At 63.7% G+C, this 57,671-nt stretch carries 48 protein-coding genes and 1 tRNA gene (2 of these 49 cut by a window edge); 24 read left to right on the top strand and 25 right to left on the bottom strand.

The window, feature by feature from the left end; translation table 11 throughout:
* Both J1M86_RS22190 and J1M86_RS22195 read right to left on the bottom strand, forming a co-directional pair.
* On the bottom strand, nucleotides 1–1,061 hold the 5' portion of the coding sequence (locus J1M86_RS22190) for a KasA/KasB family beta-ketoacyl-ACP synthase (RefSeq protein WP_206511514.1). The gene continues 187 nt to the left of window position 1, outside the view; the window shows 1,061 of its 1,248 coding nt (coding positions 1–1,061); it begins with the start codon at nucleotides 1,059–1,061; the stop codon falls past the left edge of the window.
* 144 nt (nucleotides 1,062–1,205) lie between these two features.
* A complete protein-coding gene (locus J1M86_RS22195; protein WP_206511391.1) occupies nucleotides 1,206–1,805 on the bottom strand; it encodes a hypothetical protein in 600 nt (199 codons plus the stop codon).
* A gap of 297 nt (nucleotides 1,806–2,102) precedes the next feature.
* On the opposite strand from J1M86_RS22195, the gene J1M86_RS22200 reads away from it, so the two are divergent.
* The 3 genes from J1M86_RS22200 (at nucleotide 2,103) to J1M86_RS22210 (ending at nucleotide 5,187) form a co-directional block, all read left to right on the top strand.
* Complete coding sequence (locus J1M86_RS22200) at nucleotides 2,103–2,831, top strand: hypothetical protein (protein ID WP_083668039.1); 729 nt, start codon at nucleotides 2,103–2,105, stop codon at nucleotides 2,829–2,831.
* Nucleotides 2,832–2,908: 77 nt separating this feature from the next.
* Nucleotides 2,909–4,795, top strand: a complete 1,887-nt coding sequence (locus tag J1M86_RS22205) for a phosphoenolpyruvate carboxykinase (GTP) (RefSeq protein WP_206511392.1) — start codon at nucleotides 2,909–2,911, stop codon at nucleotides 4,793–4,795.
* A gap of 11 nt (nucleotides 4,796–4,806) precedes the next feature.
* On the top strand, nucleotides 4,807–5,187 hold the full coding sequence (locus tag J1M86_RS22210) for a DUF5313 family protein (RefSeq protein WP_307786713.1): 381 nt from the start codon (nucleotides 4,807–4,809) through the stop codon (nucleotides 5,185–5,187).
* 211 nt (nucleotides 5,188–5,398) lie between these two features.
* Here J1M86_RS22210 and J1M86_RS22215 read toward each other — a convergent pair whose 3' ends face one another.
* From J1M86_RS22215 to J1M86_RS22240, 6 genes are read right to left on the bottom strand one after another with little or no spacing between them, the layout of a single operon-like run.
* The gene (locus J1M86_RS22215) at nucleotides 5,399–6,913 is read right to left on the bottom strand and encodes an NADH-quinone oxidoreductase subunit C (RefSeq protein WP_241260525.1); all 1,515 of its coding nucleotides are present in this window, start codon (nucleotides 6,911–6,913) and stop codon (nucleotides 5,399–5,401) included.
* Entirely contained in the window at nucleotides 6,910–8,481 is a 1,572-nt protein-coding gene (locus J1M86_RS22220; protein ID WP_206511393.1) for a proton-conducting transporter membrane subunit, read from the bottom strand. The genes J1M86_RS22215 and J1M86_RS22220 overlap by 4 nt, the downstream gene beginning before the upstream one ends.
* Entirely contained in the window at nucleotides 8,474–9,115 is a 642-nt protein-coding gene (locus tag J1M86_RS22225) for a hypothetical protein (protein WP_206511394.1), read from the bottom strand. Before J1M86_RS22225 ends, J1M86_RS22220 begins: the two co-directional genes overlap by 8 nt.
* An 8-nt stretch (nucleotides 9,116–9,123) precedes the next feature.
* A complete protein-coding gene (locus tag J1M86_RS22230) occupies nucleotides 9,124–10,068 on the bottom strand; it encodes a respiratory chain complex I subunit 1 family protein (RefSeq protein ID WP_206511516.1) in 945 nt (314 codons plus the stop codon).
* 11 nt (nucleotides 10,069–10,079) lie between these two features.
* On the bottom strand, nucleotides 10,080–12,158 hold the full coding sequence (locus J1M86_RS22235; protein WP_241260526.1) for a proton-conducting transporter membrane subunit: 2,079 nt from the start codon (nucleotides 12,156–12,158) through the stop codon (nucleotides 10,080–10,082).
* Nucleotides 12,155–12,691, bottom strand: a complete 537-nt coding sequence (locus J1M86_RS22240) for an NADH-quinone oxidoreductase subunit B family protein (protein WP_241260527.1) — start codon at nucleotides 12,689–12,691, stop codon at nucleotides 12,155–12,157. The genes J1M86_RS22235 and J1M86_RS22240 overlap by 4 nt, the downstream gene beginning before the upstream one ends.
* A 446-nt stretch (nucleotides 12,692–13,137) precedes the next feature.
* Here J1M86_RS22240 and J1M86_RS22245 point away from each other — a divergent pair, with 446 nt between their 5' ends.
* A complete protein-coding gene (locus tag J1M86_RS22245) occupies nucleotides 13,138–13,626 on the top strand; it encodes a GyrI-like domain-containing protein (protein ID WP_206511395.1) in 489 nt (162 codons plus the stop codon).
* Nucleotides 13,627–13,701: 75 nt separating this feature from the next.
* On the opposite strand, the gene J1M86_RS22250 is transcribed toward J1M86_RS22245, so the two are convergent.
* Nucleotides 13,702–13,778, bottom strand: a tRNA-Leu gene (locus J1M86_RS22250).
* A gap of 162 nt (nucleotides 13,779–13,940) precedes the next feature.
* On the opposite strand from J1M86_RS22250, the gene J1M86_RS22255 reads away from it, so the two are divergent.
* Both J1M86_RS22255 and J1M86_RS22260 read left to right on the top strand, forming a co-directional pair.
* Entirely contained in the window at nucleotides 13,941–14,558 is a 618-nt protein-coding gene (locus tag J1M86_RS22255; RefSeq protein ID WP_075840642.1) for an ANTAR domain-containing response regulator, read from the top strand.
* 183 nt (nucleotides 14,559–14,741) lie between these two features.
* Entirely contained in the window at nucleotides 14,742–16,079 is a 1,338-nt protein-coding gene (locus tag J1M86_RS22260; RefSeq protein ID WP_206511396.1) for an ABC transporter substrate-binding protein, read from the top strand.
* Nucleotides 16,080–16,191: 112 nt separating this feature from the next.
* Here the strand turns inward: J1M86_RS22260 and J1M86_RS22265 are convergent, their stop codons facing one another.
* From J1M86_RS22265 to J1M86_RS22280, 4 genes are read right to left on the bottom strand one after another with little or no spacing between them, the layout of a single operon-like run.
* Nucleotides 16,192–17,001, bottom strand: a complete 810-nt coding sequence (locus J1M86_RS22265; protein WP_206511397.1) for an ABC transporter ATP-binding protein — start codon at nucleotides 16,999–17,001, stop codon at nucleotides 16,192–16,194.
* Nucleotides 16,998–18,074 carry an ABC transporter ATP-binding protein gene (locus tag J1M86_RS22270; protein WP_075840643.1) on the bottom strand — a complete coding sequence of 359 codons (1,077 nt, stop codon included), beginning with the start codon at nucleotides 18,072–18,074 and terminating at the stop codon, nucleotides 16,998–17,000. Before J1M86_RS22270 ends, J1M86_RS22265 begins: the two co-directional genes overlap by 4 nt.
* A complete protein-coding gene (locus J1M86_RS22275) occupies nucleotides 18,067–19,056 on the bottom strand; it encodes a branched-chain amino acid ABC transporter permease (protein WP_206511398.1) in 990 nt (329 codons plus the stop codon). Before J1M86_RS22275 ends, J1M86_RS22270 begins: the two co-directional genes overlap by 8 nt.
* A 4-nt stretch (nucleotides 19,057–19,060) precedes the next feature.
* Nucleotides 19,061–20,359: a branched-chain amino acid ABC transporter permease gene (locus J1M86_RS22280; protein WP_269417864.1), complete on the bottom strand. Its 1,299-nt coding sequence runs from the start codon at nucleotides 20,357–20,359 to the stop codon at nucleotides 19,061–19,063.
* A gap of 288 nt (nucleotides 20,360–20,647) precedes the next feature.
* Here J1M86_RS22280 and polA point away from each other — a divergent pair, with 288 nt between their 5' ends.
* Nucleotides 20,648–23,389, top strand: a complete 2,742-nt coding sequence (gene polA / locus J1M86_RS22285) for a DNA polymerase I (protein ID WP_206511399.1) — start codon at nucleotides 20,648–20,650, stop codon at nucleotides 23,387–23,389.
* Nucleotides 23,390–23,487: 98 nt separating this feature from the next.
* Here the strand turns inward: polA and trxA are convergent, their stop codons facing one another.
* The 3 genes from trxA to J1M86_RS22300 form a co-directional block, all read right to left on the bottom strand.
* Nucleotides 23,488–23,865, bottom strand: a complete 378-nt coding sequence (trxA, locus tag J1M86_RS22290; RefSeq protein WP_075840644.1) for a thioredoxin — start codon at nucleotides 23,863–23,865, stop codon at nucleotides 23,488–23,490.
* Between the two features lie 72 nt (nucleotides 23,866–23,937).
* Entirely contained in the window at nucleotides 23,938–24,936 is a 999-nt protein-coding gene (locus J1M86_RS22295; protein WP_075840645.1) for a helix-turn-helix domain-containing protein, read from the bottom strand.
* A gap of 186 nt (nucleotides 24,937–25,122) precedes the next feature.
* Complete coding sequence (locus J1M86_RS22300) at nucleotides 25,123–25,659, bottom strand: 2'-5' RNA ligase family protein (protein ID WP_206511400.1); 537 nt, start codon at nucleotides 25,657–25,659, stop codon at nucleotides 25,123–25,125.
* A gap of 11 nt (nucleotides 25,660–25,670) precedes the next feature.
* Here J1M86_RS22300 and J1M86_RS22305 point away from each other — a divergent pair, with 11 nt between their 5' ends.
* A complete protein-coding gene (locus tag J1M86_RS22305) occupies nucleotides 25,671–26,768 on the top strand; it encodes an isocitrate/isopropylmalate dehydrogenase family protein (RefSeq protein ID WP_075840719.1) in 1,098 nt (365 codons plus the stop codon).
* Between the two features lie 3 nt (nucleotides 26,769–26,771).
* Here J1M86_RS22305 and J1M86_RS22310 read toward each other — a convergent pair whose 3' ends face one another.
* Nucleotides 26,772–27,620 carry a class I SAM-dependent methyltransferase gene (locus J1M86_RS22310; protein ID WP_307786714.1) on the bottom strand — a complete coding sequence of 283 codons (849 nt, stop codon included), beginning with the start codon at nucleotides 27,618–27,620 and terminating at the stop codon, nucleotides 26,772–26,774.
* Nucleotides 27,621–27,866: 246 nt separating this feature from the next.
* On the opposite strand from J1M86_RS22310, the gene rpsA reads away from it, so the two are divergent.
* Nucleotides 27,867–29,348 (top strand): 30S ribosomal protein S1, encoded by a 1,482-nt coding sequence (rpsA, locus tag J1M86_RS22315; protein WP_075840721.1) that lies wholly within the window; start codon nucleotides 27,867–27,869, stop codon nucleotides 29,346–29,348.
* A gap of 197 nt (nucleotides 29,349–29,545) precedes the next feature.
* On the opposite strand, the gene J1M86_RS22320 is transcribed toward rpsA, so the two are convergent.
* A complete protein-coding gene (locus J1M86_RS22320) occupies nucleotides 29,546–29,755 on the bottom strand; it encodes a hypothetical protein (protein WP_075840646.1) in 210 nt (69 codons plus the stop codon).
* A 127-nt stretch (nucleotides 29,756–29,882) separates the two neighbouring features.
* Here J1M86_RS22320 and coaE point away from each other — a divergent pair, with 127 nt between their 5' ends.
* Nucleotides 29,883–31,100, top strand: coding sequence for a dephospho-CoA kinase (gene coaE / locus J1M86_RS22325; RefSeq protein WP_206511402.1), 1,218 nt, complete (start codon nucleotides 29,883–29,885; stop codon nucleotides 31,098–31,100).
* A 40-nt stretch (nucleotides 31,101–31,140) separates the two neighbouring features.
* Here coaE and J1M86_RS22330 read toward each other — a convergent pair whose 3' ends face one another.
* Complete coding sequence (locus J1M86_RS22330; RefSeq protein ID WP_206511403.1) at nucleotides 31,141–31,683, bottom strand: DUF402 domain-containing protein; 543 nt, start codon at nucleotides 31,681–31,683, stop codon at nucleotides 31,141–31,143.
* Between the two features lie 88 nt (nucleotides 31,684–31,771).
* On the opposite strand from J1M86_RS22330, the gene uvrB reads away from it, so the two are divergent.
* Nucleotides 31,772–33,934 carry an excinuclease ABC subunit UvrB gene (gene uvrB, locus J1M86_RS22335; protein ID WP_206511404.1) on the top strand — a complete coding sequence of 721 codons (2,163 nt, stop codon included), beginning with the start codon at nucleotides 31,772–31,774 and terminating at the stop codon, nucleotides 33,932–33,934.
* 54 nt (nucleotides 33,935–33,988) lie between these two features.
* On the top strand, nucleotides 33,989–34,852 hold the full coding sequence (locus tag J1M86_RS22340; protein WP_206511405.1) for a hypothetical protein: 864 nt from the start codon (nucleotides 33,989–33,991) through the stop codon (nucleotides 34,850–34,852).
* Here J1M86_RS22340 and J1M86_RS22345 read toward each other — a convergent pair.
* Nucleotides 34,849–35,709: an ABC transporter permease gene (locus tag J1M86_RS22345; protein WP_206511406.1), complete on the bottom strand. Its 861-nt coding sequence runs from the start codon at nucleotides 35,707–35,709 to the stop codon at nucleotides 34,849–34,851. The two genes, J1M86_RS22340 and J1M86_RS22345, sit on opposite strands and share 4 nt — an antisense overlap.
* A complete protein-coding gene (locus J1M86_RS22350) occupies nucleotides 35,706–38,615 on the bottom strand; it encodes an alpha/beta fold hydrolase (protein WP_206511407.1) in 2,910 nt (969 codons plus the stop codon). Before J1M86_RS22350 ends, J1M86_RS22345 begins: the two co-directional genes overlap by 4 nt.
* 185 nt (nucleotides 38,616–38,800) lie before the next feature.
* Here J1M86_RS22350 and J1M86_RS22355 point away from each other — a divergent pair, with 185 nt between their 5' ends.
* Nucleotides 38,801–39,253: a universal stress protein gene (locus J1M86_RS22355; protein ID WP_075840648.1), complete on the top strand. Its 453-nt coding sequence runs from the start codon at nucleotides 38,801–38,803 to the stop codon at nucleotides 39,251–39,253.
* 82 nt (nucleotides 39,254–39,335) lie between these two features.
* Here J1M86_RS22355 and J1M86_RS22360 read toward each other — a convergent pair whose 3' ends face one another.
* The 3 genes from J1M86_RS22360 to J1M86_RS22370 form a co-directional block, all read right to left on the bottom strand.
* Nucleotides 39,336–41,570 (bottom strand): helicase, encoded by a 2,235-nt coding sequence (locus J1M86_RS22360; RefSeq protein ID WP_241260553.1) that lies wholly within the window; start codon nucleotides 41,568–41,570, stop codon nucleotides 39,336–39,338.
* Between the two features lie 278 nt (nucleotides 41,571–41,848).
* A complete protein-coding gene (locus J1M86_RS22365; RefSeq protein ID WP_206511409.1) occupies nucleotides 41,849–42,955 on the bottom strand; it encodes a DoxX family membrane protein in 1,107 nt (368 codons plus the stop codon).
* A gap of 144 nt (nucleotides 42,956–43,099) precedes the next feature.
* Nucleotides 43,100–43,789, bottom strand: a complete 690-nt coding sequence (locus J1M86_RS22370; RefSeq protein WP_075840650.1) for an MBL fold metallo-hydrolase — start codon at nucleotides 43,787–43,789, stop codon at nucleotides 43,100–43,102.
* 214 nt (nucleotides 43,790–44,003) lie between these two features.
* Between J1M86_RS22370 and uvrA the strand changes: the two genes are divergently transcribed.
* The gene (gene uvrA, locus J1M86_RS22375) at nucleotides 44,004–46,931 is read left to right on the top strand and encodes an excinuclease ABC subunit UvrA (protein ID WP_075840651.1); all 2,928 of its coding nucleotides are present in this window, start codon (nucleotides 44,004–44,006) and stop codon (nucleotides 46,929–46,931) included.
* 40 nt (nucleotides 46,932–46,971) lie between these two features.
* Here uvrA and J1M86_RS22380 read toward each other — a convergent pair whose 3' ends face one another.
* Nucleotides 46,972–47,394, bottom strand: a complete 423-nt coding sequence (locus J1M86_RS22380; RefSeq protein ID WP_241260528.1) for a DUF1844 domain-containing protein — start codon at nucleotides 47,392–47,394, stop codon at nucleotides 46,972–46,974.
* A gap of 380 nt (nucleotides 47,395–47,774) precedes the next feature.
* Between J1M86_RS22380 and infC the strand changes: the two genes are divergently transcribed.
* The 10 genes from infC to argB form a co-directional block, all read left to right on the top strand.
* Complete coding sequence (gene infC / locus J1M86_RS22385; protein ID WP_075840723.1) at nucleotides 47,775–48,506, top strand: translation initiation factor IF-3; 732 nt, start codon at nucleotides 47,775–47,777, stop codon at nucleotides 48,504–48,506.
* A 90-nt stretch (nucleotides 48,507–48,596) separates the two neighbouring features.
* Complete coding sequence (gene rpmI, locus J1M86_RS22390; protein ID WP_075840652.1) at nucleotides 48,597–48,791, top strand: 50S ribosomal protein L35; 195 nt, start codon at nucleotides 48,597–48,599, stop codon at nucleotides 48,789–48,791.
* A gap of 87 nt (nucleotides 48,792–48,878) precedes the next feature.
* Nucleotides 48,879–49,268: a 50S ribosomal protein L20 gene (gene rplT / locus J1M86_RS22395; RefSeq protein ID WP_072807374.1), complete on the top strand. Its 390-nt coding sequence runs from the start codon at nucleotides 48,879–48,881 to the stop codon at nucleotides 49,266–49,268.
* Between the two features lie 38 nt (nucleotides 49,269–49,306).
* Nucleotides 49,307–50,158, top strand: a complete 852-nt coding sequence (locus J1M86_RS22400; RefSeq protein ID WP_206511410.1) for an RNA methyltransferase — start codon at nucleotides 49,307–49,309, stop codon at nucleotides 50,156–50,158.
* A 63-nt stretch (nucleotides 50,159–50,221) separates the two neighbouring features.
* A complete protein-coding gene (gene pheS / locus J1M86_RS22405) occupies nucleotides 50,222–51,292 on the top strand; it encodes a phenylalanine--tRNA ligase subunit alpha (protein WP_206511411.1) in 1,071 nt (356 codons plus the stop codon).
* 51 nt (nucleotides 51,293–51,343) lie between these two features.
* Nucleotides 51,344–53,830 (top strand): phenylalanine--tRNA ligase subunit beta, encoded by a 2,487-nt coding sequence (pheT, locus tag J1M86_RS22410; RefSeq protein ID WP_206511412.1) that lies wholly within the window; start codon nucleotides 51,344–51,346, stop codon nucleotides 53,828–53,830.
* A gap of 41 nt (nucleotides 53,831–53,871) precedes the next feature.
* Complete coding sequence (locus J1M86_RS22415; protein WP_206511413.1) at nucleotides 53,872–54,426, top strand: hypothetical protein; 555 nt, start codon at nucleotides 53,872–53,874, stop codon at nucleotides 54,424–54,426.
* A gap of 31 nt (nucleotides 54,427–54,457) precedes the next feature.
* Nucleotides 54,458–55,525, top strand: a complete 1,068-nt coding sequence (gene argC, locus J1M86_RS22420; RefSeq protein WP_241260529.1) for an N-acetyl-gamma-glutamyl-phosphate reductase — start codon at nucleotides 54,458–54,460, stop codon at nucleotides 55,523–55,525.
* A gap of 26 nt (nucleotides 55,526–55,551) precedes the next feature.
* Nucleotides 55,552–56,778, top strand: coding sequence for a bifunctional glutamate N-acetyltransferase/amino-acid acetyltransferase ArgJ (gene argJ, locus J1M86_RS22425; RefSeq protein WP_206511520.1), 1,227 nt, complete (start codon nucleotides 55,552–55,554; stop codon nucleotides 56,776–56,778).
* A protein-coding gene (argB, locus tag J1M86_RS22430; protein ID WP_075840654.1) for an acetylglutamate kinase crosses the window boundary here: on the top strand, nucleotides 56,775–57,671 show its 5' portion. Its footprint extends 6 nt past the window's final position; the window shows 897 of its 903 coding nt (coding positions 1–897); it begins with the start codon at nucleotides 56,775–56,777; the stop codon falls past the right edge of the window. Before argJ ends, argB begins: the two co-directional genes overlap by 4 nt.

Genomic DNA, 57,671 nt, shown 5'->3' on the forward strand with positions numbered 1-57,671 from the left:
GCTTCGATCGCGCCTGCTGCACCGACCGAGTGACCCAGCGCCGACTTGGGTGCGTAGACGGCCGCGTGATCGCCGAGTGCACTGTCGATTGCGCATGCTTCGGACAGGTCGCCGATGCCGGTCGATGTCGCGTGGGCATTGACGTGCTGCACATCCTGGGGGCTCAACCCTGCGACCTCGATAGCTCGTGTGATGGCCCGTGCCGCTCCGCGTCCTTCCGGGTCGGGTGCCACCAGATGATACCCATCGGAGGTGATACCGGCTCCGAGTAGTCGTGCGTGAATGGTCGCTCCGCGTGCGCGTGCGTGATCCTCTGTCTCGAGGACCATCAGTGCTCCTGCCTCGCCGAAGACGAAGCCGTCGCGCTGGACGTCGAATGGCCGGGACGCGCCTTCGGGATCCTCGTTGCGTGTGCTCAGCGCGCGCATCATGGCAAAACTCGCGATGGGGACGGCATCGATATGCCCCTCCACCCCGCCGGCGACCATGATGTCTGCGTCCCCGAACGCCAGCATGCGCCACGCTTGTGCAATGGCTTCGGCCCCCGAAGCGCATGCCGACACAGGGGTCATGACGCCGGCTCCGGCGCCCAATGCCAATCCGACGATCGCCGCGGGGCCGTTGGGCATGACCATCTGCACCGCGAAGGGAGACACTTTGCGGTATCCGCCGGCGCGCATCTTGTCGACGGCGTCGACCAATGCTTCACCCCCTCCCAACCCTGTTCCGATGGAAACCGCCAGCCGGTTCGGATCGACAGAGGGCGAACCGGCATCGGACCACACCCGGCGGCCCAGGGTGGCTGCGAGTTGTTCACCGAACGACATTCGTCGACGTTCCACCCGTTCGAGAAGTGTTCCGGGGTCTACTTTCAGTCGGCCGCCGATTCGGACGGGGAGGTCGTGCTGTGCGAGGAACTCTGCATCGAGATGGCCGATTCCGCTCTTGCCTGCGAGCAGAGACGTCCATGTGTCGTCGAGAGTGCCGGCAAGAGACGTCGTGGCGGCCATCGCGGTGACCACGACCTCTCTGGCCTCGAGAACTCGACCTGTTCGGGGCATTGGTCGTCGCTGGCCGGGCGGGGTGTTGGCATTCATGTTCGAGGTTGTTCCTTATCGCTGGTGCACTGGCGGGGTGGGTCGTTGTACCGTTCGCGGCCTCGGCCCAACAATGTTGCCGGCGTATCCGAGTCGATTCGGTGGCAATCAATTCCTCATTGCGTCACCGCCGGTCGCGAGAATCGTGAGGGCAATTACGCCTGCTGCCGCAACCCATGTCATGTCGGTGCCGATGCAGACGAAGCTCGCTACCGCCACTGTGAACCCCGTTGCGTAGAACGCCAGAGCGGCAGCACCGTTTCCGGTATCGGCGGGCGTTCGTTCGGCCAGATTCATGACCGTTCGTACAGCGACTTCGAATACATCGAGTGCGGCACAGCCGGCGCCGACAGCAATTGCAGCTGCAAACGCAGTGGCCGACGGCGCCATTGTGAAGGTGGCGAGGCATGCCGCGACGAACAGTGCACCGGATGAGAGGGCGAGCGGCCTCGCAGTGTCCTGCTGGTGGCGTCGGGATCGAGCCTGCAGCAGCGCTGCGACGACGACCCCGCATGCGAAACCGGACGCACAAATCGATGCGAACAGCACGAAGTTCAACGCCGAGTCGTACGGTGCTTCAGTGTTCGACGGCGTCGCCCCTCTGTCTCGGCTGTACTGCTCGAGGAGCAGTAAGATCCCGACAGCCTGAACCAGCCCGACTTGCACGGCCGCTGCAGCCGATTGCGTCGATGTCTGTCCGGCTCTCATTCGAGCGATCTCGCCCCTTCCTTGTTGCTCCGGGAAATGCCTGTCGGCGAGCACTCACGGTGACGAGCCCAGCTACATCGACCAACCTACTTGCAAAATTGCGTAAGTACGTACATTATCGATGTAATGGTCCATTCAGTGACGTCAGCCGGTCGGAGGCAAAGAGCTGTGAACAGTCGCACCGATCGCGGCGACATCCCCACATCGAGTACGTCTCGTCGAGTTGCGGTGGTAGGTGTCACCCACAGCTCACGGCGATCCCCGCGAGGTCGGGTAGCCGGTGAGGTCTGGAATGCCATGGAGGACTACGCCCGGTGTCTGCAGGAGCGCACATCGCTCCGTGTGTCGCGTCTTCCGTTGATCGATTGCACCGAACCCGCGGTGGTCGACCGAATATGCAGTCTCGGCAACGACATCGGGATCGTGTTGGTGGTGGGAATGAGCCCGCAGAACTGTGCCGCGCTGGTTCGTCGTGTAGCAGACCGCGGAGGTCCGGTCGTCGTGACCGAGATCGATCTCACGACGATAGCTTTGGCTGCATCGGTGATGTCGGCCCTGGCCCGGCAGGGTGTCATCGGTCGCCGGGGGCGAGTGGTCATCGCTCACCCGGAACGGGCACCGTCGTTGGGCCCACTATTGGCCGAATGCGGAGTCGGCAGTATCACTAGCTGGAATCAGCATGATGCGCAAGACTTTTCGCTGCAACGACTGATCGCACACAACGACCTGCTCGTCGATCTGTCGTCGTTGGCACTCGTGGACGGGGAGTCCGAGCGCACCGTGGGGATCGGTTCCGACCCCGTTGTGGACGCGTCCCTGGCCTTGCCAGGTCTGCTCGAGTCCCTCTCTCGGCACGCGAAACATCGCTTCGGTGTGCCGATTATGGCGTCGAGTGTGCAGGCGCTGGTGCTGTTGACTCCCGCCGGCCGCCTCTTGCCCGATTCGGCCGAGTCGCTCCTGACCGCCGCAGTGAGCCGTTACGTCGACAGGGCGCTCGATTCCCACACGCCCTCGTTCGCCGGATGAGGCACCACAGCGTGCGGGAAGAGGCGACCGAGCTGGAACCAACGATCACCACCGTCCATTCGAAGGAGCACCACACCATGCCCGCATCGATCAGCGTCGATCTCGGTGTCGCCCCGACCGCCCACTCCGAGTTGCTGCACTGGGTCGGTGAGATCGCCGAGCTCACCACTCCAGACCGAATCGTGTGGTGCGACGGCTCGACCGGCGAGTGGGAGCACCTGACATCGATCCTGGTGAACAAGGGGACATTCGTCGAATTGAGTGAACCGAAAAACTCGTTCCGATGCATCTCCGATCCCGAGGACGTGGCCCGCGTCGAAGACCGCACCTTCATCTGTTCGGAACTCGAATCCGACGCGGGGCCGACGAACAATTGGATGGATCCCGTCGACATGACGACGGTGTTGACCGAGGAGTTTCGCGGCGCGATGTCGGGCCGGACGATGTACATCGTCGGGTACTGCATGGGTCCTCTCGCATCCACCGATCCGAAGTTCGGCGTCGAGATCACCGATTCCGAATACGTTGCGGTGTCGATGTCAGTGATGACCCGCACCGGTGCACCCGTGTGGGAACGCATGGGTGACGATGCGTCGTTCGTCAAAGGACTACATTCCGTCGGTGCACCGCTTGCTCCGGGTCAGCAGGATGTGCCGTGGCCGTGCGACCACACCAAGTACATCAGCCATTTCCCGCAGACCCGGACCATCTGGAGTTACGGATCCGGATACGGCGGCAACGCACTGCTGGGCAAGAAATCGTTTTCGCTCCGCATCGCCTCCACGATGGCCCGAGACGAAGGCTGGCTGGCCGAGCACATGCTCATCCTCAAACTCACCTCACCGGACAATGACGTCCGATACATCGCCGCAGCGTTCCCCTCGTCGTGCGGCAAGACCAACCTCGCGATGCTCGAACCGACGCTCGACGGCTGGACCGCGGAAACGATCGGCGACGACATCGCTTGGATGCGCTTCGGCGACGACGGACGGCTCTACGCCACCAACCCCGAAGCAGGCTTTTTCGGTGTTGCACCAGGTACAGGGTGGCACACGAACCCCAACGCCATGCGCACCATCGAACGCGGAAACACCATCTTCACTAACGTCGCACTCACCGACGACGACGGAGTGTGGTGGGAAGGGATGACCGACACCCCACCGGAACACGTGATCGACTGGCGCGGAAACGATTGGACACCGCGCTCGGAAACTTCGGCGGCGCACCCCAACTCGCGCTATTGCACCCCGATCGCGCAATGCCCCACCGCCGCCGCGGAATGGGACGACCCGCGTGGTGTCCCGATCTCGGCCATCTTCTTCGGTGGCCGTCGAGCGTCGACCATCCCGTTGGTCACCGAGGCGTTCGATTGGCAACACGGTGTCTTTCTCGCCTCGGTACTGTCCTCGGAAACCACTGCAGCATCGACAGGAACGGTGGGGGTGGCCCGGCGTGACCCCATGGCAATGTTGCCGTTCATCGGCTACCACGTCGGAGACTATTTTCAGCACTGGCTCGACATCGGAGCGAACGCACCTTCACCGGGGGCTCTGCCGAAGATCTTCTACGTCAACTGGTTTCGACGCGGGGATGACGGAGCCTTTCTGTGGCCGGGGTTCGGTGAGAACCTACGAGTCATCGACTGGGCGTTACGTCGTATCGACGGAGAAGCCGATGCGACAGTGTCGCCACTGGGATACGTTGCCACCCCCGACTCGCTGAACCTGACGGGGCTCGAATTGGACCGGGCGCACCTCGATACCGCGCTGGATGTACGGACAGAAGAATTGCTCGCCGAAGTAGCCCTCATCGACCATTGGTTCGCGAGGATCGGTGGCAACAAACTCCCCGACGCCCTCCGGAAGGAACTCAACTGGCTCAAGACTCGACTGTCCGGCTACCCTCATGGTCTCGTAAACGCGCCGGAACGATCCAGCCACCAGCGACGCGGCGATTCGATATGAAGCCCGGTCCGGTGAGAACTGCGCCGCAGCCCACCGCCCGAGAGATTGCTGGATACGTTTTCTTCGGCCAGCTTCCTGCGCAGTACGCAGACTGGGTGATTCATGACATCACCGGTCCCGGTGCGACACGCCGTTATGCCACACGGTTCATCGTGCCGCTTCTGCCGTTGTTGGTCGGATGCATCTTCGTGCCCGGACCGCTGGTGATTCGAGTGGGCATGGTGCTGATTCTGCTTCTGCCGTTCATCTATTTCATGATTGCTCTGAAGCCGATCTACCAACGACATCGGCTCGTCAGCCACGGGCTCGACCCTGCACTGCTGACCGCCGACAAGCAACACAAGATCGACGACGAAGCCCGCTACACCGCCCGCTACCGAGCCCCCCGCTAGCGCCGATCTGGCATTCAGGCGTATCGGGGAGATAACGCGTCAGACGGCCGATCGAGCCCCGGCAGCCGAGCACAGGTGCATCCGGTTGGTCGGAGACGATCTGCCCGGTCGAACATCCCCGAATCGAACCGATCGACGCAGAGCGCAGTGTGCCCACAGGACGGGGTGGCGCTGAGATCCGGCTCGATGAACGCTTCCTTCACGACCTCGGTTACAGATCGTTTCCTGCGTAGGAGAGATCGAAGCTCTTGTTGGTCAACGGAAAATCGGGCACGATCGTCGCCGCGAGAGCCACCGGCAGAGCGGGCCAGGTCATGAACGAGGGATCGACGATTTTCAGGCGCGTCACGATGCCATTGCTGATTTCGACCCGATGGGCGATGGTGCCGCGCCAGCCCTCCACCAGCCCGACACCCGATACGGGATCGCGGGCAGGTGAGTGGGGACCGAAGAACAGGCCGGGTGATGCCTGCGGAATCAGCCGATTCAGCAGGTCGATCGAGTGGCTGATCTCCTCGGTCCGCACCATGAATCGAGCCATCACGTCGCCGGCGGTCTCGGTTGCGGCCGCGACACCGGCTGTATCGAGTAGAAACGGGTGGCTGCGGCGGGCGTCGACGTCGATCCCGGATGCCCGCGCAACAGGACCCAGTGCGCCGAGGTCATGCGCTGACTGACCGGGCAGGATCGCGGTTCCGATGAATCTGTCACGGACGATACTGTTCCGCAGGGCCATGTCGGTGAACGCGATCACATCTGCTGCGATCGCTGACAGGTGTGCGAGATCAGGAAGTGTGCGTACCTGCGCGCCGCCGGGGAATATGGCACCGCGCATCAGCCGGTGGCCGGTCATGTCGGCGTTCAGCCGGAGAAGCTGTTCCCGCACTCGCATTGCGTGAGAATGCGCGATCGCAAATCCGACATCGTTGCAGAGGCCGCCGAGAGTGCCGACATGGTTGTAGATACGTTCGACCTCGAGCAGAATCGCACGCAGGATCGCTGCAGGTAGCGGAACCTGGTATTGCATCGCATCCTCGACTGCGAGGCAGTACGCGAGGCTGTGCCCGACTGCAGTGTCACCGGAGATGCGCTCCGCGAGGGGGAGCCCCTCGTCGAGAGTTCTGCCCTCGGCGAGCTTCTCGATCCCCTTGTGCGTGAACCACAAACGCACCTTGAGTTTGAGGATGGTTTCACCCACCACGGAGAACCGGAAGTGGCCGGGTTCGATGAGCCCGGCGTGTACGGGGCCCACGGGGATCTCGTACACGCCCGGCCCCGCCACGGTGACGAAAGGATAGGGCTCGCCCACCGAAGCGAAAGCCGGTGGTGGACCGGCATCGCTACGCATCGGGTACCAGCCTTGCGGCCAGTGCTGATGCCGAACGAGCCGGCGGGGGAGCGGATGATGCTCCGGCGTGATGCCGTACAGGTCTCGCATTTCGCGTTCGAATCGGCCAGCAGGAAACGATGATGCGGCGAGGGTGGGAATGGCGGGGGATCTCGTACCGGTCCGCAGCACCAGCTCGAATCGCCGGTCCGGGGGTCCTGCGGTGAACAGGTACACGATCCGGAACTCGTCCGCTTCTTCGTGTGCTGCTATGAGGGCAAGCCGGAAACCTTGCTGCAACAGCGTATTCGACACCGGCACTAGTTCCTCGTGAGTGACCGCGCGGGAGTCTCGATCAGTGAGCATGTCCGTTTCGACCTCCGGTGTGTAGTCGGTCATCGCTCGACCACCAGCTCTCCCGCAGTCATCAGCAGATCGTGCAGGGGAAACGAGAAAATCCCGAGTAGGGCCATTCCCGTCAGACCCAGCAGCAACGGCGCGTTCTGCGCCCGACCGAGCATGGCTGGTGGCTGGTCACCCGGTTGGCCGGCGGCACCGAAGAACATCGGGATCAGCTTCGCGGCGACGGAGATGAACAAGATCACCACTGTGGTGGCGACAACCACCGTGATCACTGCGAGTCCGGAACTGATGCCGGCGTCGAGCAGTGCGTGGAGACTGGCGAAGGGGCTGAAGGGAGGGAAGCCGAGCAGAGCGGCAAGAGCGAGCGCCGATATTCCGGCAGCGGCGGGGTTCCTGCGAAGAACTCCATGCAGATCCTCGAAGGAGGTACTGCCGCCGGGAGCAGCGAGCTGGCCGGCCCCACAGAACAGAACAGCTTTAGCGAGTCCATGACCGAAAAGATGCAGCAGTACCGCGGCCACTGCGAGCGGGGTACCGATGGCGAGCCCGAACACCGCCAACGCCAAGTACTGCATGCTCGTATAGGCCAACAGCCGCAGATAGTCTCGCTGCGCGATCACCATCGACACCGCGAACACCAGCGATCCCACCGCGACCACGAGGAGTAGAACACGCAGGAACCCGGTAGTCGAATCCGTTGCGACGACACGGTTCCAGCGGAGCAGCGCGTACATCGCCACCGGCAAGTAGCACCCCGATATCAATGCCGCGACCGGCCCCGGTGCTCGACTCTGAGCATCGGGCAGCCAGCTGTGCAAGGGAACCAGCCCAGCCGCCGCTCCGAAGCCGATCAGCAACAACGGCGTCGCCATTCGCACCACCCCCGGGTCCAACTGGGCGGTATGCGAGGCGAGAAAAACCCACTCCAACGATCGATGCGCTCCCGTCGGCACCGCCGCAGCGGCGAGGTAGACCATGACTGTCCCCAGCCCGGCCAAGGCGAGGCCGATGGAGACGAGAACCAAGTATTTCCATTGCGCTTCCCATGCTGTGCGGGTGCCAGCCGAACCGATCAGAAATGTGGTGGCCACGGTCATCGCGAGCAGTGCCATCCAGAGCAACCCGAGATTTCCGGCAAGTACTGCTGCGGATGCCGACGCCAACAGCAGCGGTACCCCCGCACGGCACATATGCACATGCCGTTGGCGACCCTGGTTCGACGCCTGGTGCGCGGCAGGGTTGTCGATCATCCCCGACCAGGTGGCCACGATGGCCGCGGCACCGATGATGAGAAGCATCACTGCGGTGAGAGCGTCCGCGCGTAGTGGTCCGGTGGTCAGCGTAGACCCGTCGGAGGTGACCACTGCGGCAACCACACCGGTCAGCGTGATCATCACGCTCGCCCCGACTGTCGACCAACCGAGGCCTCGATGCCTACCGACCAGGATGACGCATGCCGCGAGCATCGGAACGAGAATCGGCAGCCACAGCAGTGACGACGCTGTGATTGGGTCCAGCGGCACCCGCTCGTGGGCCGCGAGGCCGTACTCAGCCAGTACTGCCACCTCCTCACTCATCATGTTGGACGGGTCTCCATCAGTCATGTAGCTGCCGCAGCGTGTCCGGATCGGCGTCGCCGTCGAATTCGGCCCGACGATCGATGGTGCGCAGCCAGACCCACACCAGCAGGTCCAGGCTCAGCGTCATCGTCGCGATACCGGCGCTGGCGGTGACCAGCAGAGCCGTGGCAACGGTCCCGTGGACGAGGGCGAGAAACCCCAGGGTTTGAGAAATGGCCGGTCGGCGGGTGATCACAGCGAAAAATCCAATGAACACCACGGCCAGGGCGAGGGGAATCACCGTCGCTGTCTCCGCCGGGGCCGTTCTGATCATCGGACGACTGACCGCATAGGACAAGAGAGTCAACAGCACCACGACGAGCATCGAGGCGGCAACGTTGAACAGCGGCGACACCGCCGATCGTACGAGCACCCGACGCCGCAGCGCCGCGGGAAGCAGGATGGCGTTGATCGCCACGATGACTGCGGCCAACCCGTACAGGGCACCGTTCATGTCGGGTGTCGCGACCAGTATCGCAACTGCGGCCAGCGCGATCGCCTGCGCCGCCGTGAGCCGCACAATTGCCACCAGGTTGTGGCGCCATAACGTCGCAGCTGCGGTGAGCAACAACGCTCCGCATGCCAGGTCGAGCAGTTCGTTGAACATCGGCGAATTCATGGCCGCCGTCACCGAGCCAGAAAAAAGGCGGTCGACACGGCCAGAGCGCCGAACAGGAACGACACGGCAAGTAGTTCGGGAACGCGGAACAGTCGCCATTTCGCGAGGAATACCTCTACGACGGCGATCGTGCCACCGAGTAGCGCTACTTTGACCACGAATGCGGCCACGGCGACGAGCAGTGCACCCGGCGTCGACGTCGTAGCGATACCCCACGGGATGAACAGGCTCACCCACAATCCGATCAGGGTGGTCAAACGAAGAGCGGACGCGTACTCCACCACAGCGAGCCGAGGGCCGGAGTACTCGAGCACCATCGCCTCGTGGAGCATCGTCAACTCCAGATGGCTCGATGGGTTGTCCACCGGTAATCGACCGGATTCGGCGAGGACGACGATGCCGATCGCCACAGCGGCAAACAGATTTGCCGGTGTCGCGGCGTCTGCGGGGGCAAGCGCTACCCCCTCGACCATGTCGGCCAGGTTGGAGGAATTCACCCGAGTGGACAAGGCGAATCCGGCGACGAGGATGGCAGGCTCCGCGAGTGCGGCGACCATCACTTCGCGGCTGGCACCCATTCCGCCGAATGCCGTTCCGGTATCCAAGGCCCCGAGCGCGAGCGCTACCGTGCCCAACAACAGCAGGCCCACAATCGCAAACAGATCGGCCACGCCGTCCGTGCGGGACCGGGTGGTGAGGAACGGTGAGACGGCAGCGATCACGAACACGGCCGAGAACGCGACCAGCGGAGCAATGCTGAAGACAGCGCTGCTCCCGTCGGGAGTGATCGACTCCTTACCCATCTGTTTGCGCAGATCACGCCAGGGTTGGAGCACCCCGGCACCGGCCCGGCCCTGTAGCCGGGCGGTGACCTGACGCATGAATCCGACCAGAACGGGCGCGCCGATGAGCACTACCCCGATCTGGAGTGCGATCGCAGTGAGATCGACCATCAACTCTCTGCTCACAGTGTCGCCACCACTGCGGCGAGGGCGAATATCGTCACCAGGAAGCCCACGGCCAGGTACCGGTGCAAGTCACCGTTCGAAGCCTGCCGTGCCCACCGACCCCAACGCTGGACTGCAGAGATCACCGGCGGATACAGGCGAGCCTCGATTCGGTCGGGAACTCTCTGCCGGAAACTGACGCTCTCGATCAAGTATTGCGACTCGACATACGGTGTCACATCCACATCGTGTTCAGGGCTGAGCACATCATCGAAGACACGGGTCAACGGTTCCGCGAACGCTGTCGCGGTGTACTCCATGCGGGGGCTCAGACTGCGACGCCCCGACCCCCACGGCATTGCAGGCCGGGCCGGCATGCGTGTGCCGGTCCATCGGACGGCGCCCGCTACCGCAATCGTCCCAGCTACAAGTGCCACTGCCACCAGCAGAGGTGACATCGAACCGGAGATGCCGGCCAACCGGAGGGTCACCGCGTCTCGGTCGACCGGACTGCCATCTTCGATGCTGGGCAGCACCGACATCGCCCGGACCAGCGCCTCACCGAGGAGCGCAGGAAACCACGCCAAACCGATGCACATCAGCGCCGCGGCACCCATCGCCCACCGCATACTCTCCGGACTTTCGCTCGCCTCCGCCGCGCCAGCCGTCCGGGGGCGAGCAAGGAACCCGATCCCCACCACTTTGACGAAGGTGACGACCGCAAGTCCGGTTGTCAATGCGAGTGCCGCAACCGCGAGCGGCATCGCGAGGGTGGTCACCGTATCGGTCACCTCGCCCACGCCGAGACTGTGAGTAAACCCTTGCAGCAAGAGCCATTCGGAGACAAATCCATTTCCCAGTGGCAAGGTAGCGGCCCCGAGCGCGCCCACGGCGACCATGGCGGTGGTCACCGGCATCCGGGAAGCCAGCCCTCCTAGTTGGTCGAGGTCACGTGTCCCCGTCGCTCGCATCACCGATCCCGCACCGAGAAACAGCAGCGCCTTGAACGCGCCATGATTGAGCGCGTGCAGCAGCGCCGCTACCAGAAACAGACTCGCCAGCATGCGGTTGCCGTCTGCGGCGAAGACGGCGCCGGCACCAAGACCCATCAGCATGATGCCGAGATTCTCTGTCGTCGAATAGCCCAGCAGTCGTTTGAAATCGGTCGCGACACTCGCCTGCAGGACTCCGTACACTGCTGAGAGTGTGCCCACTGCGAGCATGAGCCATCCCCACCACCGAGGACCACCGCCGAGGAGGTCGAAACCGACCCGGATGATGCCGTAGAAGCCGAGGTTGACCATCGCTGCAGACATCAGGGCCGAGACATGACTCGGAGCTTCGGCGTGTGCGCGAGGAAGCCACACATGTAACGGGACCAAACCCGCTTTCGATCCGAATCCGATGAATACCAACACGAATGCGGTCGAGCGCACGAGCGGAGACAACGCCTCCGTGCCTTCGCGTATCGCGTCGAACGACTCACCTCCAACACCACCGGCGAGCAACCCGAAACCCACGACGATGACCACGACCCCAGCTTGCGTCATCGCTGCGTACCACAGCGCGGCCTCGCCGACTTGCTTCCCGGCACGGTAGTTGGCCAGCACCAGCATCAGCGATGCCAGCGCCATCAACTCCCACGCAGCCAAGAACGTCGTGACGTTGGCAGCTGCCGGGACCAGCAGCATCGACGCGACAAACACCGGGAGCATGGTCTGAGCGGTGCGTGACTGCGCCCCGCATCCCGGCGGAAAGACCTCCTGGTGTTCGTGATGGCCACCGGGGCCGGTGTATCCGATGCTGTACACCCCGACTGCGGCAGCGACCGCGCCGATCAGCAGCATGAACAAACCCGAGAGAGGATCGACCTGCAGCTCGATCCCGTCGAACGGGAGCACTTGATGGACGGTCAGCGAAAAGCGCTGACTCACAGCGAGAGCGGCGCAACCCGCCAGCACACCACCGATACCGGAAACTGTGGTCAACAGGCCGACCAGAATGCGACGCACACGAGCAGGCAAGATCACAGCTGCTCCGACCGCCAAGGACGCTGAGATGTAAATCATCGACATGCCGACCGCCACCGAGCTCATCGGCCGGACACTCGCCGGAGCGCTGCCACTATGGCATCGGGAGACGGTGGGCATCCTGGAATGTCGAAATCGACGGGGATGACATCTCGAACCGCCCCTAACACACCGAACCCACCCTTGAACACCCCACAGTTCAACGCGCATTCACCCAGAGCAACAACGCGTTTGGGATGAGGCATGGCATCGTACGTAACACGCAATGGGTCAGCCATATTGCGTGTGACCGGTCCTGTCACGAGGAGAATGTCCGCGTGACGCGGGGACGCCACCAATCGAATGCCATAGCGTTCGATGTCGTACACCGGTCCGAATGCGGAGGCAATCTCGATCTCGCACCCGTTGCACGAGCCGGCGTCGACGTGGCGAACCTGAATCGACCCGGTAGTCGACAAGAACGGTGTCATGGTGCCGTGCTCACTCGAGTCCCGGTGGATGGTCGCATCCGGCTCGGGCTCTGCGATCCGGCCGATTCTGCGGATCTGGCGAACGATGCTCTGTCTGCGCTTTGGCGAAGCGCCGCCCAAGGCACTCATGATGCGGGCACCCAACATTCCCCGGCCTGACTCTGGGGCTTGCACGCCGATCCGCCCATCCTCAGTGCGTAGATCGACAAGGGTTTGCCTGGGTCGGGTGGCCCTGATGCGGCGATGTCGCCATGGATCGCTCCTCCACGCTGCAGGGGTGGATTGCGCACCCCTGACCCGTGCGCAATCCATCGCTATATTAGCAGTTGCGTAAGTTGTTAACTATTCTGCGGGTATGGCATCGAGCGCGGGGAGGGGCGAGTCCTGAATCATCTGCGCAAGACTCCGACCTGTGCGCCGGCAGGCGAGTGAGTTGCGGACCTGTCCGCGATCGACTGAATGACCAACCTGCGTCCGAACCCTCGTCGTTGGCTCCAGCGCCTCGAACTCCGGATGCTGCGCGTAGGGGACGTTAGGCCCTAGACCGCGAAATCCGCACAGCGGAGTCTTGGCCTATGACCGAAACGACTCCGGAAAAGACGCCGGACATCACGTCCACCCAACTCCAGGAACTATCGACCGCCGTACTTCGCGAAACCGTTCCCATGAACGAGCTGACGGAGTTCTTCGGCCGCGCCTTCGGTGCGGTGATGAGCGCGGCTGAGCAACAGCACGTCCCGCTGGCCGGGCCACCGTTTGCGTTGTACCGGGGAATGCCTACCGACGTCATCGATGTCGAAGCTGGTTTTCCGGTGGCAGAACCCTTTTCCGGCGGTGTCGAAGGCGGGGTGACCGGAGGATCGCTTCCGGCCGGCCATGCCTTCGAGGCCATGCACGTCGGTCCCTACGAGACTCTCGCCGAGACCTACGAGGCGATCATGGGGAAGATGCAGGCCGAGGGTGTGACGCCGGGGAGCTCGATGTGGGAGTACTACCTCAGCGACCCTGCCACCGAGCCTGACCCGGCGATGTGGAAGACGCTCGTCGTTTGGCCGGTCGGCTGAGCGGACGGCCGCCCGCATCGGCTGCTCCGCACCGAAGCGACGCGGTAGGTGGCCGATTGCGCTGGCCTGCGGTTGTGGTGCCCTCGGTGAGACTCGAACTCACACTGGACGGGTTTTGAATCCGTTTCCTCTGCCAATTGGGATACGAGGGCTGGCTGTGTCGTGCGGTTCACTACTTTAGAAGATGCGCTGAACGCCCTGTGCACCGGTACCCTTCAATTGCTTGACGGCCCGGTGGGCGCCTGCGTGAGCCCGATGGGCCTGCGCTTGACGCTCCAGCCGGTCGATGACTTCGTCAAAGGAGACTGGTACTTATGGATGCTCCTGTTGCGCAGGAGGGCGGCAAACCCGCTCTTCGTGTCGTGGTGGCCGAGGACGAATCGCTGATCCGCCTGGATCTGGTGGAGATGCTGCGAGAAGAGGGCTACGAGGTAGTGGGGGAGGCCGCGGACGGACAGCGGGCGGTGGACCTCGCCGTCGAACTTCGCCCCGATCTGGTCATCATGGACGTGAAGATGCCCATACGCGACGGGATCGACGCGGCCTCGGAGATAGCGGAGAAGCGCATCGCTCCGGTGGTCATTCTCACGGCCTTCAGTCAGCGAGAGCTCGTGGAGAGGGCACGAGACGCCGGAGCAATGGCATATCTGGTCAAGCCGTTCTCCAAAGCCGATTTGATGCCTGCCGTCGAACTCGCAGCAAGCCGGTACACGGAGATCTCGGCGCTCGAACACGAGATCGCCGATCTGCAGGAGCGCCTCGAAACCCGCAAACTCATCGAACGCGCCAAGGGCCGGTTGATGGAGTCGCAGTCCCTCTCGGAGCCGCAGGCGTTCAAATGGATTCAGCGCGCCGCGATGGATCGCCGCACAACGATGAAAGCTGTCGCCGAGGTGATCATGGAGACGCTCGGAAATCCTGCCGAGACGTGATTTTTTCGGCTGCTCGGCGCGGTCACGCTACGGGCGCGTAAATCTTCGGCCCGTCAGGTCACAGTCAGGTCACGAGCCGTCTTCTCAGCAATCGCAAATCGGTTCGGGGAGCTAGCGTCTGATCCACGCGTGGGGCGCACTGTTCATGTGCGTGTCATAGAAGAGCGATCAAGGAGACACTAGATGGCAAAACGGACCTATGTCCGCACGGCTGCGGTGCTCAGTGCCGCATCCCTGGCACTGTTCGGCTGTTCCTCGGGCGACGATTCGGACACCGATGACACGGCTGCCGGTGGGAGTAGCGAAACGTCGGCGGCGGAGGAGGCTGTCTCCACCGACTGCGAGCCCGAGCAGGCCACAGCAGGTGACACACCCGACACCAGTCCGCTCGTGGTCGGCACGTTGTTGCCGAACACCGGCAGCCTTGCGTTCCTCGGCCCGCCCGAGGTCGCCGGCGTGCAGCTTGCCATCAACGACATCAACGAGGCCGGTGGCGTACTCGGTCAGCCCGTGACGTTGATCCCCGGAGACTCGGGCGACACCACCACCGACACCGCCAACACCACCGTCGATCGCCTCCTCGCGGGCGGTGCCGACGTGATCGTCGGGGCGGCGTCCTCGGCTGTGTCACTGCAGGTCATCGACAAGATCACCAGCGCGGGCGTCGTGCAGATCTCGCCGGCCAACACCTCGGACCAATTCGTCTGCTACGCAGACCGTGGACAGTACTTCCGCACCGCACCCACCGACGTACTGCAGGCGCAGGCGCTGGCTCAGCTGATCGCCGAGGACGGCGCGCAGCGTGTGTCGATCCTGGCTCTCAACGATCCGTACGGCACCGGCTTGGCGAGCAACACGGTCGAGAACCTCGAAGCAGCCGGAATCCCGTCGGATCAGCTGCAGACCATCATCTACGACCCCAACGCGCAGTCGTACAACGCCGAAATCGACGATGTGAACAACTTCGCGCCGGATGCCGTAGCCATCATCGGTTTCGATGAATCGGCTCGCATCATCACTCGTATGCACGAGCTCGGAATCGGTCCGTCCGACGGCATGCTCGTCTACGGCGTGGACGGCAACATGGGCAATGCCCTCGGCGAGTCGGTCGCAGCCGGATTGCTCGACACAATGCGTGGCACAACACCGTTGACCGACGTGGGAACGGAGTTCCAGGACCGACTCAAGACCGTCGATCCCGCTCTCTTGGACTTCAACTACGCGGGTGAGTCGTACGACGCAGTGGTGATCCCGGCTCTTGCGGCCGTCCAGGCCGGATCGACAGCAGGCGTGGACATCGCGGCCAACATCAACAGCGTCACCAAGGACGGGGAGAAGTGCACGACGTTCGCAGAGTGCCTACCGCTCCTCGAAGCCGGCACCGACATCGACTACGACGGTGTCACCGGCGAGCTCAACTTCAGTGACGCAGGCGAACCGGCGACAGGTTCGTACGGCAACCTGGTCTTCGGACCGGACAACACACTGACGACGGAAGATTACATCGTCGTCGGCGAGTGAGTCGCCGTCAGCTGAACTGAGTTGACGCCGAACAGGCAAGACCAGAGCCCCGGTCCGAAAGGACCGGGGCTCTGTCGTTGTGTTGGAACAGGTTGCGGCAGGTGGCCAACCGTTACTTCTTTTCTTTGCTTCCTGCAAGTGTTCCGAGGTAGAGCTCGATGACCTTCGGGTCGTTCATCAGGTTCGGTCCCGTATCGGTGTAGGCGTTGCGGCCCTGATCCAGAACGTATCCGCGATCGCAGATCTGCAGGCAGCGACGCGCATTCTGTTCCACCATGATGATGGAGACGCCTGCCGCGTTGATCTTCTTGCAGCGGATGAACACTTCGTCCTGGAACATCGGCGACAGTCCAGCAGACGGCTCGTCGAGGAGCAGTACCGACGGCTCCATCATCAGAGCGCGACCCATAGCGACCATCTGGCGCTCACCGCCGGAGAGCGCTCCTGCCTTGACCTTTCGGCGTTCGCTCAGGAGTGGAAACAGCTCGCTGACGAACTCGAACCTTTCGGTGAATTTCTTCGGGCGGAGATAGATGCCCATTTCGAGGTTTTCCTCGATCGTCAGCGAGGGAAACACGTTTTGCGTCTGGGGAACATAACCCACACCCTTGGTGACGAGGACGTGCGCCTCGGCCGAGGTGATGTTGTCGCCGCGCAGCTTCACAGTTCCTTCTCTGACCGGGATGAGACCGAACAGAGTCTTGAGCAGAGTCGACTTGCCTGCACCGTTGGGGCCGATGATGCCAACGATCTCGCCGTCACGCAGAAAGAAATTGCACGATTCGAGGATGTTCACCCCGGGTATGTATCCCGCGACGATATTGTCCGCCCGTAACAGTGCGCCCTCGGCGAGACGTGCGTGTTCGGCGGGGGTGGCGGCGAACTCGGCTGGTGTCAGCTTTTCGGTACTCGGTTCGCTCATTGTTCGTTCTCTTCCTTGGCGTGCTTGCCCGTAGCCGGTGCGTCGACGTTGGGACTGACGAACTCGGGTTCGGAGAGACTGCCCCCGGCCTTGATCTGCTCGACTTCGGCTTGTTCGATCGCTTCGGCGAGTTCGGCGGTGGCACCCACCGGATTTCCGTCGGCGTCGAACTCGAGTGCCTGGTCGTGGTGGCTGCCCAGATAGGCATCCACAACCGCGCCGTTGTTGGACAGTTCTTCCGGTGTCGACTCGGCGATCACGCTGCCCTGCGCCATGACGACCACCCAGTCGCTGATGTCCCGGATGACATCCATGTCATGTTCGACGAACACCACTGTCATGCCGTCGTCGCGCAAGGACTTGATGTGTCCGAGAAGGCTCTGGGTGAGTGCTGGGTTGACGCCGGCCATCGGCTCGTCGAGCATCACGACCGAGGGGTCCGTCATCAAGGCGCGGGCCATTTCCAACAGCTTGCGTTGACCACCTGACAACGAGCCTGCGAGATCGTCGGCCTTGGCGTCGAGTTTGAATCGTGCGAGGAGTTCGTTGGCTCGTTCGGTGATTTGCCTTTCCTGCGCCTTCCAGGTCCACGGCATGAAGGTGTTGAGGATGCGTTCGCCGCGCTGTCCGGTCGCACCGAGCCTGACGTTGTCGAGCACGCTCAGTTTCGACAGTGCCTTGGTCAGCTGAAACGTACGAACGACGCCCTTGCGTGCGACCTGATGCGGATGCATCTTGCCCAATGACTGGCCGTCCATCGACCAGGTGCCGGTGTCGGGTCGATCGAATCCGGTGAGCAGGTTGAACAACGTTGTCTTTCCTGCGCCGTTGGGTCCGATCAGTCCGGTGATGCAGCCGCGTTGGATCTCGAGGTGCGCGACGTCCACCGCTTTGAGTCCGCCGAACGTCCGTGAGATGCCATCCACGACGAGCGTGGGGTCGGGCTTGGCGGAACCGGGCTCGTTGGCAACGCCAGCGAACAGGGCTGCGCGCTGATCTGCTGAAAGCGCCTGCGCAGCTCGGGATTCGAGCGTGCTGGGGTTCCTGCTCGGCGATGAGTTCCCGTTAGGCATTGAGTTGAACCTCTCGTTTGTTCCCGAGAATGCCCTGAGGTCTGAACACCATCAGTACAGCGATCAGGATGCCCAGGAGGACGAAACGACTTGCGCCCACCTGCTGCTCGGTCAGATCGAGGAGTGGGTCGGGTCCGGAAATCGCCTGCCGCATGATCGCGTCGGGAATGGAGAGCAGGAACCAGAACAGCATGGCGCCCACCACCGGACCGAAAACGGTTGCGGCGCCGCCGAGAATCAGGGCGCCGAAGGCGAAGAACGTCTGCGCTGTCGAGTAGAAGTCCGGGTTGATGGACTTGGTCTGCAGTGCGTTGAACACCCCGCCCATGCCGCCGATGACACCACCGAGCACCAGGGCCTGCATCTTGTAGACGAAGACGTTCTTTCCGAGCGAACGGGCAGCGTCCTCGTCCTCACGAACCGCCTTGAGGACGCGCCCCCATGGGCTGTGCGTCAACAGGTAGACGACACCACACAGCAGCAGTACCAGCGACCAACCGACGACCATCGCCCAGAGGTCGTCGCCATAGAACTTGACCCCGACGAAGTCGTACTGCTTGCTCGAGTCGAAGGGGCTCAACGAGGTGAACGGGTCCGCGAAACCGAACAGGCCGTTGGTCGAGGCGGTCACGGAGTCACTCGCGGTCGATCGGAAGACCAGGCGCAGTATTTCCGACGCCGCGATAGTGACGATGGCGAGATAGTCCGCACGCAGGCGCAGAGTGGGTATGCCGAGGACGAGTGCCAACAGCCCGGCGGCCCCGAGGCCGACCAGGATGCCCAGCCACAGTGGCTGCTGATAGGTGACCGTCATGATGCCGACGCCATAGCCGCCGAGCAACGCAAATCCGATCTGGCCGAAGTTCAGCAGACCGGCGTAGCCGAAGTGCAGGTTCAACCCGATGGCGAGGAGAGCGTAGAAGATCGCGGACGGGCCCACGAGCTGAGCGAGAGATACTTGGAGCGCTCCGAGAATATCCATGAGGTCACCCGATCCTTTGCCGCGAGCCGAGTATGCCCTGCGGTCTGACGACGAGGATGAGAATCAAGACGAGCAGTCCTCCGATGTATTTGAGGTCGGGGTTGATGATCATCGTCGACCACTGCACGAGAAGTCCGACGATGACGCAGCCGAGGAAGGCCCCGTAGGCGGTTCCCAGACCACCCAGCGTGATGCCCGCGAACATGAGCAACAGCAACTTGAAGCCCATTTCCCACTGGACGCGGCCAGACAGCTCGGACAGACCGAACAGCACGCCGCCGAGGGCCGCGAGTCCGCCGCCGAGGCACCAGACGAAGGTCACGACGCGCTCGACGTTGATACCAGAGGAGGCGGCGAGGTCTCGGTTGTCGGCGACTGCCCGCATCGCTTTGCCGATTCGTGTCTTCTGCAGCATCAGCGCGACGGCGACGAGGACGACGACGCTGATGATGATGCACGCGAGGTTGACGTTGGTGATCGCGAAAGGCCCCCACTCGTTCTGCGTCTGCGCCTGGTAGTCGGCGAACGGTTCGGCGCGGTCGGAGAAGAAGATGAGGATGAGATATCGCAGCGCGATGGCGAGGCCGATGGAGACTACGAGCTGCGCTATGAGCCCGGTCCTGCGTTTTCGGAGTGGTCTCCAGATGGCTGCGTTGTTGAGCCATCCGATGGCGACGCCGACGATGATCGCGAGAATTGTTGCCGGGATGAGCTGGATTCCCATGCTCACGTTGAACACCCAGGCGGCAACTGCGCCGAGTGTGACGAGCTCACCGTGGGCGAAGTTGGTCAACCCCGTCGTGCCGAAGATCAGGCTGAGACCGACCGCAGCGAGAGCGATGACGAGACCGAATCTGATGCCGTCCACCGTGGTTCGAAGGAACTTCTCGTAGAACGGTAGTTCCGTGGCGCTGCGCGCCTCACCGAAGGAGAAGATGACGACGGTATTGGCGCGGCCCTCGACGACGTCGCGTTGCACCGCATCCTGGACGCTGACACCGTCGGGAAGTGTTTCGGGGTCGACCTCGAATGTGTAGGACCCCGGGGAGAGCTCGAGAGTCCAACGGCCACCTGCCTCCGAGGTTGTCCGGGCGACCTCTTCGCCGGACTCGTCGAGGGCGAGAACATCGACGCCCGCCAGCCGTTCACCGCCGTTGTTGAGGCTGCCGCTGACGGATTCGGCGTCGGCAGGCGGAGCCTCCGACGTGGTTGCAGACGGGGGAGTAGGGGTCGGTTCCTGCGCGAGGGCGGTCCCGCCGAACGCGACCGCTGCGATGGAACCGAGGATCGTGATGAGGAGGATCTGTCTGAGAAAGCGAAGTGGTATTCGGCTGCTGGACCGAATTCGATCTTTTCTTCGGGTCCATCCAACTATTGGAGCCACGCACGTCCTCCGGACGGTTGTCGGGCCGACCCCACGGCGGGTCCGGCTGCTAGCAATTGTCGGACTCTAACCTCTGTAAGCGCACGAAATCGGCGTCTCGAATTTCCGGTGAGTTTCATTTGTGTTTCGAACCGCTCGCGCGGCAGTCGGCCGGGGCCACCGCATCCGCCCACAGCTTGTCGGACCCGCTACATAGACTGGGTAACCGTGAGCCCAGTAATCGACGCCAGCGCTGCACCCGCACCCTCGACCGACACATCCGCCGGCAGTCAGCAGCCGACACTGCTGCTGATCGACGGCCACTCGATTGCCTTCCGTGCGTTCTTCGCGCTCCCGGTGGACAACTTCAAGACCACCAGTGGGCAGTCGACCAACGCGGTCTACGGGTTCACATCGATGCTGATCAACTTGCTGCGGGATGAGAAGCCGACGCATATCGCGGCCGCCTTCGACGTCTCGCGCCAGACCTTTCGGGCAGAAAGATTCCCCGACTACAAGGCGAATCGAAGCAAGACGCCGGACGAGTTCGCTGGGCAGGTGGACATCACCAAGGATGTGCTCGGGGCCATGGGTATTCCGGTCATGGCCGAACCCGGATTCGAGGCGGACGACATCATCGCCACGCTCACCACGCAGGCCGAGGCGCTCGGCTATCGCGTACTGGTCGTCACCGGGGACCGGGACTCGCTGCAATTGGTGACCGAGAACGTCACGGTTCTGTACCCGAAGAAGGGCGTGTCCGAGCTGACCCGGTTCACCCCGGGTGAGGTCGAAGCAAAGTACGGCCTGTCGCCGTCGCAGTATCCGGATTTCGCCGCTCTTCGTGGCGACCCCAGCGACAATCTGCCCGGCGTCCCCGGTGTGGGTGAGAAGACGGCTACCAAGTGGATCGTGCAGTACGGGTCGCTCGAGGAGCTCGTCACCAACGTGGACAAGGTGAAGGGCAAAGTTGGCGACGCTCTGCGTGCCAACCTGTCCAGCGTGGTGCTCAACCGTGAGCTCACCGAGATGGTTCGCGATGTCCCGCTTCCCTATACGCCCGATCAGCTCGAGTTGGCACCGTGGGACCGGGAGAAAATTCACGGTCTGTTCGACGACCTCGAGTTTCGCGTCCTTCGCGATCGGCTGTTCGACACGCTGTCATCGGTGGAACCCGAAGCCGAAGGCGGTTTCGAGGTCAAGGGTGGAGCGATCCCAGTCGGTGAATTGGCGGACTGGTTGTCCGTGCATGCTGCGAGCGGTCTGCGTCACGGATTGTCGGTCGTCGGTCCGCGGCGGCCGTTCGACAGTGACGCCGTGTCCATCGCGATCGCTGCTGCCGACGGCGACGGCGGTTTTGTCACCACCAGCGAGCTCGACGAATCGGACGAACGGGCGTTGACCGCATGGCTGGCCGACGCCTCGCAGCCGAAGGCGCTCCACGAAGCCAAGTGGGCAATCCACGCGTTGCGGGGGCGGGGGTGGACGCTGGGCGGTCTGACGAGCGACACAGCCCTGGCCGCGTATCTGGTCCGTCCGGGCCAGCGCAGCTTCAATCTCGACGATCTGTCTCTGCGGTACCTCAAACGTGAGTTGCGGGCAGAGGACTCCGCCGAGGGGCAGATGTCGCTGCTCGATACCGAGGACGTGGCGGGCGCGGCGGTAGCCGAAGGCGAAATCCTGCGTGCCCAGGCCGTGCTCGACCTCGCTACTGCTCTGGACGAGGAACTCGAGAGCATCGAGTCGACATCGCTGCTGGCCGACATGGAGCTGCCGCTGCTCTCGGTGCTCGCCGATCTGGAAGCGACCGGCATCGCGATCGACCTCGACCACCTCGGCGAACTGCAGAGTACGTTTGCCGGGCAGGTGAGCGAGGCCGCGAATGCTGCGTACGAGGTCATCGGCAAGCAGATCAATCTCGGATCACCGAAGCAGCTGCAGGCGGTGCTGTTCGACGAGCTGGAGATGCCGAAGACCAAGAAGACCAAGACCGGATACACCACTGACGCCGACGCGTTGCAGGGGCTGTTCGAAAAGACACAACACCCTTTCCTGAAGTTCCTTCTCGATCATCGTGACGCGACACGCATGAAGGTGACTGTCGACGGCTTGCTCAAATCGGTTTCCGACGACGGCCGCATCCATACGACGTTCAATCAGACCGTCGCGGCCACCGGACGGCTGTCTTCGACCGATCCCAACCTGCAGAACATCCCGGTCCGAAACGAAGCCGGCCGCCACATTCGTGACGGCTTCGTCGTGGGCGAGGGCTATGACATGCTGCTCACCGCCGACTACAGCCAGATCGAGATGCGCATCATGGCTCACCTGTCGGGCGACGAAGGGCTGATCGAAGCGTTCAACACCGGCGAGGACCTGCACAGTTTCGTCGGCGCACGCGCTTTCGGAGTACCGATCGACGAGGTCACTCCCGAGCTGCGTCGGCGCGTCAAGGCAATGTCCTATGGCCTCGCCTATGGTCTCAGCGCATTCGGACTGGCAGCGCAGCTGAAGATCTCAACCGACGAGGCCAAAGAGCAGATGGAAGCGTACTTTTCCCGGTTCGGTGGAGTGCGCGATTACCTTCGCAAAGCCGTCGAGGAGTCCAGAAAGGTCGGCTACACCTCCACCCTGTACGGCCGGCGGAGGTATCTGCCCGATCTCAACAGCGACAACCGTCAGCGACGCGAGGTTGCCGAGCGGGCGGCGCTGAACGCACCGATCCAAGGAACTGCCGCCGACATCATCAAGGTCGCGATGATCGACGTGCACAAGTCACTGCGGGAATCCGGTTTGACCTCGCGCATGCTGCTGCAAGTTCACGACGAGCTGGTTCTCGAAGTTGTCGAGTCCGAACGCGAGGAGGTCGAGGCCCTGGTGCGCGAGAAGATGTCGTCGGCGATCGACCTGTCGGTTCCCCTCGAGGTGTCCGTCGGAACGGGTGCGAGCTGGGATCGGGCCGCTCACTGACCAGCCAGAGGCGACAGTCCTGATTCGACTCTGCTGCAAGGAGAAGGGGCCGACCGCATAAATGTGGTCGGCCCCTTCTGTTCGTACTGGTAGCGGTGTTACTCGGAGCTGTTGTCGGGGGTCTGCTCGGCGAGCTGCTTGCGGACCTCGTCCATATCGAGCGCCTTGATCTGTCCGACCAGGTCTTCCAGAGCCGCAGCGGGAAGTGCGCCTGGCTGAGCGAATACCAGCACGCCTTCGCGGAAGGCCATGATCGTGGGAATCGACTTGATGTTGGCAGCTGCGGCGAGTCCCTGCTCGGCTTCGGTGTCCACCTTGGCGTGCACCACATCGGGATGCGACTCGGAAGACTTCTCGAAGGTGGGCGCGAATTGCTTGCACGGCCCGCACCAGGACGCCCAGAAGTCGACGAGTACTACGTCGTTGCCGCCGACGATCTCGTCGAAGTTCTGCTGAGTCAATGTCTGTGTTGCCACGCCTGCCCTTTCGTCGATTCTTCTCTTGCTCTCGTGTTACTTCAACACACCACCGTGCCGGAATCATCCCGATCAAGCAGGCTGTGGAACCGAGCGGAAGGTGCGGCGGTAGGAGTTCGGGGTTGTGCAACGAACCCGAACGAAGTGTTGACGCATCACGGCTGCGTTGCCGAAACCGACGCGTTCGGCGATGACGTCCATCGACAGGTCCGAGTTCTCGAGCAGCTGTTGGGCAGCGAGAACGCGCTGGTCGTTGAGCCATCGCGCAGGCGTCGTTCCGGTCTCTGCCGCGAACCTTCGGGCGAATGTGCGTGCAGACATGTTCACTCGAGCCGATAGCACTCGAACCGACAGATCGGCGTCGAGGTGTTCGGTCATCCAGTCGAGCAGAGGGGCCAGCGTTTCCACTTCGGTCGCCGGCAGAGGCGCCGTCACGAACTGGGCCTGGCCGCCGTCGCGGTGGGGCGGAACTACCATCCGGCGGGCTATCCCGTTGGCGACGGTACTGCCCTGCTCCTTGCGCACGATGTGCAGGCACAAGTCGATTCCTGCGGCAGTCCCCGCACTGGTCAACACATTTCCGTCGTCGACATAGAGCACGTTCCGATCGACTTCGGCGAGCGGATACTCCGCGGCGAGGCGCGCGGAGTGGCGCCAGTGAGTGGTGCAGCGGCGTCCGTCGAGCAGGCCTGCTTTGCCCAGGAGAAACGCGCCGTTGCACAAGCTCGCCACTCGGGCTCCTCGTGTCACAGCTGCGCGCAGCTTGTCCAACAATGGCTCGATCGATGCGTCGTAGTCGTTGCTGCACACGTAGCTTCCGTCGACCGAGGCGTGGGTGCCACCGGCCGGGATGATGATGAGATCGGCCTCGTCGAGCTGGGCCAGGTCGTACGGCACATCGATGGTGAAACCGAACCGCGATCTGATGGGTTCGGCGACGCCGGCGATCAGCGAGAAATCGTAGGTGGGCAGGCCCTCGTCGGATCGGTCGAAGCCGAAGACCTCGCATGCGACTCCGAGTTCGAACTGCTCGGTCAGTGGCAGGAGTGGCACGACTACTCGTTTCAGCACGAAAACAATTATGGCAGAAAAACGAGGAACTGTGTCATATCTGCCACTGGTAGCGCGTAGCTGCTGGTTAGAAGCTTTCCCTATGACAATCGCACTTCTGATCCTGGCCTTTCTCGCGCCCATGTACTTGGCAATCGCTCTCGGATACGCACCCGACACGCACGCGGAGGTGACCCAGTTCGGCGACTACCGATTCTGATGCCTGCCCTCGCCTACGAGCCACTCGATTTTCCGTTCGCCGTCCCATCTCCGAAGTCCCGAGGTAGTTCCGTCGAGATCGACAGGCGTGGAGTCGAGGCATCGGATGGCGTCGAACAACTCGGTGTGAGTGAGCCTGCGCGCGATCGTGACGTGTGGGGTCCATCGCCCAGGTCTCGTGTGTGAGCGATAACCGTGGGCATCTTGCGCGAGTTCCGACACCCTCGAGTGCAGCTCGAGCAGACTTGCCGACACGACTACCGATCGAGCCAGCGTCACGGACCGGCCGCGGAACACGATCAATGCACCCAGGCGGACCGGGAATGCGCTCTCGATCGTTTCACTCTCGAGACGAGCATCGAGTCGGTCGAACTCGTCGGCCACGGACAGTGTGATGTGCGGCCGGTTCGACGAACCGGTGTGCCGACCCTGACTCGGAAGATCGGCATCGAGCAGCATCTGCCACTCCCGCCTGACGGACTCGTCGAGCGCGTCGTCGAGTATCAATTCCAGCGACTGGACCATAGTGAGTCATGATGGCTGATGTGGCTGACGGGAAAGCAAAGACGGTACGGATCGGCTCGATGGTCGGCGACGGCATCGGACACGAGATCGTTCCCGCGACGATGCGGGTGGTGGACGCTGCCGTCCAGGCGACGCACGGGCCGCATGTCGACTGGGTGAAGCTGCCGCTCGGTAGGGATGCCATCGAATCGCACGGCTCGCCGATTCCTGCCTCGACGCTGGCGGAGTTGGACACGCTGAACGGATGGGTGCTGGGACCCCACGACAGTGCGTCGTACCCGGAGGAGTTCCGTCAGCAGCTGACTCCGGGTGGGACGGTGCGTAAGACCTTCGGGCTGTTCGCGAACATCCGCCCGGCGGCGGCGCTTCCCGGCGTGCGCGCGGTGTCTCCGAACATGGATCTCGTCGTCGTGCGCGAGAACACCGAGGGCTTCTATGCCGATCGGAACATGTTCGTCGGGAGTGGGGAGTTCATGCCGACGCCCGACGTAGCACTCGCGGTAGGTGTGTTCACTCGGGACGCATGCGAGCGGATCGCCCGCCGAGCGTTTGCACTCGCGCAGGGCAGGCGTAAGCACGTCACCATCGTGCACAAGACCAATGTGCTCGCCCTGACGACGGGGTTGTTCCGGGACGCATGCCGCTCGGTCGCCGAGGACTTTCCCGATGTCCATGTCGACGAGGAGCACATCGACGCATTGACGGCGCACCTCGTGCGCCGCGGCAGCGACTTCGACGTGATCGTTGCCGAGAACATGTTCGGGGACATCCTGTCCGACCTCGCCGGGGAACTGTCCGGATCCCTCGGGATGGCTCCATCGCTCAACGCCTCGGAGACAAAGGCGATGGCGCAGGCCGCCCACGGTTCCGCTCCGGACATCGCCGGACGCAACAGAGCCAATCCCACAGCCTTGATCTTGTCCTCGGCGATGCTGCTGGACTGGCTGGCCGAACACGACGGAGATGTACGGCTGACGGCCGCGGCCACCCGAATCAGATCGGCCGTGCGGGGGACGCTGGAGTCGGGGGTAGCCACGGCGGACGTGGGAGGTCTGGCATCGACGGCCGAGTTCACCGAAGCGGTGATCGCGCGAACCCTGCGTCGATGACCGCTAGGTGAGTGGCTTGACGCAGCAGAAGATGGCAGTGCCAGGGAACAACTGTCCGCGCAGCGGACTCCACTGACCCCATTCGCGATCGAGCCACTCCGGCCAATCGGGCTCGACGATGTCTCGAAGCTCGAGTCCCGCCGCCACGATCTCGCGAACGCGGTCTCCGATCGTTCGATGATGTTCGACATAGATCGGTGTGCCCTCGGGATCGAACTCGACGTACGGGGTGCGGTCGAAGTACGGAATGGCCGCCGTCAATCCAACCGGTCCCGGATCGTCCGGAAATATCCACCGCATCGGGTGGTTTACGGCGAATACCCATTTGCCTCCGGGGCGCAGCACGCGCGCTACCTCGGCCATCACGTTTGCCGAGTCCGCGACGAACGGGACCGCGCCGAAGGCCGAGCAGGCGATGTCGAAGCTCGCGTCGGCGAAGGGCAGCGACTCCGCGCTGGCCTGGATCAATGGAGTTCTGCGAGGGTCGGAACGCATGGCGTCACGACCCTTCCCGAGCATGCCTGCCGAGATGTCGAGCCCCACCGCTCGCGCGCCCCGCGATGTCAGCCAGCGAGCGCACGGCGCGGAACCGCACCCGACCTCGAGGACATCGGCGTCCCGAGTGTCGCCGAGCAGGCCGACGTCTCCTTCGTGCAGCCCCTCGGGGCACCAGATGAACTCACCGTCGGTGCTGCCGACGCCGAGAAACTCGCCGTGCGTGCGGTGATACTCGTCCGCATCGGCATCCCACCACGTCCGACTGGCTCGATCGCTGGCTCGCGAATCGACCTTCTTGCGGCCTGGTATTACGGAAGGGGAAGGTGCCTCGGGCGAGGGCGAGCTGTCGGTCACCTGGATCACGGTAGTCGGCCGCATCGACCACCCCACCGCGTTTGCCCAGCTGTGACGCGATCGCGTACCCTGTTGAACGCGAGTGTGTTCATGCTGCGCGCAACCGCCGTGGCGGGAACACGTTTGTTCTTCATCCGTTCTGCAGTTTCGAACCGTTCACGGTCCGAAACCTGTCGAGAACACCGTTCTACAGTCCGACCGAACATCCATCAACCGATACCCAACCCGTCCGGAGCAACTCAACACATGCCCTCAACCACAACCTCACCGCAGGTGGCCGTAAACGATATCGGCTCCGCAGAGGATTTTCTCGCAGCCATCGACGCAACGATCAAGTACTTCAACGATGGTGACATCGTCGAAGGCACCATCGTCAAGGTCGATCGTGACGAGGTTCTACTCGACATCGGTTACAAGACCGAAGGCGTCATCCCTTCCCGCGAGCTCTCCATCAAGCACGACGTCGACCCCAATGAGGTCGTCTCCGTGGGAGATGAGATCGAAGCACTCGTCCTCACCAAGGAGGACAAGGAAGGCCGCCTGATCCTGTCCAAGAAGCGCGCTCAGTACGAGCGCGCCTGGGGCACGATCGAGGAGCTCAAGGAGAAGGACGAGGCCGTCAAGGGCACCGTCATCGAGGTCGTCAAGGGTGGACTCATCCTGGACATCGGTCTCCGTGGCTTCCTCCCCGCTTCGCTCGTCGAGATGCGTCGCGTCCGCGATCTCCAGCCGTACGTCGGCAAGGAGATCGAGGCGAAGATCATCGAGCTCGACAAGAACCGCAACAACGTGGTCCTTTCGCGTCGCGCGTGGCTCGAGCAGACTCAGTCCGAGGTTCGCAGCGAGTTCCTGCACCAGCTCCAGAAGGGCCAGGTCCGCAAGGGCGTCGTGTCCTCCATCGTCAACTTCGGTGCCTTCGTGGACCTCGGTGGCGTCGACGGACTCGTGCACGTCTCCGAGCTGTCCTGGAAGCACATCGATCACCCGTCCGAGGTTGTCGAGGTCGGCACCGAGGTCACCGTCGAGGTTCTCGACGTCGACCTGGACCGCGAGCGCGTTTCTCTCTCGCTCAAGGCGACGCAGGAAGATCCGTGGCGTCAGTTCGCACGGACTCACGCGATCGGCCAGATCGTGCCCGGCAAGGTCACCAAGCTCGTTCCGTTCGGCGCCTTCGTGCGCGTCGAAGAGGGCATCGAGGGCCTCGTGCACATCTCCGAGTTGGCCGAGCGCCACGTGGAGGTTCCGGACCAGGTCGTGGGTGTCGGCGACGACGCACTCGTCAAGGTCATCGACATCGATCTCGAGCGTCGTCGGATCTCGCTGAGCCTCAAGCAGGCCAACGAGGACTACGCAGAAGAGTTCGATCCGTCCAAGTACGGAATGGCCGACTCGTACGACGAGGGTGGCAACTACATCTTCCCCGAGGGCTTCGACTCCGAGACCAACGAATGGCTCGAAGGCTACGAGAAGCAGCGTGAAGAGTGGGAAGGACGCTACGCCGAGGCAGAGCGTCGCCACAAGATGCACACCGCTCAGATGGAGAAGACAGCCAAGGACGAAGCTGCCGAGGCTGCCAACACCAACTACTCCTCGGAGTCGGGTCAGGCATCCCCCGAAGCAGAAGAGGGCGACGCTCCCGCAGCGTCGGCTCCCGCGTCGACCGGCGGATCACTGGCCAGCGATGCTCAGCTCGCTGCGCTGCGTGAGAAGCTGTCGGGCAACGCCTGATAGAAGCAACGCCTGATAGAAGATGTCCACCCGTAAGGGTGTGATCTCGAGGCCCCGGCTCCCTACGTGGAGTCGGGGCCTTCTTCCTTTCACGAGAAGCCCTGCGGGAGAGTTACCTCGACCGGAGACTCGGCAGATACAAGAATGGACCCGATCCGTGAGGATTCGGGTCCATTGTCGCAAAACGACGTGTCGGTTCAACCTGCGACGGCGGGACTCCATTGAGCAACGGCACCGGTCCGCTTACGCATGGACGCGAAGCTGTGACGAGCCGGGCTGAGCAGATTCGTGAACCAGTTACGCCGATGATCGGCCAACGCCAAGGCAACCTCGGGTATCAAAACGACATGAATTCCCGATTCCATGCCGAGACGGTGCCGACCCGGTTGGATCCGATTGCTTCGCATGGGTGTCCTTTTCGCTGGCAGTGGGTCGGCAATACTTATCTCGCACGATGAAGATAACGGACGAATCCCCGAACCTGATGCATTTGGGGCTGGTGTGCTTCGGCGTGTTCGATGACAGACTGGGTTCATGTTGAGACTCGGCCTCACCGGAGGCATAGGAGCAGGCAAGTCCACGGTATCGAAAACGCTCGTCGAGCTCGGCGGTGTTCTCGTCGACGCGGACGTGATCGCCCGCGAAGTAGTCGAGCCGGGCACGGCCGGTCTAGCGCAATTGGTCGACGCATTCGGTGATGACGTCCTCGACTCCAGCGGGGCTCTCGATCGACCGGCGCTCGCGGCCAAGGCATTCGGTGACGACGACTCACGTGCCAAGCTGAATTCGATCGTTCACCCGCTCATCGGTGCGAGAACAGCTGAGCTCATCGACGGAGCTCCCGACGACGCCGTCGTGATTCAGGACATCCCGCTGTTGGTCGAGGGAAACATGGGTGCGCTGTTCCAACTGGTCGCCGTGGTTCATGCGGATGCGGAGCAACGACTGGATCGGTTGGTGAATCAGCGCAAGATGCCCGAGCACGACGCACGGGCACGCATTGCAGCACAGGCCACCGACGATGCGAGACGAGCCGCAGCCGACATCTGGATCGACAACAGCGGCGCGCCCGAGGATCTCGACGAAGTCGTTCGGTCGTTGTGGTTCGAGCGTCTTGTGCCGTTCGAGAAGAACATTCGTCACGCGCACGCCGTCGACACACCCGCTGCGTTGGTACCGGCCGATGCTGCGTGGCCGGCCCAAGCGCAACGCATCATTGCGCGGTTGGCGGTGGCGTGCGGAAATGCCGCTGTGCGAATCGATCACATCGGATCGACCGCTGTACCCGGCCTGCCGGCCAAAGACGTCATCGACATCCAGATCACCGTGGCCGGTATGGAAGCGGCGGATGCGTTGGCAGAATCGTTGCGACGTATCGGCTTTCCTCGGTTGGAGAACGTCGTCTCGGATGATCCGAAGCCTGCCTACGGCATTGGCGGCGAAGCGGATCCGGCTATGTGGGCCAAGAGGCTTCATGGTGCAGCGGATCCAGGACGGACCGCGAACATTCACATCAGAGTCGACGGTTGGCCGGGGCAACGATTTGCGCTCCTCTTTCGCGACTGGCTCCGTGCCGACGCCGACGCCGCAGCGCAGTACCTCCAGATCAAGGAGTCGGCGGCTGCTGCTGCCGAACGCGAAAACGGTTACGACGACAGTGTCGTGGCGTACGCCGATGTGAAGGCACCGTGGTTCGATCAGGCCTACGTGCGGGCCTGGAAGTGGGCGGGGGAGTTCGGCTGGTCGACTTGATCTTCGCCGGCCCGGTTGCACCGAGTAGGTCGAGCTCGTCTCAGCGAACTGTCTGCGGTCGCCAGGTGGTCGTCATTCCGAGCGAGGCAAGCCAGGCGTCGAGGTCGTAGTCGTGAGCGGCGAGACCCGCTACCGTGTACACGGATCGGTTCATCGCCGTTGTGGCGGTTTCGGTATCGAGGTGGTTCTCCACGCGGGCCTCGACGAGTTCGTCGGCATCGAGGAAGTCGTAGCCTCGACCGGTGCGGACCACGATGTCGAGGTAGTGATCCACCGATGTCCACACCGCCGGTCCGGCTCGGAATTCGCCGACGTCGAGGTAGTAGTTCTGATCGCGCACGTGCCCCGGCAAGTAGTGGAAGATCGAGGCCCGTAGCCCGAGACTGGGAAGCAGCCACGACTGCAGGTAGTCGAACTGGGGATGATCGGACGGGCGAGCCATGTACAGGCCCCAGGGTTCGACCCGGTATTCGTCGACGGGCCGCACGTAGCCCTTCGGGTCGGTATTGGTGAGCCCTGGTACGTCGAAATACTCGACCTTCGGCGGGTGGACGTGAACGGGCGTTACGGCGGATTCGTCCATGAACGAAAAAGCTACCGGGTGTGCGCCGGCACCGCGTCGAAACACTGCAGCGATCGAATGTGTCGGTGGCCGCGTCTACCCTGGTTGTATGGCGTTTGCATCCGAACATCCCGTGGTGGCTCACTCGGAGTTCCGTCCCGTCGGAGAGATCGAGCGGACGGGGCCCGCATTCGAGGTCGTCAGTGAGCACAAACCGGCCGGCGATCAGCCCTCGGCCATTGCCGAGCTCGAACGCAGAATTCGTGCAGACGAGAAGGACGTCGTCCTGCTCGGTGCAACCGGTACCGGCAAGTCCGCGACCACCGCGTGGCTCATCGAGAAGCTCCAGCGTCCGACGCTGGTCATGGCACCGAACAAGACACTGGCCGCGCAGCTGGCCAACGAGCTGCGAGACATGCTGCCGAACAATGCGGTCGAGTACTTCGTCTCGTACTACGACTACTACCAACCCGAGGCCTACATCGCGCAGACCGACACCTACATCGAAAAGGACTCGTCGGTCAACGACGACGTCGAGAGACTGCGGCATTCGGCCACAGCAAACCTGCTCTCGCGGCGAGACGTGGTCGTGGTCGCCTCGGTGTCGTGCATCTATGGTCTCGGAACGCCGCAGTCGTATGTCGACCGGTCCATCGACCTTCAGGTCGGCGTCGAGGTGCCTCGCGATGCCTTGCTACGCCTGCTGGTCGATGTGCAGTACACGCGCAACGACATGGCATTCACACGTGGTTCGTTCCGCGTTCGCGGGGACACCGTCGAGATCATCCCGTCGTACGAGGAGCTCGCGGTGCGCATCGAGTTCTTCGGTGACGAGATCGAGGCTCTGTACTACCTGCATCCGTTGACGGGCGATATCGTCCGCAAGGTCGACTCGGTGCGCATCTTCCCGGCGACGCACTACGTGGCGGGTCCGGAGCGCATGGAGAAGGCCGTCAAGAACATCGAAGCCGAGCTCGAAGATCGCCTTGCCGAGCTCGAGAACAAAGGGAAGCTGCTCGAGGCCCAGAGGTTGCGGATGCGGACGCAGTACGACCTGGAGATGATCAAGCAGGTGGGCTTCTGTTCGGGCATCGAGAACTACTCGCGGCATATAGACGGTCGCGGTCCCGGTACGGCTCCGGCTACGTTGATCGACTACTTCCCCGACGACTTCCTCCTCGTGATCGACGAATCTCACGTGACGGTTCCGCAGATCGGTGCCATGTACGAGGGCGATATGTCGCGCAAACGGAATCTGGTGGAATTCGGATTCCGGTTGCCGTCCGCCACTGACAACCGGCCGCTGACGTGGGAGGAATTCACTCAGCGCATCGGCCAGACGGTGTACCTGTCGGCCACGCCCGGCAAGTACGAGCTGGGTCAGACGGGCGGCGAGTTCGTCGAGCAGGTCATTCGTCCCACTGGATTGGTCGACCCGAAGGTCGTCGTCAAGCCGACCAAGGGGCAGATCGACGATCTGGTGCACGAGATCCGTGGTCGCGCCGAGAAGAACGAACGCATCCTGGTCACCACCCTGACCAAGAAGATGTCCGAGGATCTCACCGACTATCTGTTGGAACTGGGGATCCGGGTCCGATACCTGCACTCGGATATCGATACGTTGCGGCGGGTGGAGCTTCTGCGTCAACTTCGACTCGGCGAGTACGACGTCCTCATCGGAATCAACCTGCTCCGTGAGGGCCTGGACCTCCCTGAGGTTTCGTTGGTGGCAATTCTCGATGCCGACAAGGAAGGTTTTCTCCGCAGCGGTACCAGCTTGATTCAGACCATCGGGCGTGCAGCTCGAAATGTGTCCGGCGAGGTGCACATGTATGCGGACAAGATCACGGCCTCGATGGCCTATGCCATCGAGGAGACCGAACGCAGACGTGAGAAGCAGATTGCGTACAACAAGGAGAAGGGCGTCGACCCGCAGCCGCTGCGAAAGAAGATCGCCGACATTCTCGATCAGGTCTACGAGGAGGCCGAGGACACCGAATCGTCGATCGAGGTCGGAGGCTCGGGGCGAAATGCCAGTCGTGGTCGTCGTGCACAGGGGGAGAAGGGTCGCGCGGTCAGCTCTGGTGTCTACGAGCAACAAGACGTCTCGTCCATGCCACGCGCAGAGCTCGCCGCGCTGGTGCAGAACCTCACCGATCAGATGATGAACGCTGCGCGTGAACTTCAGTTCGAACTGGCAGGGCGGTTGCGCGATGAGATCCATGACCTGAAGAAGGAGCTGCGCGGCATGGATGCGGCAGGCTTGAAGTAGCGCTCATCCGGGTCCGCCCGACGGTGGGGCTCGGTGTTTCGATACGGTTCGACCATGGATGCCTCCACTGCCGGTCGGAGTGCTCGCGCACTCGAACTACTGCACTCGATGACCTACTTCGTTCCCGAGACGCAGGACGCGTTGATTGGGGCCGGGCTGGAAGGTCGGGCCTGCTACTTCGCCGGGCGGGCAGCGCCGTTGGGAGCGGTAGGAGCCGGCGTCGTCACGGCGACGTTCTACAACTTCAATATCGAGCTGATCGAACCACTCATTCCAGCGGCATGGTCGATCGTATCGCCGGAAAAGGTGACCGAAATCCGCTACCGCGCGATGGGTGACGCCTACGTTCGTCTACTCGGCGACGAGGTGGTGAACTCGCCCGAGATGTCGGAGGCAGCTGAGCTCGCATCGATCGCGGCGCGTGGAATTCCCGTCGTCGACGGTCGGCCCCTGTACGCGGCCTACGCGGATCTACCTTGGCCGACCGACCCGCATCTGGCGTTCTGGCACGCACTGACATTGCTGCGCGAACACCGCGGCGACGGTCACATCTCCGCACTGCAGACCGCCGAGCTGAGCGGTATCGACGCCCTGATCACACACACGGCAACCGGATACGGTTTCGAGAAGGAATTCGCCCGCAAGCGTCGCGGATGGTCGAACGAACAATGGGACTCGGCAGTGCAGCGTCTGCAGGACCGAGAGATCCTCGATTCAGCGGGTGCACTGACCGATCACGGTAAGGACCTCCGCGCCTTGGTCGAGGACATCACCAACGACCTTGCGCTCGCCCCGTGGGCCGCGTTGGGCGAGGACGGTGCAGCACGGCTGGTGGAGCTGGCGTTGCCGTGGCGGCAAGAGTTGCTCGCCCAGAAGGTCTTTCCCGACGGGATCTTCGGTCCGGCGATCAAGCGCTAGCTGGTGATGTCCTTCGAGCCGAATCGAAGCCACGCAGTGACGCCGAAGACCGTGGCGTAGGCGAGCGCGGAGAATGTGCCCACCACCATGTCGTTCCACTCGATGGTGGGCGAGAGGGCGTCGATCCACGAGTTCGCGTAGTGGCCGGGCAAGTAATTGCGTAGGGATCCCAGCGCGGTGATCTGGTCGAGAATCTGCATCAGAATCGAGGTCATCACGGCGCCACCGACGGCTCCCAGCGGGGCATCGGTCAGCACCGACAGCAACATCGCAAGACCTGCGACCCACAACAGATTGACGGCGATGTAGCCGACCGCGATGAGCAGCCTCGCGACGGCGTCCCCGTAGGCCAGCCCGTCGCCGAAGGGCGTCACCAGCGGGTCCGCGCCGTACAGGGCGGTGCCCAGCGCCAGCGAGACGCCCACGAGTACACCGATCGCAGCAAGTGAGAGCGTTGCCGATACCAGCGCCTTCTGCAACAACAGCCGGGTTCTCGGTACAGGTATCGCCAGCAGGTACCGCAGCGAGGACCACGAGGCTTCGCTCGCGACGGAATCGCCGAAGAACAACGCGACCACGACGATCAGCAGGAAGCCCACGGACATGAACAGAGCGAACACGGTGAAGTTCACTCCGCCCCGTGTTCCGAGCTCGATGAGTCCGCCGGCGTCGGAGTCCGACTCGGACGAGCTTCCGACGGTGAAGGCGATGGCGAGGATCACCGGCAGCAGGGCGAGGAACCCGATGGCGAGTTGCGTTCGGCGGCGCCCGAACTGCCGGCGTAGTTCCGTTACGTAGGGGAGAGTGTGGCTGCCGACGTAGCCGGGCGCCCGGCCATCCGAATGTGTGGTGCTCATCGATCACCCTTCGTCGAGACGAGTTCGTCCGGTGCCTCCGGCAGGGCATCGTTGTGGACGAGCTCGAGGAAAACATCTTCGAGTCGAGTCGACTGCGACAACCCGCGCAGGCGGAACCCGGCATCGAACAGTGCGCGTGAGACCTCTGCCGGATCCATCCCGCCGAGATCGACCCGCACCGTGGATTCGTCGACGACCGTTGGTGAACAACCCATCTCCGTGAGAACGGATGCGGCCCTGTTCGCGTCGTCCACTCGGACCTCGGTTTGACCGCCGGCTTCCGTCAGCTCGCGAACCGTGCCGGAACTGATCACCGAGCCCCTGTTCATGACGACCACATGGGTACAGGTCTGCTCGACCTCAGCCAGCAGGTGGCTCGACACCAGCACGGTGCGCCCGGTCTTCGCGTAGTTGATCAGCACCTCACGCATCGTCCTGATCTGAGGTGGATCGAGACCGTTGGTCGGCTCGTCGAGAACCATCAGATCGGGGAGCCCGAGCATTGCCTGGGCGATCGCGAGTCGCTGCCGCATGCCCTGGCTGTACGACTTGACCTTGCGTTCGATAGCCGCACCCAAGTCTGCGATCTCGAGGGCTTCCTCCAGGTGAGCGTCCTCGGTGGGCCGTCCCGTGGCCTGCCAGTACAGGCGCAGATTCTCTCGACCACTCAGGTGCGGCAGGAAGCCGGAGCCCTCGACGAAAGAGCCGAGTCGTGACAGCACCGGTGCTCCCGGCGTCACCTTGTGACCGAATACGCGGATATCGCCGCTCGTCGGTGTGATGAGCCCCATCAGCATTCGCAGAGTTGTGGTCTTGCCTGCGCCGTTCGGTCCCAGTAGCCCGAGGACCTGCCCCTTCTGTACCTCGAAGCCGACGCCGTCCACCGCCTTGAATCCGTTCGAGTACGTCTTCGCGAGGTCGGTGATGACGAGGGGCGTGTCGATCAGGGTCTCGTCGACTTCGGCGACGAGACGTCGGCGGGACCGAATCACGTTGACGGTGATCAAGACGCCGATTGCGAAAACGATGACTCCGATGCCGACGAGCGGGGCGATCGGGACCGAGCTCGCCGAACTCGATTCGCCCTCCACCGAGGGAACCGTCAGAATCGAATCGTCCAGCGCGACAACGAACTGAGCGGGCTCGAGCGGAACCGCGTATGCCTGATCGGTGGTGGAAACCGAGATCTCGATGCTGTGGCCCTCGGGGACCGGGTAGCTGACGGCAGGCAACGTCACGGTCACCGGTAGGGGACCGTCGTTGACGGAATCGGGCAATCGGACGGCCGACACCGCGCCACCTGGCAGGGTGCGAGTGCCGTCCGGTGCCACGTCGTACAGCTTGACGAACAGCACTGCTTCACCGGGCGAACTGAACGCGCCCACCCGAAGGTTCACTCGCGATGAACCCGTTATGGACATTGGTTCGGTCAGGGGGTTGCTGACGAACGACGCGGCCTGGCCGGGAAGGTCTGCCGAGAGCTGGGCGCCTGCCGAAGTCGCAGTCAATGTCGACAGGACCGAACCCAGACCTGGCACCGACGAGATCGCCGACGGTGACGCTCCAGGGGGCCGAATGATGGTTTGCTGCGCCGGCGCGGGCGGTTGCCCCGGGACGTCCGCGGGACGAAGTTCGATGGGAACGGTTCGCGTGGAGGCAGACTCGGCCGGATCAGTTGCCAACCCCGGATAGCGTGGGGCTGTCATCACTTCGTTCCGCTCACGTTCGCGCTCCACCGCCGAACCTTGGACGGCGAACGAGAACGGGAGCTGCTGGGATTGCGTCTCGTCGGCCGAGTCGGGCTTCAGTTCGGCATCGAGAAAGGCAGCCGCAGCAGCGTCACCTGCACCTCCGGTACCGCCGCCGTCGTGTCCGCCGGCGATCCAGGTCACCTCGACGTCACCGCCGCCGGCGGTGATCTGACGGGCTGTGGCATCGGCCTGATCGAGGCCGAACAGGGTGTCCTGCAGACCTTGAACGAGCAGAGTCGGGGCTGTGATGTTTGCGGCTACAGCTGCGGGTGAGTGGGCGGTGAGCAACTGCAGTAGTTCCGAGGTGGGTTCGCCGGAGACGGCCGACTGCGCATACGCAGCGCAGAACTCGGGGGCGAACCGCCCACATCCGTCGGTGCCGGCTGTCGAATCGGCCTCGGCGGGGGAGTTGCCGGATGTGTTGCCCGCGCCACCGGCCTGCGCACTGCCTGCACCGAAGAAGACACCGGCCCAGCCACGTTTCAACACACCCGGTCCGCCGTAGACCGAACCAGCGGGCGTTTCGACGCCGGCCAGTTGCTCGAGATCGGCATCGGTGGTGACCCCGTAGTTGGGGAAGAGAGCCTGACCGAGGTCGTTCCAGGTGATCGAGGCCGCGACGGCGTCGATACGGGGGTCGGTTCCTGCGACGCTCAGCGCCAGCGCGCCGCCATACGATCCGCCGGCGACGCCTACCCGCGGGTCGCTGGGGGCATCGAGCAGTACCTCGGGTCGTTCGGACAGCCAGTCGACCATGGCACGGCCGTCGGCCACTTCTCGGTCGGGGTCGTTGATCGAGATCGTCCCCGTGCTCGCGCCGAAGCCTCGGGCGCTGTAGGTCAGCACGGCGTAGCCGGTTTCGGCGAGCGCGCGGGCCCTGTCCTCGACCGAGAACTTGTCTCCGCCGAATCCGTGTGCGAGCAGCACCGCGGGGGCGGGGTTCGTCTCGGGCAGAAACAGTCGGGCATCGAGGTCGACCACCTCGGCACTGCCGGGGCTTTCCGGTACCGTGATCGTGGTATCTAGCACGGACACGTCCTCGTCGACGTCGGTGGAACGCACGACGAGGAGGATCGATGCTGTTGCCACGATCAAGATCGAAAGGGCCGCGAGCAGTACGGTCGGAAGGGACCGACGCGGCCGGGGGATGCGCATGTGAACCACAGTATGTGAGACCACGAACTCGTGTTGTCACCGAACTACCCATCGCATCGGGTGGTTACGGATAGGGTCATCGAAATGGTCTCTGGGGACCGCATATCGGGTCTGTGACACACCACAGGTTCGTTGCCGTGGGATCCACTCGAAGTGTGACAGAACACCTACAACTGGAGGAATGAATGAGTGCCTACCGCACTGTCGTCGTCGGAACCGATGGCTCCGAATCGTCTTTGCGGGCTGTGGAGAAGGCCGGTGCACTGGCCGGCGATGCCGACGCCCAGCTCGTGATCGCTTGCGCCTACTACCCGGCCGACCCCAAGGACACCAGCAAAGCTGCTGACGCGCTGCGCGAGGACGCCTACCAGATCACCGGATCTGCGCCGACCCACGAAATCCTCCGCACCGCGCGGGAACACGCGACCAAGGTCGGCGCGAAGAACATCGAAGAGCGAGCGATCGTCGGTGCCCCGGTGGAGTCACTGCTGCAGCTGGTCGACGACGTCAAGGCCGACCTTCTGGTCGTGGGCAACCGCGGACTCAACTCGCTCACGGGCCGTTTGCTCGGTTCGGTTCCGTCGGATGCAGCCCGCAAGTCGACCTGTGACGTATTGATCGTGCACACGGTGCGCTGACGCGCACACCCACACATGGCAGTGGCCCGGCAGACCCGCAAGGGATTGCCGGGCCACTTCTGTATGTCAGGGCACGTGTATATCAGGGCACGAGTGCGTCGAACGGAGTGAGTGCCGAGAGCACCGAAGGGAGTTCTCCCGCATGCACTACGCCCAGTCTCTGCGTCGCACGGGTGAGTGCCACGTAGAGATCGCCCATCCCGCGGGGGGATTCGTCGACGATGTCGGCAGGCTCGATCAGGAGCACCGAGTCGAACTCGAGCCCCTTGGCGTCCTTCACCGTCGACACCGTCACCACTTCGGACCGTAGGTGGGTCAGTTCGGGAAGTAGCGCCCGTGGGGCCAGCACCGCACTGATGCCGGGTCTCGGGTGTTCCGAGAGGCGTTGCTCCACGGCGGAGACGAGACTGTTCTCGTCGACGCGCTGAGCCCACGGAGAATGCCCGGCGTCTCGGACCGATCGAGGTGTCGACTGAACCGGATCGATTGCCGCGAGAACGTCACGCGCGACAGTCATTATCTCGGACGGTGTCCGATAGTTGACCGTCAATTCGGTTCTCTTCCACCGTTGCGCAACATACGGTTCGAGCACATCGCCCCAGGACGTCGTACCTGCCGGGTCACCGGTTTGCGCGGTATCGCCGACCAATGTCATCCATCGGTTCGGAATGCGACGCATCACCATGCGCCATGCCATCTCGGACAACTCTTGGGCCTCGTCGACGATGACGTGGCCGTAGGTCCAGGTGCGGTCACCGGCCGCACGCTCGGCGGTGGTCAACCTCGCGCCGGAATTCTGTCTGCTTGCAAGCTGATTCGCATCGATGAGGTCGTAGGCCATGAGAATTTCGGGATCCAGTTCGTCTTCGAGATCCTGTGGCGCCGAACCGGTCAAGATATCGAGAGCGCCCTGTGCATCCGCAATCTGGTTGCGCCACCTGCGATTCTCCTGTTCGCGTTCGGCAGCGTCGTCGATCCCGAGCAGTTCGGCGAGCTCGTCCAGCAGTGGTGCGTCGGCGGAGCTGAAGCCCGCGCCCGTGCGAACCAGGGCCTTGCGCTCGTCTTCCGCTAGATCTGGCGCGGCAGACGCGATTCGCTCGGGGGAGGCAAACAGGTCGCGGAGAACCTGCTGCGGCGTCAGGTCGGGCCACAATTGGTCTATGGCGTGCATCACATCCGCGTCCTGGGTCATCTCCTCGCGCATGTCCGATACGTCGTCGCGGCTGAGCAAGCTCCCCCCGTCGACCAGGTTTTCACCCAGTCTCGACGCGAGCTGCTGGGTGAGTCCGTCGACCACGGCCGCCACGAACAGCGGCCGCGCCAGATTGTGTGGACGTCGTGACGACCGCGCACGGCCGCGAGCTCGCGTGACGATCTTCTTGTCGAGCACGATGGCGTAGGTGTCGAAGCGCAGCCGGGTGGGTTCGGAAGGGACCTGCTGGCGGTCGCGAACCGCTTTCGTCAGCACCTCGACCATCGAGGCCGAACCTTTCACCCGTGCGGCCGCAACAGAGTCCTCGACCGTGGACCGCACGCCGGGGTAGAGATTGCCGATAGTCGAGAGCAGCACACCGGTTTCACCGAGGGACGGAAGAACCTGGCCGATGTAGTCCAGGAACGTCGCGTTCGGTCCGATGATCAAGACGCCGCTCTTCGCGAGTTGCTGACGATACGTGTACAGCAGGTATGCGGCTCGGTGCAGTGCGACGGCGGTCTTTCCGGTGCCGGGTCCGCCCTGGACGACGAGCACGCTTCGGTGCTCCGAGCGAATGATGGCGTCCTGTTCGCTCTGGATGGTTTCGACGATGTCGTTCATCTGGCCGGTGCGCGCGGTATCGAGAGCCGACAGGAGCGCACTCTCGCCGGCGACGCCGGTTGCGTCCGAGTCGAGTCCGGCTTCGATGGCGGCATCGAGATCGAGGTACTCGTCGGCGAGCGAGGTGACGCGTCGGCTGCGCGTGCGAATATGGCGCCGGCGCAGCACGTTCTCCGGGGCTGCCGGGGTGGCCAAGTAGAACGGCCGGGCCATCGGCGCGCGCCAATCCAGCAGCAACGTCTCGTAGTCGCGTGCCTCGTCGAGGATGCCGACGCGCCCGACGTATCGAATCGGCGCATCATCCTCGGACGAGCGGAGGTCGATGCGGCCGAAGCACAGGCCGTTCTCCGCTGCGTCGTACTTCGCGATGTCGTCGGTGTAGAGGTGCGTGAAGGATTCTCGCTCGCTTCGAGCCTGCGGTGTGCCACCGGTCTCGAGCAGCACGGTGCTCAGTCGCTGTTGCGCGTAACGCCGCAAGGCGTCGAGTTGGTCGTAGAGCATCGTCACGTATGACTGTTCGCGTTCGACATCCGAACGCGCGTCAGTGGCGACAGTGGGGCCGTCGTCCGGCAAAGGTTCTCCTCGGGGAGTTCGGCAGAGAGATTTCGGCGGCATTTCCCTGGGCATCGTTTCCGACGTCCGGGGCCCGGTCTGTGAGGGACCGGAGTGTGAAATGGAGGTCGGTTGGAAAACGCCCGAATAGTCTATGACGAAAACGAACCCCGCCGCAGAACCGCAGTTCAGGGCGGGGCTCGTCGATCAACCCGGGTCGGCAGGTGCTACTTGGAGTACTTCTGCACCCGCTTGTCCAGATCCTTGCGTGCCTTCTCGACCTTCTTCTCGAGCTTCTGTCGGGCCTTCTCGGTCGCCTTGTCGAATTCGCGGCTCTGCTTGTCTGCTTGCGCGAGCGCGCGCTTGCTCAGGCCTTGACCGCGCTCGACCGCCACCTCGGCCAACCGGCTGCCTCGCTGCTGCGCGAGTTCGGCCAGCTCGGCGGTGCGGTCACCGGCCCTGTCGGCGAGGACGGCACTGCGCTTCTGCGCGATGTCGCTCAGTTCGCTGCTGCGGTCGACGGCCTTCTCGGCCCACTTCGAACCGCGCTTCTGTGCGACCTCGGCGAGGTCGGATCCGCGGTCGGCAGCTTGTTCGGCCAGCTTCGTCCCCCGCTTCTGTGCGACCTCGGCCAAGTCGGCTCCGCGGTCGGCAGCGATGTGCGCCCATCGTGACAACACTGGCTGGGCGACCTCCGCGAATTCCGACGACTTCTCGGTCGCGACATCGGCCCACTTGGCCACGACCGGCTGTGCGGCATCGGCAAGATGTGCTCCACGAGAGGCAGCGACCGTCGCAAGTTCCTTCACACGCTCCGATGCCACGCCCACCTGATCGGAGGCATCATGCGATCCGGGCAGTGCGCCCGCGATCGTGCCCTGGGCCTTGCGGGCGGCCCGGCGTCCACGCCACGCCAGCGAGGGCTTGCCCTCTGTGTCGACGGCGGCGATGAGCAGGCCGCCGAGCAGGCTGACGTTCTTCAGGAACTGGATCTTCTGCGCTGCCTTTGCCTCCGGGTCTGTCTCGTTCCAGAAAGCGTGCCCGGCGAGAGTCGTGGGGACGAGGCTGCCTGCCAGCGCGATCGAAGCGATGCGCGGAGCCTTGCCCGTTGCAAGCAGGATTCCGCCGCCGACCTGGATCGCGCCGTTGATGCGGACGAGCGTCTCCGGATCCTCCGGAACGCTGGAGGTGACGCTGTTCGGCAGGGTCTCTTTGCCCTGCTCGATCAGAGGTGTCGCTGCCTTGGCTCGGGGTGCGGGGTTGCGGAGCGCGTCGATACCCCCCGCGATGAAGATGGTCGACATCAGCGGACGGGCGATACGGCGGACCAGCATTGACTGCCTCCTGGTGGTTCGTGGATGAACAACTTCGTGGATGAAAAGCGTTGTTCGACGCGAGCCGCCCCGATTCTCGGGCAGCGCGCGCCAGTTCAACCGTAGCCATACCCGGGGGTTCACCGTTTCAAGCGTGCAGGCGTTTCACCAACCCCGTTCCCGCCATTCCGCCAGGTGGGGGCGCTCGTTGCCCAGTGTCGTGTCCTTTCCGTGTCCCGGGTAGACGATTGTCTCGTCGCCGTAGACGTCGAAGATCTTGGCACTGACGTCATCGAGCAAGCTGGTGAACTCCTCCGGGCTAGAGGTCTTGCCGACACCGCCGGGGAACAGGGAGTCACCGGTGAACAGGTGCGTGATGCCGGACTCGCTGTCGGTGAGCGCGAGTGCGATGGACCCGGGAGTGTGGCCACGGAGGTGGATGACCTTCAGTGTCAGCTCGCCCACATCGACGCTCTCGCCGTCATCGAGCAGTCGATCGGGGGCGACCGGCAGTGGTTCGGCGTCGAGGCTGTGGGCCGCGGTGGGCGAGGCCGTTCCGCCGACGATGTCCTCGAGGGCTTGCCAGTGGTCTGCGTGCTGGTGGGTGGTCACAATGAGAGTCAGAACAGGGGCGTTCTCGTCGATCAGCTGCGACAGGCGTTCTGCTTCGTTGGCTGCGTCGACGAGGAGCGACTGCCCGGTGGTGGAACAAACGATCAGATAAGAGTTGTTGTCCATCGGACCGACCGACATCTTCGTGATGGTTCCGCCGGCGATGGCACGACGCTGCGGCGCCGATCCCTGGGAAACCGATCCGGTGTACTGGTCCTCGATGACCATGAGGTGCTCGTCCATCCCCAGGACGCTACCGTCGGCGGGGGTGAGTTGCGCCGTCGGGGAACGTGTCGGTGGGTCGGCCTAGCATTGCTACTGCGTGAGGTCCTCCCTCGCGTGGGCATCGACGGAGCCTCGATACGACAGGTTCGATCGCCGGTATGCACTGCTGTGCGCCGGCCCCCGATCTGCTCTATCAACAGCCTGACCTGCTCGATCAATAGAAGGGAACACTGTGGCGGATCGCCTGATCGTGCGAGGTGCTCGTGAGCACAATTTGCGGGGAGTCGACATCGACCTACCTCGCAACAGCCTCGTGGTCTTCACCGGACTGTCGGGCTCGGGTAAGTCCTCGCTCGCGTTCGACACCATCTTCGCCGAGGGTCAGCGCCGCTATGTGGAGTCACTGTCCGCTTACGCGCGCCAGTTCCTCGGGCAGATGGACAAGCCCGATGTCGACTTCATCGAGGGACTCTCGCCTGCGGTGTCGATCGACCAGAAGTCGACCAACCGCAATCCACGGTCGACGGTGGGCACCATCACCGAGGTCTACGACTACCTTCGTTTGCTCTTCGCGCGCGCCGGAACCGCACACTGCCCGGTGTGCGGCGAGAGAATCGCCAGGCAGACTCCGCAGCAGATCGTCGACCAGGTTCTCGCGATGGAGGAGGGCACTCGGTTCCAGGTTCTGGCGCCCGTCGTCCGTACTCGAAAGGGCGAGTTCGTCGATCTTTTCGAGTCGCTCAACACACAGGGCTACTCGCGCATTCGCGTCGACGGCGTCGTTCACCAACTGACCGATCCTCCCAAGCTGAAGAAGCAGGAGAAGCACGACATCGAGGTTGTCGTGGACAGGCTCACCGTCAAGGCCAGTTCGAAGCAGCGATTGACGGACTCCGTCGAGACGGCGTTGCGCCTGGCCGACGGAATCGTCGTACTGGACTTCGTGGACCGCGAGGAAGATGCCGCCGACCGTGAGCGCCGGTTCTCCGAGAAATTGGCGTGCCCCAACGCGCACCCGCTCTCGATCGACGATCTCGAACCGCGGTCGTTTTCGTTCAACTCGCCCTACGGTGCGTGCTCGGAGTGCCTCGGCCTCGGAGTCCGCAAGGAGGTCGATCCGGAACTCGTCGTGCCCGACCCCGATCTGTCTCTCGCCGACGGAGCTATTGCGCCATGGTCGATGGGACAGACCTCCGAGTACTTCGGCCGGCTGCTGTCCGGCCTGTCCGACGCCATGGGCTTCGATCTCGACGCGCCATGGAGCAAGCTCCCCGCGAAGGTCAAGCGCGCGGTGCTCGAGGGCAGTGATCACCAAGTGCACGTCCGCTACAAGAACCGCTACGGCCGCACCCGCTCGTACTATGCCGAGTTCGAGGGGGTCATGCCGTTCCTGCACCGCAGGCTCGAGCAGACCGAATCCGAACAGATGAAAGAACGCTACGACGGTTACATGCGGGACGTGCCGTGTCCGGCATGCGGTGGTGATCGCCTGCGGCCCGAGATTCTGTCCGTCACCATCGAGTCCGGCGATTTCGGGGCCAAGTCGATCGCCGACGTGTGTGCACTGTCGATCTCCGAGACTGCGGACTTCTTGAACAGTCTGACGTTGGGTGCCAAAGAGGAGGCAATCGCCGGCCAGGTGCTCCGGGAGGTGCAAGCGCGCCTCGGGTTCCTGCTCGACGTCGGCCTCGAGTACCTGTCCCTCTCACGCGCGGCCGGTTCGTTGTCGGGCGGCGAGGCTCAGCGAATCCGCCTTGCGACTCAGATCGGGTCGGGTCTGGTCGGCGTTCTCTACGTGCTCGACGAGCCGTCCATCGGCCTGCATCAACGCGACAACCGGCGACTCATCGACACGCTCACGCGATTGCGCGATCTGGGTAACACTTTGATCGTCGTCGAGCACGACGAGGACACCATCCGCACCGCGGACTGGGTGGTCGACATCGGGCCGTTGGCAGGTGAACACGGCGGGCGAGTGGTCCACAGTGGTTCCTACGAGGATCTGCTGAAATCGAAGGAATCCCTCACCGGCGCTTATCTTTCCGGACGCCTGCAAATACCGCTGCCGGACACCAGACGAGTCGTCGACAAGAAGCGGCAGGTCACGGTGGTCGGTGCACGCGAGCACAACCTCCGTGGCATCGACGTCAGCTTCCCACTGGGTGTGCTCACCGCAGTCACGGGTGTATCGGGTTCGGGCAAGTCCACCCTGGTCAACGACATTCTCGCGACGGTCATGGCGAACAAGCTCAACGGTGCACGGCAGGTGCCCGGTCGGCACACGCGCATCAACGGTCTCGATCAGCTGGACAAGCTGGTCCGGGTCGATCAGTCGCCGATCGGTCGGACCCCTCGATCCAACGCGGCCACGTATACGGGCGTGTTCGACAAGATTCGCACCCTGTTCGCCGCGACCACCGAGGCAAAGGTGCGCGGCTATCAGCCGGGTCGATTCTCGTTCAACGTCAAGGGCGGGCGCTGCGAGGCATGCTCAGGTGACGGCACGCTGAAGATCGAGATGAACTTTCTGCCCGATGTGTACGTGCCGTGTGAGGTCTGCAACGGCGCGCGGTACAACCGCGAAACTCTCGAGGTGCACTACAAAGGCAAGACTGTTGCAGAGGTCCTCGACATGCCCATCGAGGAGGCGGCAGACTTCTTCGAACCCATCACCTCGATCCACCGCTATCTGAAGACCCTCGTGGAGGTCGGCCTCGGCTATGTTCGGCTCGGGCAGCCGGCGACGACGCTGTCCGGAGGCGAGGCGCAGCGCGTGAAGCTCGCATCCGAGTTGCAGAAGCGCTCCACCGGTCGCACCGTCTACATCCTCGACGAACCCACCACCGGTCTGCACTTCGAGGACATCCGCAAATTGCTCGGTGTCGTCAACGGGCTCGTGGACAAGGGGAACACCGTCATCGTCATCGAGCACAATCTCGATGTGATCAAGGTGTCGGATTGGGTCATCGACATGGGGCCGGAGGGCGGATCGGGCGGCGGAATGGTCGTGGCACAGGGAGATCCCGAGGACGTCGCAGCGGTGGCGGAAAGCTACACGGGCAAGTTCCTGCAGGAGGCGCTCACGCGTAAGCCTGCTCCCGAAGCGAAGACGGCGCCGGTGAAGAAGCGTCGTCCACGCAAGGCTGCGACCAAGGTCTGATCCCCGGGCCTGGTGGCCCGGGGTCGAACGGCAGATCGGGTCAGTAGACGGGGCCGGTGTACTTTTCGCCTGGGCCCGCGCCCGGCTCGTCCGGGTGGGCGGAGGCTTCGCGGAACGCCTTCTGCAGTGCCTGGAGTCCATCGCGGATGGGACCGGCGTGCGGCCCGAGGTACTCGACCGAGGCTGTGACGAGACCAGCGAGAGCGGTGATCACTCGTCGCGCTTCGTCGAGATCGAGGTGCGGACTTTCCGATGGGTCCGCCTCGGACAGGCCGAGTTTTTCCGCCGCCGAGCTCATCAGCATCACCGCGGCGCGACTGATGACCTCGACTGCCGGCACCTCGGCCAGCTCACGTACGTCGCCCGCGGCACCTGAGCCGTCTGCGTCCGAACGGTCTGCAGTCGTACTGTGGACAGGGATTTCACCGGGTATTTCGCTACCTGACTCGGGAGTGCTCGTCATGACGTCGAGGATGTCATGTGGGCTCTGCTCGCTGTGCAGTGCGGCACCGATTCGCTGTGAGGCCGACCCGGTGGTAGTCTTCTCCCGCGACCGTCTTCGGCGCGCTCTTTCTCGATCTCGAGCGTGTGCGGAGGCAGCAAGTGGAGCCCGACTCCCACCGGACACAGTTTTCGACTGGTTCCGGTCCGGTCGCACACGGGTCAGGTGTAGATGCCTGTATGTGTCCCGTGTGCTTCCTCGTACGAGGAGATTGCGCAGTCAGAACGCTGCGAATCGATCGGTCGGCATCGGGCCCTGCACCAGCGGAATGCTGGAGCAGGGTTTTTTCGTTGTAGGGAGTGTTCCCGGCAGCGAATGTGCCGAAGGACCGGGCGGGCGGGCTGTGCCACCAGGCAGGCGGTCGGCTCGACCCCACACCGCACTACCTAGGAGGCCCCATCAGCACTGAGACTCGCATCAACGATCGCATCCGTGTTCCCGAGGTTCGTTTAGTTGGACCGGGCGGTGAACAGGTGGGCATCGTGCGTGTTGAAGATGCACTCCGTCTGGCTCTCGAAGCCGATCTCGATCTCGTGGAAGTAGCTCCCGACGCTCGTCCACCGGTCTGCAAGATCATGGACTACGGGAAGTTCAAGTACGAGGCAGCGCAGAAGGCGCGCGAGTCGCGTAAGAACCAGACACTCACTGTGATCAAGGAGCAGAAGCTCCGGCCGAAGATCGACGCCCACGACTACGAAACGAAGAAGCGGAACGTCATTCGCTTCCTCGAAGCAGGGTCCAAGGTGAAGGTCACCATCATGTTCCGCGGTCGCGAGCAGTCGCGTCCCGAACTCGGTTTTCGTCTGCTCCAGCGTTTGGGCGCGGACGTTGCGGACCTCGGCTTTGTGGAGACATCCGCGAAACAGGACGGCCGCAACATGACCATGGTGTTGGCTCCGCACAAGGGTGCCAAGACACGCGTCAAGGCCCAGGAAAGCGCTGCAGCTCCGCCTGCTCAGCGTGCTGTGGCTCCGACCGCGCAGCCCGACCCGGCGCCAGCAGCGCCTGCAGCACCCACAGCTCAGCCTGCTGCCGAGGGCACGCCGGCAGCGGCAACGCCCCCGAGCAACTGACTCGCATCAGGCCCGAAAGACGATCCTGCCGATCAGCGTCGGCGGGATCGTGCCGTGTACGACTAGAAGCAATACAGAACTGAGGACTCCATGCCCAAGCAGAAGACCCACAGCGGCGCCAAGAAGCGATTCAAGGTGTCCGGCACCGGCAAGATCATGCGCCAGAAGGCCGGCCGTCGCCACCTGCTGGAGCACAAGGCCAGCAAGGTGACCCGTCGTCTCGACGGTGTCGCAGTTGTCGCGAAGGCCGACACGCCGCGGATCAAGCGCCTGCTGGGCATCTGATCTCGGCTTCGTAGTCGGCCGAGAAGGTCGGCACCACCCCATGACCAACCGGGGCTCTTCGAGCCCCCAGATCGACAGGATTCACCAGTGGCACGCGTAAAAAGGGCGGTCAACGCCCAAAAGAAGCGCCGTTCGATTCTCGAAGCGTCCAAGGGCTACCGCGGACAGCGCTCACGTCTGTACACCAAGGCCAAGGAGCAGCAGCTCCACTCGCTCACGTACGCGTACCGCGACCGCAAGGCTCGCAAGGGTGATTTCCGCAAGCTGTGGATCACGCGCATCAACGCTGCAGCGCGGGCCAACGACATCACCTACAACCGCTTCGTCCAGGGCCTCAAGGCCGCGGGCGTCGAGGTGGACCGCAAGATCCTCGCGGAGCTCGCTGTGTCCGATGCCGCGGCATTCACCGGTCTGGTTGCCATCGCAAAGGCTGCACTGCCTGCCGATGTCAACGCTCCCGCCGGAGAAGCAGCCTGAGCAAGCTCACGCACGACAGTGAACTTCCGGAACGACCCGTGGACACGCTCACCGAGCGCACGCCACGGGTCGTTTCGGCTGTCAAGCTCCTGCGTACGGCCGAGCGAAGAAAAACTGGACGCTTTCTGGCCGAGGGAACCAATTCGGTTGCCGAGGCGCTTGCGGCCGGTGCCGTGGAGGAGATGTTCTTTCGTGAGGACTCCGCGGAGCGCAACCGCGGCGTCATCGACTCGGCTCGCACGCACGGTGTTCGCGTGTCCGCCATCACTGAACGAGCGGCGAAAGGCTTGTCGGATACCGTGACGCCTCCGGGTGTCGTTGCTGTCTGCCGAACCATCGATGTATCGCTCGCCGAAGCACTGTCCGGCAAGGTGGCGCCGGGCGGATCGGGATCAGGTCCGCAGCTGGTGTCGGTACCCGTAGAGGTGTCGGAACCAGGCAACGCGGGCACCGTCATCCGGGTTTCGGACGCAGTCGGCGCCGACTCGGTGATTCTGCTCGGCGACAGCGTCGACCCGCACAACGGCAAATGTGTCCGCGCGACGGCCGGGAGCCTGTTCCACCTACCGATCGCACGTGAGCGCTCGATCGAGGCCGGGATCGAGGCGCTCCGAGGTGCAGGGTTGACGATCCTCGCGACCGCGGCCGATGGCGAGGTCGATCTCGACGATGCCGATGAACTCCTCAGCGGACCGACGGCCTGGTTGTTCGGAAACGAAGCGCACGGCCTCGCGCCCTCGGTCGCCGCAGCAGCCGACCACCGGGTGGCCATTCCCATCCACGGCCGGGCAGAGAGCCTCAACCTGGCCACCGCCGCGGCCATCTGCCTGTACGCGAGCGCGCGAGCGCAGCGCAGGTCCCGTCGAGGAGGACCCGGCGTGCTCGCCTAGGATTGCCGTGGTTCATCCCCGCATCATCACCAATACCAACCGAGTCGAGGAGTTGCACCTCTCGTGGCCAAGAAAGACGGCGACAACGCCCAGCCGGTCGATCCGAGTGTGCTCGAGCCGGCCGCGCTCGACGCTGCCGTCGATCATGCCGAGAAGGCCTTTCTCGCTGCCGGCGATCTGGACGAGCTGACGAGAGTCAAGATCGAGCACATCGGAAACCGTGCCCCCCTCGCGCTCGCGCAGCGCGCCCTCGGTTCGATTCCCGGTGACCAGAAAGCCGATGCAGGAAAGCGCGTGAAGTCGGCCCGCGATCGCGTGCAGAACGCTTTCGATGCTCGACGCGAAATACTCCTCGCGGAGCGCGACGCTGCCATTCTGGTCGCCGAGACCATCGACGTCACGCTGCCGTCCACGCGGCGACCGATCGGTGCCCGGCACCCCATCACGATCATCGCCGACCAGGTCGCCGACGTGTTCGTCGCTATGGGGTGGGAGGTCGAGGAAGGTCCCGAGGTCGAGACCGAGCATTTCAACTTCGACGCGCTGAACTTCCTGCCGGACCATCCGGCCCGCACCATGCAGGACACGTTCCACATCGCGCCCGAGGGCTCCCGCCAGGTTCTGCGGACGCACACCTCGCCGGTGCAGGTTCGGTCGATGCTCTCCCGAGATTTGCCCATCTATATCGTTTGTCCCGGTCGCACGTTCCGTACCGACGAGCTCGACGCGACCCATACCCCGGTGTTCCACCAGGTAGAGGGACTCGCCGTCGACAAGGGTCTCACCATGGCGAACCTGCGGGGAACGTTGGATGCGTTCGCCCGTGCGCTGTTCGGCGAGGAGACGCGCACGCGTATGCGTCCCAACTATTTCCCGTTCACCGAACCGTCCGCGGAAGTCGATGTGTGGTTCCCCAAGAAAAAGGGCGGCGCAGGCTGGGTCGAATGGGGTGGCTGCGGCATGGTGAACCCGAAAGTGTTGCGGGCCAGCGGTATCGACCCGGACGTCTACTCCGGTTTCGCTTTCGGAATGGGGCTCGAGCGAACCTTGCAGTTCCGCAACGACATTCCTGACATGCGGGACATCGTCGAGGGTGACATTCGCTTCAGTTTGCCCTTCGGCGTAGGCGCCTGACGTCTTTTCGTCCCTCAATCACGTTCGACACCCAGAAAGAGCTGAGCAGACGTGCGCGTTCCACAATCCTGGCTGACCGAGGTTCTGCAGCGCACGGCGCCGCAGTGGAAGGTGACCCCCGAGGAGCTCGACGAGGGTTTCGTGCGGGTGGGTTTCGAAGTCGAGGAACTCGATTCGCTCGACCAGGTGACCGGTCCCCTCGTCGTCGGCCGTGTCGCGAGCATCACCGAACTCACCGAGTTCAAGAAGCCCATCAGGTTCTGCCTCGTGGATGTCGGCAACGAGGAAGCCCAGGAAATCGTCTGCGGTGCAACGAATTTTGCAGAGGGCGACCTGATCGTGGCGGCCCTGCCGGGCAGTGTGCTGCCTGGCGGATTCGCGATCGCCGAGCGCAAGACATACGGCAAGAACAGCAACGGCATGATCTGTTCGACGCTGGAACTGGGGCTCGGTAGAGATCAATCCGGAATTCTCGTGCTGCCGAAGGGGACAGCAGCACCCGGGGATGATGCCAAAGTGGTTCTAGGGCTCGATGATTCCGTCATCGAGCTGAACGTCACCCCGGACCGAGGTTATGCATTCTCCGTTCGTGGTTTGGCGCGTGAACTTGCGAGCAGCTTCGACCTCGAATACGCGGACCCGGCGCTCGGCCCGGCCTCGCACTCCGAGGGACAGGCGTGGCAGGCAACGGTCGAGCCGGATGCGGGTGTCGGCAGATTCGCGCTGCGCAAGGTCAGCGGCATCGATCCAGCAGCCGTGACGCCGTGGTGGATGCAACGCCGACTGCTTCTCGCCGGCATCCGGCCGATTTCCGCCGCTGTGGACGTCACCAATTACGTGCTGCACGAACTGGGGCAGCCCTTGCATGCGTTCGACGCGAACGCACTCACCGGCGCCATTGTGGTGCGCCGTGCGAAGGCGGGGGAGAAGCTCGTAACTCTCGACGGCGTGGAGCGCACCCTCGACGCCGAGGACGTCGTCATCGCCGATGATTCGGGTGCCATCTCGCTCGCCGGCGTCATGGGCGGTGCATCGACCGAGGTCGGAGCCGGCACTGTCGATGTGATCCTCGAAGCGGCGAACTTCGATCCGCTGGCGGTCTTCCGGACAGGACGCCGTCACAAGCTCAGCAGCGAAGCCAGCAAACGCTTCGAACGAACAGTCGATTCTGCCTTGCCTGTCGCAGCACTGGATCGAGCTGCGCAGCTCCTCGTGGACATCGCCGGCGGACGCATCGAGCCCATCCTGACCGATATCGGCGAAGTTCGGGCGTTCCCGTCGGTGCGGATGGATCTGGATCTGCCGGATCGAGTAGCCGGAGTCGAATACCCCGATGGAGTGGCGGCGCGCAGGCTGACGCAGATCGGTTGCGAGGTCGAGGTCGGCGTCAACTCGGCCGGCCACGGCGAGCTGGTCGTGTCGCCGCCGACCTGGCGTCCTGATCTGCAGCAACCCGCGGACCTCGTGGAGGAGGTACTGCGGCTCGAAGGACTCGAGCAGATTCCGTCCGTACTCCCTGCCGCCCCTGCCGGGCGAGGGCTGACTGCCCCTCAGAAGCGCAAGCGCGCCGTCGGGAAGTCGTTGGCGTTCGCTGGATACGTCGAGGTGCTCCCCACTGTTTTCCTGCCAGCCGGGGTGTTCGACACATGGGGACTCCCGGCCGAGGACGACAGGCGACGCACCACCTCCGTGCTCAATCCGCTGGAAGCGGACCGGCCCGAGTTGGCGACGACGATCCTGCCGGGTCTGTTCGAGATTCTTGCCCGCAACGTTGCACGAGGGCAGCGCGATGCGTCGCTGTTTGCAATCGCTCAGGTGGTTCGGCCCGGCGATCACACGGTTTCGGTCGACGCGATCGCCGTGCACGAGCGGCCGACCGAGGCGGAGATCGCTAGCCTGCGCGGTTCGTTGCCGGACCAGCCCGTGTACGTCGGTGTCGTTACGAGCGGCAAGCGTGAGCCCTCCGGGCCGTGGGGTCAGGGCCGCAGCGCGGACGCATCCGATGCGTTCGATGCGGCACGGACAATCGCCGCGGCCGCCGGTGTCGAGATCGAATTTCGCGCCGCGCAGTATCTGCCGTGGCATCCAGGTCGATGCGCCGAACTGGTCGTGGACGGCGCTGTCGTCGGCCATGCGGGGGAGTTGCATCCGGCGGTGCTCGAGCGGGCAGGGCTGCCCCCGCGCACCTGCGCAATGGAATTGAACCTCGACGCCCTTCCGGTGGTGGAGTCACTGCCCGCGCCTGTTGTATCTCCCTTCCCGGCCGTATTGCAGGACGTCGCCGTCGTGGTCGCGAGCTCGGTCCCCGCGGGCGAGGTCGAACGCGCGTTGAAAGCCGGCGCAGGCGAACTGCTGGAAAGCATCCGGCTGTTCGACGTGTTCGAGGGTGAGCAGGTCGGTGCGAACCGGAAGTCGCTGGCATTCGCTCTCGTCTTCCGAAGCTCCGACGGCACCTTGACCGAAGCGCAGGCAACCGAGGCACGGGATGCGGCGGTGGCCGCGGCCACCGACGCGGTGGGTGCGGAACTTCGCGGTTAGCGCCCCTGAAGCCCGGGCGAGAATTGCGTAGCGTGGAGAGCATGAGTACACACAGCGCAGGAGATCGCACGGATGCCGCCGTCTTGCGCGAGGTGCTCGCTGCCGTCGCAGGGCGGCCGGCTCTTGCCCCCGTGCACGCGGCTGCCGCGGCGTTGCTCGCCGAGATCGATACCTCGGGTGGCGATGGCGGCACTACCCCTTCCGTCGCGCCCCCGGGCGAGGTGCCGGATGTCGATGTTCCCCACACGACGCGTCCCAGCATCGATCAACCGCTCGGGGACCCGCCTCCGGCAATGCTGCCCCAGGACCCGTCGTTGGGGATTCTCGATGCCGAGCTGGTGGACGACAGTGGGCTCGACCGATCCATCGGTGGCGGAGTCGGCGCCGGGTTCACCGAGAAGGGTGTGCCGACCTGGGACGCGGTCCGCGACAAGGTCGACAATCGGACGACCACCGCGTTGGGGCGTGAAGAGCTCGATCACAGCACTGCGGCCGGTCGCACGTTGGACGAACAGTGGAACGAGCGCGAGGCCGCAGGGAAGAGCAAACTCGATGAGATCAGGCGTTCGATGAAGGAGAACAACCCCGGTTCATGAATGAGCTTGCATGGTGATGCATAATCAATCCATGAACGCTGTGAATGATGACGTGCACTCGGCACCGGTGCGGATAGCAGTCGCAGGAGCGAGTGGGTACGCCGGTGGCGAAATCCTCCGTCTGCTGCTCGGTCACCCAGGTGTCAGCTCGGGCCGCATCGTCATCGGCTCACTCACTGCCGGCGGCAACGCGGGCGCGACATTGGGCGAGTTCCACCCGCACCTGCTGCCTCTCGCCGACCGTGTCCTCGCCGAGACCACTCTCGACGAACTCGCCGGTCACGACGTCGTCTTTCTCGGACTGCCGCATGGGAAGTCCGCTGAGATCGCGCAACAACTGCCCGAGTCCGTCGTCATCATCGATTGCGGCGCCGATTTCCGGTTGTCCGACGGCTCCGCCTGGGAAAAGTACTACGGTTCGCCACACGCGGGCACCTGGCCGTACGGCCTACCCGAGCTGCCTGGCCTGCGGGAGAAGCTGGTGGGCGCCACGCGGATCGCGGTGCCCGGGTGCTATCCCACGGTGTCGTCTCTGGCTCTCGCGCCCGCAGTGGCAGCAGGGATCATCGAGCCCCGGGTGAGTGTGGTGGCGGTCAGCGGCGCCTCCGGAGCCGGGCGTTCGCCGCGCGCCGATCTGCTCGGAGCAGAAGTGATGGGCTCGGTGCGTGCGTACGGTGTCGCGGGCGCTCATCGGCACACGCCGGAGATCATTCAGAATCTGTCGGCGCTCTCACCGGTCCCGATCACGGTTTCCTTCACGCCAGTTTTGGCGCCGATGCCACGTGGAATTCTCGCCACCTGCACCGCTCTCACGACGGCGACGCAGGAGCAGGCGATCGAGGTGTACGAGAAAGCCTATGCGGCTGAACCTTTTGTGCACGTCCTCGGCGGGGGCCGACTGCCGCAGACGGGTGCCGTGATCGGATCCAATGCGGTGCAGATCAGCGTCTCCGTCGACGCCGACGCCGGGCAGCTCGTGGTGATCGCCGCGATGGACAACCTCACCAAAGGCACCGCAGGTGGTGCTGTGCAGTCGATGAACATTGCCCTCGGCATCCCCGAGACCGATGGTCTCACTACAGTAGGAGTCGCACCGTGAGCAGCCCCACCGTGAGCAGCCCCACCGTGAGCAGCGCAGTCGAGTCGCAGACAGTGACCGGAAAGCTGGTTCGCACACAGGGCGTCACCGCCCCCGCGGGCTTTCGTGGAGCCGGTATCGCAGCGGGTATCAAAGCCAACGGCAAGGCCGATCTCGCCCTTGTGTTCAACGAGGGACCGGATACCACGGCCGCTGGCGTCTTCACCCGAAACAAAGTCAAGGCTGCTCCCGTGCTGTGGTCGCAACAGGTGCTCGGCACCGGGAAGCTGCGCGCTGTGGTCCTCAACTCCGGCGGCGCCAACGCATGCACGGGGGCGGGTGGATTCCAGGACACGCACCGCACCGCCGAGGAGGTGGCGACGGCACTGAGCAACTGGGGTACCGAGACGGGAGCGATCGAGGTCGCCGTCTGCTCCACCGGTCTCATCGGTGATCGGCTACCGATGGACAAGCTGATTCCGGGCGTCACCGAAGTCGTCCACGAACTCGCGGGCGGAATCTCCGGTGGGACCGACGCCGCCTACGCGATCATGACGACCGATACCGTGCCGAAGCAGGCCGCGTTTCATCATGTGAACAAGTGGAACGTCGGCGGAATGGCAAAGGGGGCAGGCATGCTCGCGCCGTCGCTGGCGACGATGCTCAGTGTGCTCACCACCGATGCGGTCGCCACCGCCGAACAACTCGACACCGCGCTACGCAACGCCACTCGGCTGTCCTACGACCGACTCGATGTCGACGGTGCGACCTCGACCAACGACACCGTGCTGCTCCTTGCATCCGGCGCCAGTGGAATAGCCCCGAGCCAGGACGAACTCGATGCCGCGGTCCTGGCGGTGTGCGACGATCTCGCAGATCAGATGATGGCCGACGCAGAGGGCGTCACCAAGCGGGTGCGGGTCACGGTCTCGGGTGCCGCGTCGGAGGATGACGCGCTTGTCGGTGCACGGACGGTCGCTCGGGACAGTCTCGTCAAGACCGCACTGTTCGGCTCCGACCCCAACTGGGGCCGCGTGCTCGCTGCAATCGGTATCGCGCCGATCGAACTCGATCCCGACCGCATCGCTGTCGCGTTCAACGGGTCACCGGTGTGCGTCGACGGTGTGGGTGCGCCGGGCGCCCGCGAGGTGGACCTGTCGGGCGAGGATATCGAGGTCACCATCGACCTCGGCCTCGGAGATGCGTCGGTCACGATCCGGACGACGGACCTTTCGCACGCGTACGTCGAAGAGAATTCGGCGTACTCGTCGTGACCGATTCCCAGCTCTCTGCGTCGGAGCAGGCGCACACACTCGCCGGGGCATTGCCGTGGCTGCAGAAATTCCACGACAAGGTCGTCGTCGTCAAGTATGGCGGCAACGCCATGATCGACGAAAACCTCAAACGCGCTTTCGCCGCCGACATGGTCTTCCTGCGCACTGTCGGACTACACCCGGTCGTGGTCCACGGCGGCGGACCGCAGATCACGGCGATGCTGTCCAGGCTCGGCATGGAGGGCGTGTTCCGCGGAGGATTCCGAGTGACCACCCCCGAGGTCATGGACGTGGTGCGAATGGTCCTGTTCGGTCAGGTCGGGCGCGAGCTCGTCGGTCTGATCAACAGTCACGGCCCGTACGCCGTCGGAATCTCGGGCGAGGATGCGCATCTGTTCACGGCTTCGAAGCGCTCGGTGACGGTCGACGGTATCGAGACCGACATCGGCCTGGTCGGAGACGTGACATCGGTCAACCCCGACGCGGTGCACGATCTCATCGACGCGGGTCGGATCCCGGTGGTCTCCACCATCGCTCCCGACGCGGATGGCGTCGTGCACAACATCAACGCCGATACCGCGGCAGCCGCGCTGGCGCAGGCAATCGGCGCCGAAAAGCTGGTGATCCTCACCGACGTCGAAGGCCTGTACACGAACTGGCCGGACAGGTCGTCGCTGACGTCGGAGATCGACGTCGACACACTCGCCGCACTGTTGCCCTCGCTGGATTCCGGGATGGTCCCGAAGATGGAGGCATGCCTTCGCGCAGTACAGGGCGGTGTGCCCTCGGCCCATGTCATCGACGGTCGTGTGTCGCACTCGGTGCTCGTCGAGCTCTTCACCGGGGAAGGAATCGGAACGATGGTACGGCCGAACACGAAAGCAGGTTTCGAT

Origin of the sequence: Rhodococcus sp. KRD197, assembly GCF_017168235.1 — a bacterium.
In the GTDB taxonomy this organism is placed as follows: Bacteria; Actinomycetota; Actinomycetes; order Mycobacteriales; family Mycobacteriaceae; genus Rhodococcoides.

What these genes read in the sequence shown, in the direction of transcription:
- J1M86_RS22380 (WP_241260528.1), bottom strand. Translation starts at nt 47,394, where the DNA reads ATGACGAGCACTCCCGAGTCAGGTAGCGAAATACCCGGTGAAATCCCT.
- J1M86_RS22360 (WP_241260553.1), bottom strand. Translation starts at nt 41,570, where the DNA reads ATGCTCTACGACCAACTCGACGCCTTGCGGCGTTACGCGCAACAGCGA.
- J1M86_RS22260 (WP_206511396.1), top strand. Translation starts at nt 14,742, where the DNA reads ATGGCAAAACGGACCTATGTCCGCACGGCTGCGGTGCTCAGTGCCGCA.
- J1M86_RS22200 (WP_083668039.1), top strand. Translation starts at nt 2,103, where the DNA reads ATGGAGGACTACGCCCGGTGTCTGCAGGAGCGCACATCGCTCCGTGTG.
- J1M86_RS22240 (WP_241260527.1), bottom strand. Translation starts at nt 12,691, where the DNA reads ATGAGTGCCTTGGGCGGCGCTTCGCCAAAGCGCAGACAGAGCATCGTT.
- J1M86_RS22300 (WP_206511400.1), bottom strand. Translation starts at nt 25,659, where the DNA reads ATGGTCCAGTCGCTGGAATTGATACTCGACGACGCGCTCGACGAGTCC.
- J1M86_RS22195 (WP_206511391.1), bottom strand. Translation starts at nt 1,805, where the DNA reads ATGAGAGCCGGACAGACATCGACGCAATCGGCTGCAGCGGCCGTGCAA.
- J1M86_RS22245 (WP_206511395.1), top strand. Translation starts at nt 13,138, where the DNA reads ATGACCGAAACGACTCCGGAAAAGACGCCGGACATCACGTCCACCCAA.
- rpsA (WP_075840721.1), top strand. Translation starts at nt 27,867, where the DNA reads ATGCCCTCAACCACAACCTCACCGCAGGTGGCCGTAAACGATATCGGC.
- J1M86_RS22355 (WP_075840648.1), top strand. Translation starts at nt 38,801, where the DNA reads ATGAGTGCCTACCGCACTGTCGTCGTCGGAACCGATGGCTCCGAATCG.
- J1M86_RS22265 (WP_206511397.1), bottom strand. Translation starts at nt 17,001, where the DNA reads ATGAGCGAACCGAGTACCGAAAAGCTGACACCAGCCGAGTTCGCCGCC.
- J1M86_RS22330 (WP_206511403.1), bottom strand. Translation starts at nt 31,683, where the DNA reads ATGGACGAATCCGCCGTAACGCCCGTTCACGTCCACCCGCCGAAGGTC.
- J1M86_RS22340 (WP_206511405.1), top strand. Translation starts at nt 33,989, where the DNA reads ATGGATGCCTCCACTGCCGGTCGGAGTGCTCGCGCACTCGAACTACTG.
- J1M86_RS22215 (WP_241260525.1), bottom strand. Translation starts at nt 6,913, where the DNA reads ATGACCGACTACACACCGGAGGTCGAAACGGACATGCTCACTGATCGA.
- J1M86_RS22305 (WP_075840719.1), top strand. Translation starts at nt 25,671, where the DNA reads ATGGCTGATGTGGCTGACGGGAAAGCAAAGACGGTACGGATCGGCTCG.
- rpmI (WP_075840652.1), top strand. Translation starts at nt 48,597, where the DNA reads ATGCCCAAGCAGAAGACCCACAGCGGCGCCAAGAAGCGATTCAAGGTG.
- J1M86_RS22320 (WP_075840646.1), bottom strand. Translation starts at nt 29,755, where the DNA reads ATGCGAAGCAATCGGATCCAACCGGGTCGGCACCGTCTCGGCATGGAA.
- J1M86_RS22230 (WP_206511516.1), bottom strand. Translation starts at nt 10,068, where the DNA reads ATGGTCGATCTCACTGCGATCGCACTCCAGATCGGGGTAGTGCTCATC.
- J1M86_RS22255 (WP_075840642.1), top strand. Translation starts at nt 13,941, where the DNA reads ATGGATGCTCCTGTTGCGCAGGAGGGCGGCAAACCCGCTCTTCGTGTC.
- J1M86_RS22365 (WP_206511409.1), bottom strand. Translation starts at nt 42,955, where the DNA reads ATGCTGGTCCGCCGTATCGCCCGTCCGCTGATGTCGACCATCTTCATC.
- argC (WP_241260529.1), top strand. Translation starts at nt 54,458, where the DNA reads ATGAACGCTGTGAATGATGACGTGCACTCGGCACCGGTGCGGATAGCA.
- J1M86_RS22415 (WP_206511413.1), top strand. Translation starts at nt 53,872, where the DNA reads ATGAGTACACACAGCGCAGGAGATCGCACGGATGCCGCCGTCTTGCGC.
- J1M86_RS22345 (WP_206511406.1), bottom strand. Translation starts at nt 35,709, where the DNA reads ATGAGCACCACACATTCGGATGGCCGGGCGCCCGGCTACGTCGGCAGC.
- J1M86_RS22275 (WP_206511398.1), bottom strand. Translation starts at nt 19,056, where the DNA reads ATGGATATTCTCGGAGCGCTCCAAGTATCTCTCGCTCAGCTCGTGGGC.
- J1M86_RS22235 (WP_241260526.1), bottom strand. Translation starts at nt 12,158, where the DNA reads ATGAGCTCGGTGGCGGTCGGCATGTCGATGATTTACATCTCAGCGTCC.
- J1M86_RS22225 (WP_206511394.1), bottom strand. Translation starts at nt 9,115, where the DNA reads ATGAATTCGCCGATGTTCAACGAACTGCTCGACCTGGCATGCGGAGCG.
- J1M86_RS22370 (WP_075840650.1), bottom strand. Translation starts at nt 43,789, where the DNA reads ATGGACGAGCACCTCATGGTCATCGAGGACCAGTACACCGGATCGGTT.
- uvrB (WP_206511404.1), top strand. Translation starts at nt 31,772, where the DNA reads ATGGCGTTTGCATCCGAACATCCCGTGGTGGCTCACTCGGAGTTCCGT.
- coaE (WP_206511402.1), top strand. Translation starts at nt 29,883, where the DNA reads ATGTTGAGACTCGGCCTCACCGGAGGCATAGGAGCAGGCAAGTCCACG.
- J1M86_RS22270 (WP_075840643.1), bottom strand. Translation starts at nt 18,074, where the DNA reads ATGCCTAACGGGAACTCATCGCCGAGCAGGAACCCCAGCACGCTCGAA.
- J1M86_RS22350 (WP_206511407.1), bottom strand. Translation starts at nt 38,615, where the DNA reads ATGCGCATCCCCCGGCCGCGTCGGTCCCTTCCGACCGTACTGCTCGCG.
- J1M86_RS22205 (WP_206511392.1), top strand. Translation starts at nt 2,909, where the DNA reads ATGCCCGCATCGATCAGCGTCGATCTCGGTGTCGCCCCGACCGCCCAC.
- J1M86_RS22220 (WP_206511393.1), bottom strand. Translation starts at nt 8,481, where the DNA reads ATGACTGATGGAGACCCGTCCAACATGATGAGTGAGGAGGTGGCAGTA.